Genomic DNA, 57671 nt, shown 5'->3' with positions numbered 1-57671 from the left:
GGTCGGCCCGATGCTCAATGGCTGGCATAAGGGCAAGCGCACGGGCTCGGGCACCATCGTCTGGGAATCGCGCCAGCGCCTGTCGGCCGGCGAGATCGACTATGACGAGTTCATGGACATTGTCGCTTCCTCGGCGCCGTCCACGGGCTACTGCAACACGATGGGCACCGCCACGACGATGAATTCGCTGGCCGAGGCGCTCGGCATGCAGCTGCCCGGTTCGGCCGCCATCCCGGCGCCGTACCGTGAGCGCGGCCAGATCGCCTATGAGACGGGAAAGCGCATCGTCGACATGGTGCACGAGGACCTGAAACCGTCCGACATCATGACCCGCGCGGCCTTCGAAAACGCCATCGTCGTCAACTCGGCGATCGGCGGCTCCACCAACGCGCCGATCCACCTCAACGCCATCGCCCGCCATCTCGGCGTACCGCTCGACAATGACGACTGGCAGAAGGTCGGCCTCAACGTGCCGCTCATCGTCAACCTGCAGCCGTCGGGCGAATATCTCGGCGAAGACTATCACCACGCCGGTGGCGTGCCGGCGGTCGTGGCCGAACTGATGAAGGCCGGAATGCTGCCGCATCCCGATGCCCTGACCGTCAACGGCAAGTCGATCGGCGCCAACTGTGAGGGCGTCGCCAACGAGAACACCGACGTCATCCGCACCGTGGCCGAGCCGCTGAAGGCCAATGCGGGCTTCATCAACTTCAAGGGCAATCTGTTCGATTCGGCGATCATGAAGATGAGCGGCATCTCGCCGGAATTCCGCGAGCGCTATCTGTCGAACCCGAACGACCCGGAAGCCTTCGAGGGCAACGCCATGGTCTTCGACGGCCCGGAGGATTACCACGCCCGCATCGACGACCCGGCGCAAGGCATCGACGAGCACACCATCCTGTTCATGCGCGGCGCCGGCCCCGTCGGCTATCCCGGCGGCGCCGAGGTCGTCAACATGCAGCCGCCCGCCTACCTCATCAAGAAGGGTATCCACGCGCTGGCCTGCATCGGCGATGGCCGCCAGTCCGGCACGTCGGGCTCGCCGTCGATCCTCAACGCCTCGCCGGAAGCCGCCGTCGGCGGCGGCCTGGCGCTGCTCAAGACCGGCGACCGCGTCCGCATCGACCTGCGCAAAGGCACCGCGAACATCCTCGTCAGCGACGACGAGATCACGCGGCGCCGCGCCGAGCTGCAGAAAGATGGCGGCTACCATTATCCCCAGCACCAGACGCCATGGCAGGAGATCCAGCGCGGCATGGTCGACCAGTTCTCGGCCGGCATGGTGCTGAAGCCGGCGGTGAAATACCAGGATGTCGCGCACACCATGGGCGTGCCTCGCGACAATCACTGATTATTCCCGGAATAATCATCGATTATTCCCCGGAATAGTCATCGATTATTCCTGGCTGGTCACGGATGATGAATGGGCGAACACCGGCGGCTTGATCGATCAGGCCGCCGGTCCCCCGCCATAGGCCGGGAACGCTCGGTCCTTGACAAGCCTGCCCAACAATTCCACCATCATGCCAAGGGGTGCATCGCGACGACCCCGTGAGGCGTCAGCCCAATGTTCGCGTCCAGGCTTCTCTGTTCAGGAGGTGGACGCCATGCCGTCAACAACCGCTATCACCGTACAGCAACTATCCCGTCTGATTGGTCTGCCCGGCGCACCTGTGATCGTCGACGTCCGCATCGATGACGATTACGACGCCGATCCGCGCCTGCTGCCGGCCTCGCACCGGCGCAACTTCAAAACCGTCTCGGCCTGGGCAAACGACCTTGCCGGCAGCCAAGTGGCCGTCGTCTGCCAGAAAGGGCAAAAGCTCTCGCAAGGCGTGGCCGCCTGGCTGCGGCACCAAGGCGTTGCCGCCGAATCCCTCGAAGGCGGTTTCAAGGCCTGGCGCGATGCCGGCGGCCTTCTGGTTCGCGCCGACAAGATACCGTCCCGCGATGAAAAAGGCCGCACCGTCTGGGTGACGCGGGCTCGCCCCAAGATCGACCGCATCGCCTGCCCCTGGCTGATCCGGCGTTTCATCGATCCGCATGCGGTCTTTCTCTTCGTCGAGGCGACCGAAGTGCCTGCCGTCGCCGACCGCTTCCAAGCCGTGCCCTTCGACATTGATAATGTGTTCTGGAGCCATCGCGGCGAGCGCTGCACCTTCGACACGATGATCGAGGAGTTCGCGCTGGAATCCCAGGCGCTCGATCGCCTTGCCATGATCGTGCGTGCGGCCGACACCGCCAGGCTCGACCTCGTCCCCCAAGCCGCCGGATTTCTCGCCGCCTCGCTCGGCCTGTCCCGCATGTTCCGCGACGATCTGGAGCAGCTGGAGGCGGGAATGCTGCTCTATGACGCGTTCTTCCGCTGGTGCCGCGACGCCACCGACGAGACGCACAACTGGCCAAGCGGGGCAAAGCCGTCATGAGCAGCCTCATTTCGGGGAAAGATCCCGATATCGTCGAGACATCGGCGGTTCCGAGCTTCCGCGAGGCTACGAAACTCTGGGCGAAGATCGGATTGCTGAGCTTCGGCGGGCCGGCGGGGCAGATCGCGCTCATGCACAAGGAACTGGTCGAGGAGAGGCGGTGGATCGGCGAGCAGCGTTTCCTGCATGCCTTGAACTACTGCATGCTGCTGCCCGGTCCCGAGGCCCAGCAACTCGCCATCTATATCGGCTGGCTGCTGCACAGGACGGTCGGCGGCCTTGTCGCCGGTGTCCTGTTCGTGGTGCCCGGCGCACTCGTCATGCTCACCTTGAGCATCTTCTATGCGCTCTATGGCGATGTGCCGCTCGTCGCGGCGCTGTTCTTCGGTGTCAAGGCGGCAGTGCTCGCCATTGTCGTGGAGGCGGTGATCCGCATCGGCCGCCGCGCCTTGAAGAACCGGGTGATGGTGGCGATCGCGGTTTGCGCTTTTCTCGGCATCTATGTGCTCAGCATTCCGTTCCCGCTCATCGTCCTGATTGCGGGATTGGTGGGATGGGTTGGAAACCGCGTCGCGCCAGCCCTGTTTTCCGGCGCCGCGCACGGCAAGAACGACGCCCCCGATATCAGGGGCGCGGTCGACCTGATGTTCGAACGCGGCGAACTGGCCCACACCAGGCCGACACGATGGCATGCGCCGCGTATCATCGCCATCTGGCTGCCGATCTGGCTCGGGCCGGTTCTGCTGCTCTGGGCGCTCACCGGGACGAGCAGCGTGTGGACGCAGATCGGCGGGTTCTTCAGCGTCATGGCGGTCGTAACCTTCGGCGGCGCCTACGCGGTCCTTGCCTATGTCGCGCAGGCTGCTGTGCAGTCTTTCGGCTGGCTCACTCCCGGCGAGATGGTCGATGGCCTCGGGCTTGCCGAGACCACGCCGGGGCCTCTCATTCTGGTTTTGCAGTTTGTCGGCTTCATCGCCGCGTTTCGCCACGCCGGCTCGATGAACCCGTTGCTTGGCGGATCGCTTGGAGCGCTGCTGACCTTGTGGGTCACGTTCACGCCCTGCTTCTTCTGGATATTCCTCGGTGCGCCCTATATCGAGGCCTTGCGTGGCAACAAGGCTCTGTCGGCCGCACTCGGAGCCATCACCGCCGCCGTGGTCGGCGTCATCCTGAACCTCGCTTTGTGGTTCGCCATGCACGTTATCTTTCACCAAGTCAGCAAACTTGGCCTCGGCATGAATGTGCCGGTGCCGTCATCGATCGACTGGCGCGCAGCATTGTTGTCCTGTGCCGCCTTGATCGCTGTCCTCAAGCTGAAGATCGGCATGCTGCCGACACTTGCCGGGTCGGCCCTGGTCGGTGTCTTGCTGCTGGCGGTGAGTGGATAGACGCCGGTCGCTGCCTTTGTATTCCGCTTCCGAACCACCTAACTGGTTGGAAACGGATTGGACCATCATGGCGCAACGACGCTCTTCCCTCGGCTTTCTCGGCATGTTCGGCCGCTCGGGTGATTTGCGGCAACTCGATGCCGCCTTGCGCGGCGCCGACCTGCACCCCGCCCTCGTGCCCGAAGGGGTGAAACTCACCATCGTCAATCTGATGAAGGACCACTGGCCCGAGGAGCCACCGCCACAGGCCTATCCGCAGGTTGCGAACCTGTTCAGCTATTGCATCGCCGGACCGGAAACCTTCGAGCGTGCGCAAGGTCCGCAACAGCGGCTCGACGCGGAGCGCCGGATCGAGGCGGCTCTTGAAACCGGCGACAGCTTCGATGCACGGATCGTGCTGATGGCGCTGCACGCCAAGCTGATCAACGCCGAGGTCGTCGAGCGCTATGGGCTCGCAGCCGAATAGCTGCGCTCAGCCGCCCATGCCGCCGCGCGGCAGCTTGATCATGTCGCCGAAGCGGGCGCGTAATTTGTCGTCGAGCAGCTTCGGCACATGGCGCGGAAAGCGTTCGGCAAGGACGCGCTTCTTCTCGATGATCGCGCGCTGCAGGATGTCGGGCCGACCCTTCTCGTTCCACTCCTTCGGCGAAAACCGGTCGCCGACGGCAGGATAGAAATATTCCGTCTGCATCAGTCGCAGCGTCTGCTCGTTGCCGAGATAGTGCCCCGGGCCTTTCAGACAGACATCGGCGATGGTGTCGATCGACAGCGCTTCGTCGGTCACCTCGATGCCGCGCACGCAGCGCAGGCAATGGCCGAGCATGTCGTTGTCGATGATCAGGCTTTCCAGGCAGAAGCCGAGCAGCGAGGCGTGCATGCCGGCCGATTCGTAGACCAGGTTGAGCCCGGCAAGGCCCGCCATTACGTCGGTGATTCCCTTTTCATAGCCGGACTGGATGTCGGGCAGCTTCGAATCCGTCATGCCGGCGGCTGAACCGCCCGGCAAATCGTAGAATTGCGCCATCTGGGCGCAGGCCGCGGTCAGCACGGCCTGCTCGGCGGAGCCGCCCGACATGGCGCCTGTCCTGAGATCCGACACGAACGGCCAGGTGCCGAAGATCGCCGGATGCCCTGGTTTGATGGCGTTGACATAGACCAGGCCGGCCAGCACTTCGGCGACCGCTTGTACCACGGCGCCGGCAATTGCCGCCGGTGCCGTGGCTCCGGCCTGTCCCGCCGACAAAAGCAGGATCGGAATGCCGCCCTCGACGCAGGCCTCGAGCACGCCGCAGGCGTCCTCGGCGAATTTCATCGGCGGTACGACGAAGCAGTTCGAGTTCGACACGAACGGCCGGGCGCGGAAATTCTCCTCGCCGCCGGCAATGGCATAGAGCATCTCGAGCGCCGGCTGCACGTTCTCGCGCACCGTAAACGAGGTGCCGACATGCTTGGACGTGCCCATCACGCAGGCGTAGAGCGTGTTGAAATCCATTTCGAGCGGATCGGGAATGTCGCGCGGCACCATCGGCCGCTGGAAGAAATGGATGTTGTCGAGCCCTTCGACGATGCGGGCGGCGTCATAGATGTCCTGCAGCAGCGACTCGCGGTATTCGCGCTTCTCGACATCCACCAGATGAACCGCGGCGCCGGCCGTTCCGTAGTGCACGCGCTTGCCCTGGATCACCATGTCGTGTTTGGAATCCTGGCCGTGCAAGGTGAAATTCCGTGCCGCCTTCTTGATCGTCTCGAGCACCAGCGAGCGCGGGAACCGGATGCGGCCATCGTCGCCATAGGTGGCGCCGGCCTGGGTCAGCGCCTCGATGCAGGAGGGGATGGCGTTGGCGAAGCCGACTGTCTCCAGGAGCGTCAGCACCGCTTCGTGGATGCGCTCGCGATCATTGCCCTTGAGTGGTCCGTAGCTGCCACCCTCGAGCCCGGCGCGCACCGGCCTGATGTCGTCGGCCAATGGCGCTGCCCGCATCGCGCGGCGCGCTTCGCGTCCGCCGGAGCGGCGCGAGCGTTGATCCGCTGCCGCTTCCTGCTTTTCAAGAACCACAGACATCGAAGCACTCCACCTTTCACGAGAAACAGCGCGGCGGTTGGTCCACCATCGGCTGCTTCTTCCCCTTTGTGCCACGACTATGCCGCCGGCATTGGCACAGCCTATGAGCCAGCCGGTCCGGTTGCATATGCCAGAGCTAAAGGAGCCGAAGCCGCTATTGCGCGGCTCCGGTCAGTGGAATCAGGCGGCTGCGGGCCTGCGGCCGGCAGCGGTAGCCAGTTCCCGGATGCCGGGCTCGATGTGCTGCAGCGCGATCGAGGAAATGCCCAACCGCATGAAACGCGAAGGCTTTTCGGTGCGATCGAAGAACCGGTCGCCCGGCTCGATAATGACGCTGCGCGAGGCCGCGGCCTCGGCCAAACCGCGCGAATCGGTACCGCGTGGCCCCTCCAGCCAAAGCGATGTGCCGCCGGCCGAATCCGTCGAGCGCCACTCCGGCAGGAAGGCGGAAATCGCATGGACCAGACGCTTGCGCCGCTCGTCGAAGGCGCTCGACAGCCGCCGCACCAGCGCTTCGTGATGGCCGAGCGACAGGAACAGCGCCACGGCGCGCTGGTTGTTGGCCGGCGGATGGCGCAGCATGAAGCGGCGCAGCGCCCTGAGTTCGGCGATTAGTCCAGCCGACGCCACGATGTAGCCAAGCCGCAGGCCGGGGGCCAGCGTCTTCGACATCGAGCCGACATAGACGACACGGCCGGAACGGTCGAGGCTCTTCAGCGCCTGCTGAGGCGCCTCGTCGAGAAGCTGGCTGTCATAACCGTCTTCGATGATGATCTGGTTGTGCCGGTTGGCGCGCGCCAGAAGATCCTGCCGCCGCTCCGCCGACAACGGCACCATGGTCGGGCAATGATGGCTCGGCGTGACAAACACGAACCCGGAATCATTGGGAATAGAAGAGGTTACGATGCCGGACTGGTCCACCGGCACCGGTTCGATGTCGGCGCCCGCGAGCCGGAAGATCGAGCGCGCGTCGGGGTAGCCCGGATCCTCCATCGCCACTTTCGAGCCCTTGGTCATCAAGAGCGAAGCGAGCATATAGAGCGCGTTCTGGGCGCCCAGCGTGACGATGATCTCGTCGGGATTGGCGAAAATGCCGCGCCTGGGCAGCAGCCGGGCCTGGATTTGCTCGATCAGCAGCGGATCGTCGCGGTCGACCATGTCGGACGCCCAGTTGCGGATCTCCAGCACGGCCAGCGCCATGCGGTTGCACTCGCGCCACTCGGCGGTCGGGAACAGCGCCGGGTCGAACTGGCCGTAGACGAAGGGGTAGGACGACTTGATCCAGTTCTCGTGCTTGGCCGGCGGCGGCATATCGCTGGCGGCGATCTGCCGGCGTGCCTTCCAGTCGATCTCATTGGCTTGGTCGGGCGCCTTCTGGTGCGGCTTGGCCGGTGTCGCCAGCACGTCCGGATTGACGAAATGACCGCGCCGCTCGCGCGCCACCAGGAAACCCTGGTCGACGAGCTGCTGAAAGGCCAGCACCACCGTTCCGCGCGCCACGCCGAGTTTTTCGGCCAGGATGCGGCAGGAAGGAAGCGGCATCGAAGCGGCGATCTGGCGGTCGAGAATGGCGGCCACGATGGCTTGGCGGATCTGCGCCTGCAGGGTCTGGCCGGATTCAGCCGAAATCCGGAACAGGCCGGACCATATCGCCGTGTCGTTTCTCTGTGGCATGGGAGATGTTCCTCGATGGCCAGCCTTTTTTGCTTGGCTGGACCAGCCGAACGTAACCGTGGCACAAGGGGTTGCGCCAATCAATTTTTCTGATCTTTGGGATCTATGCCAGTGATCCTTCAGGCTCGAAACAAGGCGCTGCCACCCTCGCTGATAGATACCCACCTCCCTTCTGATACATTGTGTCATCGCATCGTGATGCGCTGCGTCATCGCCGCGTATTGACCGCGTGGAATTCGGCTCAATAGTTTCGGCGCGACGACACGCGCCGGAAACATCCGGTCTGATATGGTGCGTCTAAAACGCCAGGAGTCCCCGCCAGTGGATCAGTCAGCCTTCCAGAAACAGCTTGCCGTCTTGCGCGATCATCGCGCCGCCGCACCTGGCGACATGCGCCAGGTCTTCGCCGCCGATCCGCAGCGCTTCAAGACATTCTCCGCTACCGATGGCGACCTCCTGCTCGACTGGTCGAAATGCGCCGTCGACGCGGCGACCATGGATCTCCTGGAAAAGCTCGCCGCCGCCGCCGATCTCGAAGGCCGCCGCGCCGCCATGTTCGCCGGCAAGAAGATCAACCTCACCGAAGACCGCGCCGTTCTGCACACGGCACTGCGAAACCTCAGCGGCAAGGGTGTCACGGTCGACGGCCAGGACGTCAAGGCGGATGTCATTTCCGTGCTCGACGCCATGGGCGCCTTCGCCGATGCCGTCCGCTCCGGCAAGGCGACAGGCGCCACCGGCAAGAAGATCACCGACATCGTCAATATCGGCATCGGCGGCTCGGACCTCGGTCCGGCCATGGCGACCCTGGCGCTCGCCCCCTATCATGACGGCCCGCACGCGCATTATGTCTCCAACATAGACGGCGCCCATATCCACGACACGCTGAAGGGGTTGTCCGCCGAAACCACGCTGTTCATCATCGCCTCCAAGACCTTCACCACGGTCGAGACGATGACCAATGCGCAGACCGCGCGGCAATGGATCGAGAAGGCTTTGGGCAAGGAGGCCGTGGGCAAGCATTTCGCCGCCGTCTCGACCGCGCTCGACCTGGTGGCCAGGTTCGGCATCGAGCAGGATCGCGTCTTCGGCTTCTGGGACTGGGTTGGCGGCCGCTATTCGCTATGGGGCGCGATCGGCCTGCCGGTCATGATCGCCATCGGCCCGCGCAATTTCCGCGCCTTCCTCGACGGTGCGCACGAGATGGACGAGCATTTCCGTTCCGCGCCGCTCCAGAAGAACCTGCCGGCGCTCCTGGGGCTTGTCGGCTGGTGGCACCGCGTGATCTGCGGCTATCCGGCCCGCGCGGTCATCCCCTATGACCAGCGCCTGTCCAGGCTGCCGGCCTATCTGCAGCAGCTCGACATGGAATCGAACGGCAAGAGCGTCACCCTCGACGGCACGCCGGTGACGACGCCGACCGGGCCGCTGGTGTGGGGGGAGCCAGGCACCAACGGTCAGCACGCCTTCTTCCAGCTGCTCCACCAGGGCACCGATTTGATCCCTGTCGAGTTCCTCGCCGCCGCCGTCGGCCATGAGCCCGATCTCAAACACCAGCATGACCTGCTGCTCGCCAACTGCCTGGCGCAGTCGGAAGCCTTGATGAAGGGCCGCACGCTGGAAGAGGCGCGCGCGCAGATGCTGGCCAAGGGCATGAGGCCGGCCGACGTCGACCGTATCGCGCCGCACCGCGTCTTCTCCGGCAACCGGCCCTCGGTGACCATCCTCTACCGCAAGCTCGACCCGCGCACCTTCGGCCGGCTGATCGCGCTCTACGAGCACCGCGTCTTCGTCGAGGGAACGCTGTTCAACATCAACTCTTTCGACCAGTGGGGCGTCGAACTCGGCAAGGAACTGGCCACCGGCCTCCTGCCCGTCGTGGAAGGCAAGGAAAGTGCCGCCAAGCGCGATGCATCGACCGCTGGCCTTGTGGCATACATCCACCAATTGCGTGGTTCGGAGTGAAAAGTTTGGCAGACATCAAGGGCATATTGTTCGACAAGGACGGGACACTTGTCGATTTCAACGCGACCTGGCTCGGCGTTGCCGATTTCATGGCCATGGACGCAGCCGAGGGCGACCGCTGGAAGGCCGACAGGCTGCTGGCCGCCGCCGGCTTCGATTTCGCCAACCGGCGCTTCAAACCCGACTCCATCTTTGCCTCCGGCACCAATCTCGACGTCGTCGAACTGTGGTTTCCGCGCCTGTCCAACGAGGACCAGATGCTGGCCGTCGCCCGCTTCAACGAGATCACTTCGGTGCAGGGCTCGGCGATGGCGGTGGCGCTGCCCGATATCGTCGACACGCTGGCTCTGCTGCACAAGCGATCCTACCGCCTTGGCGTCGCCACCAACGATTCGACCAGCGGCGCGGAGAAGACCTTGGTCACGCTGGGCGTCGCGCAATTGTTCGATGCCGCCTATGGTTATGACGCGGTGGCCAACCCCAAGCCAGCGCCCGACACCATCCAGGCCTTTTGCGATCTTACCGGGCTGAAGCCGGCGGAGATCGCCATGGTCGGTGATAACCGTCACGATCTCGAAATGGCGCGTGCCGGCGGCTGCGGCCTCGCCGTCGGCGTGCTTTCCGGCACCGGCACCCGCGAATCGCTGGCCGAGATCGCCGACCTCATCCTGGATTCGGTTGCCGATCTGCCGGATTTCCTGTCGGCGCGGGTCAAGGAGACGGCCTGATCAGGAAGGTAAGGGACTGTTCGGTCTCGAGGCGAAAGACACCACTCGGCTTCAGCGTGGCGTCTTTCGCCTCGCCGAAATCCGGCACCTTGTATTCGGCAAGCAGCCGCAGCCGCGACCGCGGCAGATAGGCCCGGCCTGGATCGCCGACGAGGATCTCGATGCCGGCGGCGAGGCAGCGGTCGAGGAAAGGCATCACCCCCAAGGCGACTTCCTGCCCGTAGAACACGTCGCCGGCGAGCACCAGGTCCACGGCGGGCGGCGGCCCCGTGGTGATGTCGTTGCCCATTATCGTGATCGTGACGTCGTTGGCCGCTGCGTTCAGCGCGAGCGCGGCAATGCCGTTGCGGTCGATCTCGGCGGCTGTCACCTCACGCGCGCCGGCTTTCGCGGCGGCGATGCCGACAATGCCGGACCCGGCTCCGAGGTCGAGCACGCGGCGGCCCGTCACGATCTTCGGATGGTCTAGGATATAGCGCGCCAGCACGGCGCCGCCCGCCCACGCATAGGCCCAGTAGGGCGGCTGCGGTTCCCGCGTGTCATCGCGATCCTCTTCAGGGTCGACGAGGCGCCTCAGCCCGCTGCCCGGGTGAGCGGTGTACAGCTGGATTTCGGGAAGCGCCGGTACCGGGACAAGGCGCATATTCGCCTTGATGAACGCTGCCGGGTCGAGGCGGAGGTGCCGGCCCGGCAAACCGTTGTCCGGCGCCTCGCCGTAGGCAGGACTATCAACCACTACTCGCGCAAAGCCCGCCGCAGGATCTTGCCGACCGGCGTCTTCGGCAATTCGGTCCTGAACTCGATGTATCTGGGACGCTTGTAGCCGGTCAGGTTCTCGCGGCAAAAGGCGGTGATGGCTTCGGCCGTCAGGGCCGGATCCTTCTTGACGATGAACAGCTTCGGCACTTCGCCCGAATGCTCGTCCGGCACGCCGATCGCCGCCACTTCGAGCACGCCGGGATGCGCCGCCACGACCTCCTCGAGTTCGGTCGGATAGACGTTGAAGCCGGAAACGAGGATCATGTCCTTCTTGCGATCGACGATCTTGGTGTAGCCGCGTTCGTCCATGAAGCCCATGTCGCCCGATTTGAAGAAGCCGTCCTCGGTCATCACCCTGGCGCTCTCGTCCGTCCGGTTCCAGTAACCCGCCATCACCTGCGGTCCCCTGATGCAGATCTCGCCGACCTCGCCGAGCGGCACGTTGTTGCCGTCGTCGTCGCGGATGGCGATTTCGGTCGAGGGCAGTGGCAGGCCGATGGTGCCGGTGAAGTCGCCGGAACTGAATTTGTTGGCCGTCGCCACCGGCGAGGTCTCCGAAAGGCCGTAGCCTTCGCTGATCGGGCACCCGGTCAGCGCCTTCCAGCGCTCGGCGACGCCCTTCTGCACCGCCATGCCGCCGCCCAGCGTCAGCAGCAGCGGCCTGAAGTCGAGCTTGCGGAAGTCCTCATTGTTCAAGAGCGCATTGAACAGCGTGTTGAGGCCCGGAAAGATATGGATCGGATATTTGCCCATTTCCTTGACGAAGCCGGGAATGTCGCGCGGATTGGGGATCAGTATGTTCTGGCCGCCCATTTGCATGCCCATCAGCGCGTTCACCGTCAGCGCGAAGATATGGTAGAGCGGCAATGCGCAGACGAGGTTGAGATGCGCCGGCTTTGGCTTGACGGTGTAGGCGTCCTGCAGCCACAGCGCATTCTGCGCGACATTGGCCAGTACATTGCTGTGCGAGAGGGTCGCGCCTTTCGAGATTCCGGTAGTGCCGCCGGTATATTGCAGGAAGGCGACATCACTGGCGGCCACCGTGGCCGGCTTGAAAGCCATGCCGCGGCCAGCCTTCAGGGCCGCATTGAACTTGACATGGCCGGGCAATGACCAGGCCGGCACCATTTTCTTGACGCGGCGCACGACCAGATTGACGATCGAGCCCTTCAGGCCGCCGAGCAGGTCGCCCATGGCGGCGACTATGACATGCTTGACCGAGGTCCTGGTGACGACCGCCTGCAGGGTGTTGGCGAAATTTTCGAGGATGACGATGGCCTGCGCCCCGGAATCCTTGAGCTGATGCTCCAGTTCGCGCGGCGTGTAGAGCGGATTGACGTTCACCACCGTGAAGCCGGCGCGGGCGACCGCCATCATCGCCACGGGATACTGCAACACGTTCGGCATCATCAGGGCGACGCGCGCCCCTTTCTGCAATCCGGTGGACTGCAGATAGGCACCGAAGGCCGCCGATAGCTGTTCGAGTTCAGTGTAGGTGATGGACTTGCCCATGCAGGTGAAAGCCGGCTGACCGGCGAACTGCTTGCAGGCGCCAACGAGGAAGTCGCCGATGGAACTGGAGGGAAGGGCGCCGATCTCGGCCGGCATGTTCTTGGGATAGCTGTTGAGCCATGGCTTTTGCGGCAGGCCGGCGGCGAGTTCGGTGAGCGCTTTCGGCAGCCGCTGGCTGGCCGGGGTCGCCGGTTTCGATACAGGCGCAGCCTTCGCTGGTGGCGAACTCTTCGTCGCGGCCTTGTTCGGTCCGGCCTTGGTCGCGGACGCCTTTGCCGGCGTGGCTTTCGTCGCCGGCTTCTTGCCGGTACTGGCGTTGGCCGCTGCCTTCGCCGTGGGGGTGCTCTTGGCGGGCTTGGCCGCCGCTTTCGCGGCTGCGGCCTTGCCTTGCCCACCGGCCGCTGGGTTCGAGACCGCCTTGGCCGACGCCTTCACCGGCGCCTTCGATGCTTTTGCCACCCGTTCCTCCTCGACAACCCTGGTCGCCTGTTTCTCGTTGGCCCGCCGCGCCGCCTCCGGATTGATGGAGACGTCCTCCGCTGCCGCCAGCATGTCCACCTATGTATTGCCTCTATCGGCGACGGTGCAAGTCTTGCCCTTGCGGCAAGACCCCGAAAGATTTGCCGTCGGAAATCGTTCCCGCCGGCTGTACTTGGAACCGGCATTTTCCGCATCGATGCCCGGATGAAGACGGCGCGCGGCACCCTTGTCGCCGGACGTCGGATCAATAAAAAAATGCGGTCGTTAATAATATCGTGAATAGAAAAAACTGCTAATTTTTTCTGCCATTTAGCAAAATCGCGGATTTTTTTCCTGCTTCCCGCGGGGTAAGCAAACGGGGTGTTCCAAAGCCGGAAAAACGGTGCTTATATGCGCGCTTCGCGAGCCTGATAGAGGGGCTTGGAAGAACATCAGGGAGTGCTCAATGAAGAAGAAATTGACTTTTGCAGCCGCGTTGCTGGCTGCAAGCGTCCTGGGCGGCGTGGCCAACGCGAAAACTCTGGTCTATTGCGCGGAGGCGTCGCCAGAAGGTTTCGATCCGGCGCCGTACACTGCGGGACAGACGTTCGATGCGTCCTCGCGTACCGTCTTCAACCGCCTCGTCGAATTCGATCACGGCAAGACCTCGGTCTCGCCCGGCCTTGCTGACAGCTGGGCGATTTCCGACGACGGCAAGGAATATACTTTCAAGCTTCGCAAGGGCGTCAAGTTCGCGCCCACCGACTACTTCACCCCGACGCGCGACCTGAACGCCGACGACGTGGTGTTCTCGTTCGAGCGCCAGGTCGACAAGAACGGCCCCTGGTTCCAGTACATACCGGGCATTGCCTATCAGTATTACAATGATCAGTTCGGCGACAACATCACCAAGGTCGAGAAGGTCGACGACCTGACGGTGAAGTTCACCCTCAAGGAGCCGGCGATCACCTTCATTCCGACGCTGGGCATGGATTTCGCCTCGATCGTCTCGAAGGAATATGCCGACAAGCTGCAGGCCGACAAGACGCCTGAATTGTTCAACCAGAAGCCGGTCGGCACCGGCCCGTTCATCTTCGTCGACTACCAGACCGACGCCGCCATCCGCTACAAGGCCAACCCGGACTATTGGGGCGGCAAGCAGAAGATCGACGATCTGGTCTTCGCCATCACCACCGATCCGGCGGTGCGCGCGCAGAAGCTGAAGGCGGGCGAATGCAACATCATGTCGTATCCGGCACCGGCCGACATCGCCGGCTTGCAGGCTGATGCGAACCTGACGGTCGCGGAGCAGGAAGGCCTCAACGTCGGCGCGCTGATGTACAACACCCAGCAGAAGCCGTTCGACGACGTGCGCGTCCGCAAGGCGCTCAACATGGCCATCAACAAGAAGGCCATTATCGACGCCGTGTTCCAGGGCGCCGGCCAGGTGGCGATCAACCCGATCCCGCCGACCATGTGGTCCTACAACAAGGACGTGAAGGACGATCCGTACGATCCGGAGGCGGCCAAGAAGATGCTTGAAGAGGCCGGCGTCAAGGACCTCAAGATGAACGTCTGGGCCATGCCCGTGTCGCGTCCGTACATGCCGAACGCGCGCCGCACCGCCGAGCTGATCCAGGCCGACTTCGCCAAGGTCGGTGTCACCGTCAACATCGTCAGCTATGATTGGGGCGAATACCTCAAGCGCGCTTCGGCGGTCGATCACGACGGCGCCGTCATCGTCGGCTGGACCGGCGACAATGGCGATCCGGACAACTTCCTCGGCGTGCTCCTGAGCTGCGCTTCCGTCGGTTCGAACAACCGCGCGGAATGGTGCAACAAGGACTTCGATGCGCTCATCAACAAGGCCAAGACCGTTTCCGATCAGGCCGAGCGCACCAAGCTCTACGAACAGGCACAGGTCATCTTCAAGGAGCAGGCACCGTGGGCGACGCTCGCCCACTCCAAGGTGTTCATGCCGATGCAGAAGACAGTCTCCGGCTTTGCGATGGATCCGCTCGGCATCCATCGCTTTGACGGCGTCGATATCGCCGAATAAGGTTCGCGAAACGGGGCGGCGCCACAGGGCGCCGCCCCACCTCGCCCGCCATGCTGCGTTATATCCTCGGCAAGCTCGCCCTCATCATCCCGACCTTCATCGGGATAACCATCCTCGCTTTCGGCTTCGTGCGCATCCTGCCCGGTGATCCGGTGCTGGTGCTTGCGGGCGAACGTGGCCTGTCGCCCGAACGCCACACGGCGCTGATGCATCAGTTCGGTTTCGACCTGCCGATCTGGCAACAATATCTGACCTATCTGGCCAACATCCTCAGCGGCGATTTCGGCACCTCGTTTTCTACCAAGACGCCGGTGCTCAAGGATTTCCTGGTGCGGTTCCCGGCGACGGTCGAACTCGCCATCTTCGCCATGATCTTCGCCATCATCTTCGGTGTCGCCTTCGGCATTTTCGCCGCCATCCGCCGCGGCTCCTGGTTCGACCAGCTGACCATGGGAACCGCGCTCGCCGGCTATTCCATGCCGATCTTCTGGTGGGGCCTGCTGCTGATTATCGTCTTCTCCGGTACGCTGCACTGGACACCGGTCTCGGGCCGCATCGACCTTCTCTACTTCTTCAAGCCGGTGACCGGCTTCATGACCATCGATTCCCTCATTTCGGGCCAGAAGGGCGCCTTCCGCTCGGCGGTGTCGCACCTCGTTCTGCCCACCATCGTGCTCGGCACCATTCCGCTGGCGGTCATCGCCAGGCAGACGCGCTCGGCCATGCTCGAAGTGCTGGGCGAGGATTATGTACGCACCGCGCGCGCCAAGGGCTTGGCGCCGCGCCGTGTCATCGGCCTGCATGCCTTCCGAAATGCGCTGATCCCGGTCGTCACCACCATCGGCCTGCAGGTCGGCACGCTGCTCACCGGCGCCATCCTGACCGAGAGCATCTTTTCGTGGCCGGGCATCGGCAAGTGGATGATCGACGCCATTTCCAAGCGCGACTATTTCACAGTGCAGGGCGGGTTGCTTTTGATCGCGCTGATCGTCATGTCGGTGAACCTTATCGTCGACGTGCTCTATGCCGTCATCAACCCGCGTATCCGGGCGAATTGACATGACCAATGAAGGCCCAGCCGCCATCGAAGCCGCGACCGTCGTCAAGCCGCAGGACGCGCGGCTGCAGATGTTCGGCGAATTCTGGCACTATTTCTCGATCAACAAGGGCGCGGTGATCGGTCTCTTCGTCTTCGCCCTGCTGATCCTGATCGCCATCTTCGCGCCTCTGCTCGCCCCGCATTCGCCGGACGATCAGTTCCGCGACTTCTTCCTGACGCCCCCGGCCTGGCAGACGGGCGGCAACGCGCAGTTCCTGCTCGGCACCGACGCCGTCGGCCGCGATATGCTTTCGCGCCTGATCTATGGTTCGCGCTTCTCGCTCGCCATCGGCTTCGTCGTCGTCACCACGGCGCTGATCTCCGGCGTCATCCTCGGCCTGCTCGCCGGCTACTGCCGTGGCTGGGTCGACACGCTGATCATGCGCATCATGGACATCATCCTGGCCTTCCCGTCGCTGCTGCTGGCACTGGTGCTGGTCGCGGTACTCGGCCCTGGCCTCGTCAACGCCATGATCGCCATCGCCTTCGTGCTGCAGCCACACTTCGCCCGGCTGACCCGCGCCGCCGTGATGGCGGAGAAGACCCGCGAATATGTCGTCTCGGCCAAGGTCGCCGGCGCCAGCCATCTCAGGCTGATGCTGGTCACCATCCTGCCCAACTGCATCGCCCCTCTGATCGTGCAGGCGACGCTGTCCTTCTCCAATGCCATCCTCGAGGCGGCCGCACTCGGCTTCCTCGGCATGGGCGCGCAGCCGCCGACACCCGAATGGGGCACGATGCTCGCCGAAGCGCGCGAGTTCATTCTGCGCGCATGGTGGGTGGTGACCTTTCCCGGCCTCGCCATCCTGATCACCGTCTTTGCCATCAACCTGATCGGCGACGGCCTGCGCGACGCCCTCGACCCCAAGCTGAAGAGGTCGTGAGCATGTCCCTGCTTGAGATCAAGAACCTTACCGTTTCCTTCGACACCGCCGCCGGACCGTTCATGGCCGTGCAAGGTATCGATCTTTCGGTCGAGCCGCGCGAGGTGCTGGCCATCGTCGGCGAGTCCGGCTCCGGCAAGTCGGTGTCGATGCTGGCGGTCATGGGGCTGTTGCCCAACACCGCGACGGTCAAGGCCGACCGCATGGCCTTCGACGGCGTCGACCTGTTGAAACTCAGCCCGTCCGAACGCCGCAAGATCGTCGGCAAGGACATCTCGATGATCTTCCAGGAGCCGATCGCCAGCCTCAACCCGTGCTTCACGGTCGGCTTCCAGATCGAGGAAGTGCTGCGCTTCCACATGGGCATGGATCGCGCCCAGCGCCGGGCCCGCGCCATAGAGCTGATGAAGCTGGTCGGCATTGCCGATCCGGAAGAACGGCTGAGCTCGTTTCCGCACCAGATGTCCGGCGGCCAGTGCCAGCGCGTCATGATCGCGATCGCCATTGCCTGCAATCCGAAGCTTTTGATCGCCGACGAGCCGACGACCGCGCTCGACGTCACCATCCAGAAGCAGATCCTCGATCTGCTCGTCTCGCTGCAGGCCAAATACGGCATGGGCCTGATCATGATCACTCACAATATGGGCGTGGTGGCAGAGACCGCCGATCGCGTCATCGTCCAGTACAAAGGCCGCAAGATGGAAGAGGCCGACGTGCTGTCGCTGTTTGAATCGCCGAAGAGCAATTACACCCGCGCGCTGCTGTCGGCGTTGCCGGAAAACGCCGTCGGCGACCGGCTGCCGACCGTTTCCGACATGCTGTTCGAGCCTGCCCCCTCGGCAGCGGGAGCCTCCGCATGAGCACCACGGTCCTCGAAGGCAAGAACATCGTTCGCGACTACCATATCGGCGGCGGCCTGTTCACCGGACCGCGCACCGTGCATGCGGTCAAGGGCGTCTCCTTCACGGTGGATAAGGGCAAGACGCTGGCCATCGTCGGCGAAAGCGGCTGCGGCAAGTCCACGCTCGCCCGCATCATCACCTTGATCGATCCGGCGACGTCAGGCGAATTGTTCATCGACGGCAACAAGGTCGACATCGCCAAGGGCGGATTGACGAAGGAGATGCGCCGCAAGGTGCAGATCGTCTTCCAGAACCCTTACGGATCGCTCAATCCGCGCCAGAAGATCGGCGACGTGCTGGGCGAACCGCTGCTGATCAACACCGACAAGCCGGCCGCCGAGCGGCGCGACCTCGCCATGAAAATGCTGAAGAAGGTCGGCCTCGGTCACGAGCACTACAACCGCTATCCGCACATGTTCTCGGGCGGCCAGCGCCAGCGCATCGCCATCGCCCGCGCGCTGATGCTCAACCCGAGCCTGCTGGTGCTGGACGAGCCGGTCTCCGCACTCGACCTGTCGGTGCAGGCGCAGGTGCTCAACCTGCTGGCCGACCTGCAGGATGAATTCCAGCTGACCTATGTATTCATCAGCCATGACCTTTCGGTGGTGCGCTACATCGCCGACGAGGTGATGGTGATGTATTTCGGCGAGGCCGTCGAATACGGCTCGCGCGACGAGGTCTTTGCCGACCCCAAGCACAGCTACACCAGGACGCTGTTCGCCGCCACGCCGCGCGCCGACGTCGCCAGCATTAAAGCGCGGTTGGCGAAGAAGAAGGCTGCCTGACCGGAGGTCAGGCACCGTCCATCCAGTTACGATAGCTTCGCAATGATTGCCCGCAGCGCCTCGCCGAACTTGTGGATTTCCTCGACCGTGTTGTAGTGCACCAGCGAGGCGCGGATGGCGCCGCTGTCCATCGACAGGTTGAGCCGCTTCATCAGCCGCGGTGCGTACATGTGGCCGTCGCGGATGCCGATCTGCATCTCGGCCATTTCCTCGACGATCCGCTGTGGCGACAGCTTGCCGATGTTGAAGCAGAAGGTCGGCACGCGCTCGTTGATGCGGGCGTCGTCGGCGACGCCGTAGATGGTCGCGCCGCAACCCTTCAGCACGCCCATCATCTCGCGCGCCAGCATCAGCTCATAGTCGCGGATGGCGCCCATGCCGGCGACGATGTTCTCGCGCCGCGAGCGGTTGTTGGAGGGCGCGAGATTGCGGCCGATCAATTCCAGATACTGCACGGCGGCATCCATGCCCGACACGTTCTCATAGATGAAGGTGCCGGCCTCGACCTTGTAGGGCGGCTCGTCCGGGATGAAATCCTCGCGGAAGGTCGGCAAGCGTTTCAGCGTTTCGAAGCGGCCCCACAGGAAGCCCATATGCGGCGAAAAGTTCTTGTAGCCGGAGCAGACGAGATAGTCGCAGTCCCAGGCTTGCACGTCGATCAGTCCGTGCGGTCCGTAATGCACGCAGTCGAGAAACACTTCGCCGCCGGCGGCATGCGCGATTTTCGCGACGGACGCGACGTCGACGATCGAACCGATCGAGTGTGCGGTGACCGTGCAGGCGACAAGACGGGTGCGGTCGGACACCAGCGGACGCAAATCGTCGACATGCAGGTTGCCGTCCTCGCGCATCCGCCACCACTTGAATTTGGCGCCGGCTGATTCCAGCGCCAGCCAGGTGGCGATGTTGGCATCATGGTCCATGTCGGTGATGACGATCTCATCGCGCTCTTGCAGCATCTGGCCGATGCCGAGGCTGACCAGACGGATGAAGGAGGTGGCGTTCATGCCGAAGCAGATTTCCGCCGGACTGGTGGCATTGATCAGCAAGGCGACGCTTGTCCGAGCGTCGGCGACCGACTGGTCGACGGTGACGCTGCGGCCATAGCGGCCGCCGCGCTGGACATTGTGCGAGACCAGGTGGTTGGTCACCGCGTCGAGCACGCTCTGCGGGATCTGCGCCCCGGCGGCATTGTCCATGAAGATGAAATCGCCGGCCCGCTGCAGGGCAGGGAACATGGCGCGAATGGTGTCGACGGGGAAGCCGCCGGTGGCCTGGGGATTGCTCAAGAATATCTCCTGCGAAGTGCTTGTGGTGAGTGGCTAGAGCAATTCCAGGAAAAGTGCGTAGCGGTTTTCCGTCCGAAATTGCGTGAAAACAAAGAGTTGGAGCGGTTCGGGGATTCCAACAAACACTGAACCGCTCTAGCGGGCTTTCTCGTCCTTGAAGCGGTCTTCAAGCAGGCTGACGAGGCGAACCATCGGCCAAAGGAAGATGAGATAGACCAGTGCGGCGCCGATCAGCGGCGAGGGGTTGGCGTAGAGCGACTGTGCGTTGGTCGCTTCCTTGAGCAGTTCCGGCAGGGCCACGGTGGATGCCAGCGAAGTGTCCTTGAACATCGAGACGCAGTTGCTGGTCATCGGCGGGATGACGACGCGCACCGCCTGCGGCAGCACCACCTTGCGCAAGGTCAAAAGGAACGGCAGGCCAAGCGCCTGCGACGCCTCGAACTGACCGCGCGGAATGCTCTCTATGCCGGACCGGAACACTTCGGCCGAATAGGCCGACATGATGATGGCGAACGCGGTCACCGCCGACGCCCAGGACGACAGGCGAATGCCGAGGAACGGCAGCGCATAGTAGATCAGGATCAGCACGACGAGAACCGGCAAGGCGCGGAAGATGTCGGTGTAGCCGACCGCGAGCCAGCGCAGCGGCTTCGGCGCATAGAGCCGCAAAAGGCTGATCACCAGGCCGATGGGAATGCCGATGCCGATGCTGAGCAGGCCGAGCAGCAGCGTGTTCAGGAAGCCGCGCAGCAGCGCCGGCAGGCTCGACGCGATGACGTCGGCGTTGAAGAAAGTGTCGATCAGCGACATCAGGGCATTCCCGAACGGTGTTGCGTCATCTGACGCCAGGGCCTGGCCCGGAATATCAAGATCGGCTTTGCCGAACGGATGCTGGTCCCGGGAAGTTATGCGTGAAAGCGGGACGTGCCGACCCCTTTGGAGCCGGCACGCCTTTCGTCCTGTCGGCCGACGCTCAGGCCTTGGGCAGCGGCATTTCCTTGACGGTCGAGGAATCGGCCGGCGCGTCGCTGCCGAACCACTTCTTGTGGATCGCGGCCAGCGTGCCGTCCTTCTTCATCGCCGTCAGCGCGTCGTTGAGCTTGCCGAGCAACGGATGATCCTTGGTCATCATCAGGCCGTACTGCTCGCCGGTCTTGATGCGCTGCTTGACCTTCAGGTCCTTCATCTTGGTGAAGGAATATTCCATGCCGGGAATGTCGCTGACGGCGGCGTCGACACGGCCGGCGCTGAGGTCGAGCAGCAGGTTCTGCTGCGTGTCATAGCCCTTCACGTCGCTGAAGCCGTCGGCTTCCTGGTGCGCCTTGACCCAGGTCTCGCCGGTCGAGCCCGAGAGCACGCCGACGATCTTGCCCTTGAGGTCCGCCTCGGTGTTGACCGCGCTGTCGGTCTTGGTGGCGATACCCATGTCGGAATCATAATAAGGCTGGGTGAACGACTGCGACTTCAGCCGCTCCGGCGTGATCGTGATCGAGGAGATGGCGACGTCGATGCGCTTCGACGTGGTCGCGGCGAACAGTGCCTGGAAGCCGAGATCGGCGATGTCGGTGGTCATGCCGACGCGCTTGGCCGCCTCGTTGACGATGTCGACCTCGAAACCCTCGAACGTGCCGCTCTCGTTCTTGTATTCGAAGGGCGGGTTGGTCGGGTAGGCGCCGACATTGAGCGCATCGGCGGCATAGGCGGTCGCCGGTCCGGCGGCGATGCCGATTGCCGCGGCGAAAAGGATGAGATTGCGACGGGTCAGGTTCATTGGTGGTCCCTCTGGGGTGTTCCCTCTGGTTGTTGATCGGGCGGGCTGCCCCGCACGGTTTCTTGCCGTCCCGCCTCCCAGCGGGGCGTCAATTCATGGTGGCGACCATACGCTCGAGCGCGGACGCGATCTGGTCGCGATCGCATGCGTGTTCACGCGCGCGGCAAGATTGGCGGTGGTCTCGGTGTGCGGGTTCCTGGGCGCACGCAGCGCAAGCATAGCGCGCGCCGGACGATGACTGGGGCAGCACAAACGACAAGGACTGAAACCCTCCTACCCGGAGCAGAATGACGAATTGCCCGGAAACCCTCCAGCCCTACGGCCGCCATTGATCTTGAATGCTTATCCAAAGTGCCGCGCTTTTCAAGACAAAAGTTTTAAGCTTAAAAAAGTTGCTCGGCTGCTGCTCGGCTAGGCGCTAGCGCGGGTCTTCCCGCGCCAGTTCGGCCCGGGCGGCGGCATGATTGGCCGCGGCGCCCGCACCGAGAAACATCGTGTCGCTGGCCAGCACGAAAAAGCTGGCGCCGACGGCTGCCCATTGGCCGACGGTCTGCGGGCTGGCGCAAAATATGCCGGAGGTCTTGTCGTGCGCGATCGTCACGCCGATGATCCTGCGGATTGCATCCGCGAGCTTGTCTGCGCCCTTCGGTCCGATCGCGTCGATCGACACGGAGAGATCGCCGGGTCCGACGAAGACCATGTCGACGCCCTCCACTTCGGCGATCGCGTCGACGTTGGCCAACCCTTCTACGGTTTCGACCTGGATCGCGACGACGGTCCGCTCATTGGCGCCAGCCAGGTATTCGGGAATGCGATAGCCATAGCCGGCCGCGCGGCCGGGTCCGACACCGCGCTCGCCTCGTGGCGGATAGCGCGACGCTTTCACCGCCATTGCCGCCTGTGCCGGTGTCGAGACGCGTGGCACCAGCACACCTTGCGCGCCGCTGTCCAATGCCGCCTGGATGGCTTCGGGCGCATGGCCGGGAACGCGCACCATCGCCGGCACGCGATGCACATCGGCGGCGCGTACCATGGTTTCGATCATCTCGCGCGAGATCTGGGCATGCTCCCAGTCGATGCAGAGGAAGTCGAGGCCGGACAACGCCATCACCTCGACGGCGACGGGGTGAGGAATGGCGGCGAAGGAGCCGACGAGAGTGCTCTTGCCGATGCATTTCTGGCGGAACTCGCTCATGCCTATCCCTTTTCTCATCCCGCCAAATTCATATCGGCAAACCAGTGCGAGGCGAAGCTATTTCATGCTTGAAATATTTTCGCGGAGCCGTAGCGTGCGATCTTCGCCGGGAGGTCGCGACATGAAGCACATCCGTTGCACGGCTCCAACAAACTGAAGCTTGGCGTCTTCTCGACCAACGCCGACGGTGGCCTTGCCATATCGGATGTGCCGGAACGCTGGACGGCGAGCTGGCAGGACAATCTGACCGCAGCCCAGATCGCCGACCGCGCCGGGCTGGAGTTCCTGCTGCCGATCGCCCGCTGGCGTGGCTTTGGCGGCCGCAACAAGGTGCGCGAGCGGTCGTTCGAGACCTTCACCTGGGCGGCGGCGCTCAGCGTCGCCACCGACCGGATCGGCCTGTTCATGACCGTGCACGTGCCGCTTGTGCACCCGCTCTATGCCGCCAAGGCGCTGGCGACGGTCGACCACATCAGCCAGGGCCGTGCCGGCCTCAACATCGTCTGCGGCTGGAACCCGAAGGAATTCGGCATGTTCGGCACGCCGCTGGTCGAGAAGGGCTACGACCAGGCGGCCGAATGGATCGATATCCTCGAGAAGCTTTACGCGTCGGCGGAGCCGCTCGACTATGAAGGCACCTATTATCACCTCAAGGAGGCGGTCAGCCGGCCGGCCAGCCTGCAGGTTCCGCGCCCGGTGACCATGAACGCCGCTTTCGGCGGCCCGGGCCGCGATTTCGCCGCCGCCAGATGCGATTATCTGTTCACGACCTTTTCCGAGATGGGCGATGCCGGCAAGCATGTCGCCGACATCGGCGAACGGGCCGACAAGGTTGGCCGGGAGGTCGGCGTCTACACGGTGGCCCATGTCGTCTGCCGCCCGACCATGGAAGAGGCGCAGGCCTACTACACACGCTATGCAGTCGATCTGGCCGACCACGAGGCGGTCGATGCGCATATGGCCGGCAAGAAGGAATTCTCGCAGTCGCACGACCCGCATGCCTATGAGCGCTATCGCCAGCGTTTCGCCGGCGGCGCCGGCACCTATCCGCTGGTTGGAACACCGCAGACGATTGCCGCCGAGATGGCCGCCATTGCCGCGCACGGCTACCAGGGCATTGCGCTATCCTTCGTCAACTACACCGGGGAATTGCCCTATTTTTGCGACCACGTGCTGCCGTTGCTGAGGCAGGCTGGGCTTCGCGAATAAAATATTCCGGAGAGACGAATTCTTTATTCCGGAACGACGGCGGTCGCCTGGATCTCCACCTTGGCGCGGTCCTCCACCAGCGCCACCACCTGCATGGCGGCCATCGCCGGAAAATGCCGGCCGATCACCTCGCGATAAGCCTCGCCGATCCCCTTGAGGTTACCGAGATATTCGGCCTTTTCGGTGAAATACCAGGTCATCGAGGTGATGTGCCGTGGCTCCGCGCCGGCCTCGGCCAGCACCGCGACGATGTTCTGGAGCGTCTGCCGTACCTGGCCGGCAAAATCGTCGGTCTCGAACTGGCATTGCCCGTTCCAGCCGACCTGTCCGCCGACGAAGACGAGCCTGCCGCGCGCCGCCACGCCGTTGGCGTAGCCGACCGGTTTTGCCCAGCCTTCCGGCTGCAGGATCTCGTGCATGTCTTCTCTCCGCCTATCCAATATCGGGTCCGCAATATCCGCGTTTCAAAACAATCCATCAACGCGACCTGTTCAGGCCGCGCCCATCACTTGCCGCGCGATCACCACCTTCTGCACGTCCGATGCGCCCTCATAGATGCGCAGCGCGCGGATTTCGCGATACAGGCTCTCGACGATGTGGCCTTTGCGGACACCGTCGCCGCCATGCAGTTGCACCGCTTTGTCGATCACCTCCTGCGCCTTGTCGGTGGCGAACAGCTTGGCCATCGCCGCCTCCCGCGTCACCCGCGCCGCACCCATGTCCTTGGTCCAGGCGGCGCGATAGACCAGAAGGGCCGCCGCATCGACGTCGAGCGCCATGTCGGCGACATGGCCCTGCACCATCTGCAACTCGGCCATCGGTGCGCCAAACAATTTGCGCTCGGCCACGCGCTTGATGCTTTCATCGAGCGCGCGGCGGGCAAAGCCGAGCGCCGCCGCGCCGACCGTCGAGCGGAACACGTCGAGCACCGACATGGCGATGCGGAAGCCGTCGCCCGGCTTGCCGATCAGCGCCGAGGCAGGCAGCCGGACCTGGTCGAACGAAAGCCGCGCCAGCGGATGTGGCGCGATCACTTCCAGCCGTTCGGCAATACCGAGCCCATTGGCGTCGCCCGGCACCAGGAAGGCGGAAAGCCCCTTGGCACCCGGTGCTTCTCCGGTGCGGGCAAAGACGACATAGAGGTCGGCGATGCCGCCATTGGAGATCCAGGTTTTTTCGCCCGTGAGAACGTAGCCGTCGCCATCGCGGGTCGCCGTCATTTCGGTATTGGCGACATCCGAGCCAGAGCGCGGTTCCGACAGGGCAAACGCTGAGATCGCCTTGCCGGCGCGGGTCTTCGAAAGCCAGTGCTGCTGGTCAGGCGTCCCGAACAGGCTGAGTGCACCGGTGCCCAGCCCCTGCATGGCAAAGGCGAAGTCGGCCAACCCATCGTGGCGAGCCAGCGTCTCGCGCGTGATGCACAAGGTGCGTACGTCGAGCGGTCCAGGATTGTCGGTGTCGAGCGCCGTCGGCTTCAGCCAGCCATCCTTGCCGAGCTTCGCCACCAGCTCGCGGCAGGCGGCGTCGACGTCATGATGATCGACGGGAAGGTTTTTGGCGCACCAGGTGTCCAGGTGCTCGGCGAGCTCGCGATGGCGGTCTTCGAAGAACGGCCACTTGAGGAAGGAACGGTCAGGCATTTGTGCCTCCGCGGTACTTCAAGACCTGCGCTCTACGGCGCCCCCCTCTGTCCTGCCGGACATCTCCCCCTCTAGGGGAGAGATTGGCAGTATCGGAAGCGGCGCCCTTTCTGCGACGTTGGCGATTTGCGAAAGCGTACGTGATAGCCGATCTCCCCCCTAGAGGGGGAGATGTCCGGCAGGACAGAGGGGGGCGTTGTCCCGCCACCCTCTCCGATAGAACGCCCATCCTCAATTCCCCTCGAACACCGGCTTTTCCTTGGCGACGAAAGCCAGATACGCCCGCTCGAAATCGCGCGTCTGCATGCAGATAGCCTGCGCCTGCGCCTCGGCCTCGATCGCCTGGTCGAGGCCCATCGACCATTCCTGGTTGAGCTGCGTCTTGGTGATGCCGTGGGCGAAGGTCGGGCCGGAGACGATGCGGGCCGCCATCTCCAGCGCGTCGGCCTCCAGAGCCGCGGCATCGACCAGCCTGTTGTAGAACCCCCAGCGCTCGCCTTCCGTAGCCGTCATGGTTCGGCCGGTGTAAAGCAGTTCGGCGGCGCGGCCCTGGCCGATGATGCGCGGCAGGATCGCGCAGGCGCCCATGTCGCAGCCAGAAAGGCCAACGCGGGTGAACAGGAAGGCCGTCTTGGCTTCCGGCGTGGCGATGCGGATGTCGGCGCTCATGGCGATGATGGCGCCGGCGCCGACCGCCACGCCGTCGACCGCCGCGATGATCGGCTTGCCGCAGTTGAGCATTGCCTTGACGAAATCGCCGGTCATGCGGGTGAAGGCCAAGAGCTGCTTCATGTCCATCTTGACCAGCGGACCGATGATGTCGTGGACATCGCCGCCGGAGCAGAAATTGCCGCCATTGGAGAGGAACACCACGGCGTCGACGTCCTCGGCATAGACGAGATCGCGGAACGTGTCGCGCAGCTCGGCATAGCTGTCGAAGGTCAGCGGGTTCTTGCGCTCCGGCCGGTCGAGCCGGACCCTGGCGATCCGACCCTCGACTTCCCACAGGAAATGCTTCGGCTTGAGGCCGGCCATTGCAGTCATTCGCGTCCCTCCCAGTTGCTGCGGAACGAGGTCAGCATGCCGGTCAGCCGGTGCGCATCCTCCTCGCTGACCTTGCCCAGCAATTCGCCGATCCAGCCCTCATGCGCCGCGGCGATGGTGGCAAAGGACTTCGTGCCTTCCTCAGTCAACCGCACCATCGAGGTGCGGCGGTCGCCATTGCGGCGGGCCCGGGCGACAAGTCCTTCCGACACCAGCCGGTCGACAATGCCGGTGACATTGCCGTTGGACACCAGCAGGAAGCGCGACAGGTCGCTCATCAGCATGCCTTCCGGCGCCCGGTAAAGCGCTGCCATCACGTCGAAACGCGGCAGCGTCGTGTCGAATTCCTTCTTCAGGCGCTCGCGCAATTCGGCCTCGATCGTGCGTGAAGCCCGCAGCAGCCTTATCCAAAGACGCAACCGGTCCTTGCCGGGTCCCGATGGCACGGGCAGGGGGCCGGCTACCATGTTTCACCTCCCGAGATCGAAATCGCCTGTCCGGTGATCGACGCTGCCGCGTCGCCGCACAACCACAGCACGGCTTCGGCAATTTCTTGCGGCTGGATGAAGCGGCCTTGCGGATTGGTCGAGACGAGGCTGGCTCGCGCCTCGCCGGCCGAGCGGCCGGTCTTTTCGATGATGCGCTGGATGGACTCCTCCAACATGTCGGTCTCGACGAAGCCCGGACACACCGCATTGACGGTGACGCCGGATTTCGCCGTCTCCACGGCCAGCGCCCGCATCAGGCCGACGACGCCATGCTTGGCCGCCACATAAGGCGCGACATAGGGGTAGCCTTTCAATCCAGCGGTCGAGGCGATGAAGACGATGCGACCTGCCTTGCGCGCGGCCATGCCGGTCAGCGCCGGCCTCACCGTCAGGAACGCCCCGGTCAGATTGACATCGAGCGTTCGCTGCCAGTCGGCCAGGGCGATCTTGTGCGCCGGCGTGCTGCCGGCCATGCCGGCATTGGCGACGACGATGTCGAACGGTCCGCGCGCGGCCTCCGCCATCTCGTAAAGCGCCGCCATCGCCGCCTCGCTCGTGACATCTGCGACGATGCCATGGATGCGGCCGTTTTCGCCGGCAACCTTGGTGAGCTCAGCTTCGCGGCGCCCACAAATGGTTACGTCGATACCAGCCGCGGCCAAAGTGAGCGCGATGACCCGGCCGACGCCGGATCCGCCGCCGGTGACCAGCGCGTGCTTGCCGGGAATCGTTGTCGCGGCCGTCATACTTTCAGCCCCGCAGCGGCGTCGCGCTCGGCCAGCCGGTAGAGCTGGTCGCGCCCGGGCAGATAAGGATCCGGCCATTTGACGCCACGGTCACCGAGCGTCACCGCCGCATGCAGCATCCAGTAGGGATCGGCGAGATGCGGCCGTGCCAGCGCCACCAGATCGGCGCGGCCGGCCATCAGGATCGAATTGACATGGTCGGGCTCGTAGATGTTGCCGACCGCCATCGTCGCCATGCCGACCTCGTTGCGGATGCGGTCGGAGAACGGCGTCTGGAACATTCGTCCATAGACCGGCTTGGCGGCAACCGACGTCTGGCCGGCCGAGACGTCGCAGATGTCGACGCCGGCCTCATGCAGCATCCGCGCGATCTCGACGGCGTCTGCGGGCGTCACGCCTTCGATGCCAACCCAGTCATTGGCCGAAATGCGCATCGAGATCGGTTTTCCCGCCGGCCAGGCGGCGCGCACCGCGTGGAACACTTCCAGGGGATAACGCATGCGGTTTTCCAGTGAGCCGCCATAGGCGTCAGTGCGCTGGTTGGTGACCGGCGTGATGAACGACGACAGGAGATAGCCATGCGCGGCGTGGATCTCGAGCATGTCGAAGCAGCAGCGATCGGCCATTTCGGCCGAGGCCACGAATTGATCGCGCACCAAATCCATGTCGGCGCGGTCCATCGCCCTCGGCACCTGGTTCTCAGGCGACCACGCGACGGCCGATGCCGCCATGACAGGCCAGTTGCCCGAGGCCAGCGGCACGTCGGTGCCTTCCCAGCCGACGCGGGTCGAACCCTTGGCGCCGGAATGGCCGATCTGGGCGCAGATCTTCGCCTCGGTTTCGGTATGGACGAAATCGACCAGTCGCCCCCACGCCACCTCATGTTCGGGCGCGTAGAAGCCGGGACAGCCGGGCGTGATGCGTCCTTCCGGGCTGACGCAGGTCATCTCGATATAGACGAGTCCCGCACCGCCCTTCGCCCGCTCGGCATAATGGGTGAAATGCCAGTCGGTCGGGCGGCCGTCGACGGCCTTGTACTGCGCCATCGGCGAAACGACGACGCGGTTGTTGAGGACCATGTCGCGCAGCTTGAAGGGCGCGAACATCGGCGCCCGGCGCAGCCTGTTGCCGCCGGCACCGGCCTGCCGTTGGAACCACTCTTCCGCGCCGCCCAGCCACTCTGCATCGCGCAGCCGCAGATTCTCGTGGCTGATGCGTTGCGAACGGGTCAAAAGCGAATAGTTGAACTGCACCGGATCGAGGCCGAGATAGCGCTCGACCTCCTCGAACCATTCCAGAGAATTGCGCGCCGCCGACTGCAGCTTCAGCACTTCGGTGCGGCGGGCGTCCTCATATTTGCGGAAGGCGGCCTCGAGGTCCGGTTCGGTCTCGACATAGTCGGCCAGCGCCACCGCGCTCTCCAAGGCGAGTTTGGTGCCGGAGCCGATCGAAAAATGCGCCGAGGCCGCCGCGTCGCCCATCAGCGCCAGATTCCTGTAGGACCAGCGCTCGCACAGCACGCGCGGAAAATTGATCCAGGCCGAGCCACGGATGTGATTGGCGTTGGTCATCAGCGCGTGGCCGCCAAGATGCCTGGCAAAGATGCGCTCGCACACCGCGATGGACGCCTGCTGCGACATCGCGCCGAAGCCGAAGGCAGCCCAGGTCTGCTCGCTGCACTCGACGATGAAGGTCGCGGTATCGCTGTCGAACTGGTAGGCGTGTGCCCACACCCAGCCATGCTCGGTCTTCTCGAAGATGAAGGTGAAGGCGTCGTCGAATTTCTGGTTGGTGCCGAGCCAGACGAACTTGCATTTGCGCGTGTCGATGTCGGGCTTGAAGATATCGATAAAGCTGTTGCGCGCCCTGGAGTTCAACCCGTCGGCGGCGACGACCAGGTCGTGCGTCTCCATATAGGGTTTTGGGTCGGCGATGTCGGTTTCGAACCTCAGCTTGACGCCGAGTTCGCGGGCGCGGCGCTGCAGCAGGATCAACAGCCGCTTGCGGCCGATGCCGCAGAAGCCGTGGCCCGACGAGACCGTGCGCATGCCGTCATGAATGACGGCGATGTCATCCCAATAGGCAAAATGCTTCTTGATCCAGACGGCGCTGACAGGATCGTTCTTCGCAAGATTATCGAGCGTCTCGGCCGACAGCACGACGCCCCAGCCGAACGTGTCGTCGGCGCGATTGCGCTCGAAAACCGTCACGTCGTGCGCGGCGTCCCTCAGCTTCATCGAAATGGCAAAGTAGAGGCCGGCTGGTCCGCCGCCGAGAACCGCAACCTTCATCCGTGCGATCTCCTCTTCGCTTGCTATGCCTCAGTATCGCGCCAGAGGTAAGATATTTCAAGCTTAAAGTTTTATGTCGAAATGATTATGCGGGCCTGGGTGGCGCGCTTGCCGTGACGTCCTGCAAGCGCGCCGCGAGAGATCATTTCTCCGGATTCTTCGGGCTCCACAGCACGGTCTCGGCGGTCTTCTCATAAAGCCATGCCAGAGGGATAACTGATCGCTTCCAATTGCAGGCCCCAAGGTGCCTGGAAATAGAGAATGGTCTGGCCCGCGGCGGGCCCTTCCTTGACCGGCAGCGGCCCCATCCTTGTCTTGACGCTCTTGCCATCGAGATAGGCTTTCGCGGCGGCGACATCATCGACATAGAAGGCAATGTGGAAGCCGCCAATGTCGCTGTTCTTCGGTGTCAGGTCCTTCTGGTCGGGCGCGGTGTATTTGAACAGCTCGATGTTCGATCCATAGCCGCAGCGGACCATGGTGACCTGCTCGATGACAGCTTTCGGATCGACGCCGAGCAGGTCTTGCATGAAGGTGCCCTTGTCGTCGGCGAACGGTCCGAACGACATCGCCTTCTTGCAGCCGACGACCTCGGTGAAGAAGTCGACCGCCTGCTTCATGTCGGGAACCGTGATGCCAGTATGGTCGTGGCCGCGCATACCGGGGATCGAATCCGCCGAGGCCATGCCGGCACTGCCAAGGATAGCAGCAGCAAGCGTTGCAATTGCGATTGTGATCTTCATGTCAGTCCTCCTCCATTTGGCGGGACTTGATCATTTTCCAATCGCACGTCCGAGGCCCGCTTCTCGGCATGCGTTCGCCTTCATGTCGGCGCCTTGCCGGCGGAAGGCATGTCCAGCCAGCCTGCATCGATTTCCGGCAGCGGAATGGCTGCGATGAGGTCGCGCGTGTAGGCCTGCCGCGGCTTGTCGAACAAGGCGTCGGTGGCGCTGGCTTCGACGATGCTGCCCTCGCGCATGACGATCACCTGTTGGCAAAGCCGCCGGATCACCGACAGATCGTGGCTGATGAAGGCGACCGTCAGGCCCATCTCCGCGGCAAGCTTCTCCAGCAAGGTGAGGATCTGGGCCTGCGTTGAGACGTCGAGCCCGGAGACGATCTCGTCGGCCAGCACGAATTTCGGCGACAGCGCCAGCGCGCGCGCAATGCCGACGCGCTGGCGTTGGCCGCCCGACAATTCGTGGCGGTAGCGGCCGGCGAAGCTTTGCGGCAGGCCGACGCGTTGCAGTGCCTCCGCGACGCGCGCTTTCAGATTGTCGCCAAGCCCGTTCTGCCTGAGCGGTGCGGCGATGATGCTGGCAATGGTGCGGCGAGGGTTGAGCGACGACATCGGGTCTTGGAAGATCATCTGCAGGTCGCGGCGCAGTGGCCGCAGTGCCGCTTCGGGCAGATGGGTGATGTCACGGCCCTCGAAACGGACGCTGCCGGCGCTCGGCTCCAGCAGCCGCACCAGCGTGCGGCCGAGCGTCGATTTGCCGGACCCGGATTCGCCGACGATTCCGGTCACCGAGCCGCTGGGCAGGTCGAAATCCAGGCCTTTCAGAATCTCGGCCAGCGGTGCGCGGCCGATCAGCGGCTTGCGCGTCATGTCGGGCAGCGCGACCTTCAGCCCGCGCACGGAAAACAGCGGCTCAGCCATGCGGACGCCTCCAGGCCTGGTCGGCGGACGCGATCTCGGCGGCGAGACCGGCCAGCACCGTCTCGTCCACGGGTCTCAACGAAGCGAAGGGATCGGTGTAGCGCGGCGTCGCAGCCATCAGTGCCCGGGTGTAGGGGTGCCGAGGTGCCGCGAACAGCGCTGCGGTCTCGGCCTCTTCCACCACCTTGCCGGCATAGAGCACCGACACTTTCTGGCTGATCTTGGCGACGACGCCGAGATCATGGGTGACGAACAGGATCGCGGTGCCGTGCTCGCGCTGCAACGCGCCGATCAGCCGAAGGATCTGCTTCTGTAAGGTGACGTCGAGCGCCGTGGTCGGCTCGTCGGCGACGATCAGCCGTGGCTCGGCGGCGAAGGCGGCGGCGATCAGCACGCGTTGGCGCATGCCACCGGACAGTTCGTGCGGATAGGTCTTCAGCACGCGGTCGGGGTCGCGGATCTGCACCTCGTCCAGCAATTGCCGGATACGCCGGTCGGCCTTGTCGCCGCTCCAGCCGAGGATGCGCACCAGCCGGTCGGTCATCTGCGGGCCGATGCGGCGCGAGGGGTTGAGCGCGGTCAGCGGATCCTGCGGGATCAGCGCCGTGCGCGCGCCGATCAGCGTGCGCCGCGCCCTGGGCTGGAGTTTGCCGAGGTCTTCGCCCTCGAGCCGCATATCGCCTTCGACGATGCGCACGCTCGATGGCAGCACGCCGAGCACCGCCTTGCCGATCATTGTCTTGCCGGCGCCGCTTTCGCCGACGAGCGCGCGCACCTCGCCGGGTTGCACGGCAAGCGAAACTGAGCGCAGCACGCGCTGGCCGTTGGCCAGCACGGCGCTCAGATTGGCGATGTCGAGACAGGCGCTCATCGCAGCACCGGATCGAAGCGCGTTTTCAGCGCTTCGCCGAACTGGCTGAAAGACAGCACGGTGAGGATCAGCGTGATCAGCGGGAAAACCAGCACCCACCATGCCTGATGGATCGAGAGCCGGCCCTCGGCGATGATGCCGCCCCAGGTCGGATCGTCGGTCGAGATCGACAGATTGACGAAGGACAGGATCGCCTCGACGATGACGGCGATACCCATTTCAAGCGACAGCAGCGCCACGATCGACGGCACCACATTGGGCAGCACCTCGCGCAGCATGATGCCGATGCGGCCATACCCGGCGATGCGGGCATTCTCGACATAGTCCATGCGCGACTGGCCCATGGCTTCGGCGCGGATCACCCGGCAGAAGCGCGTCCAGTCGATGATCGCGATGGCGAGAATGACGGAGCTTAATCCTGTCCCCAGCACGGCAACCAGCAGAATGGCGAACAGCACCGGCGGGAAGGCCATCCAGACGTCGACGATGCGCGAGATGATACGATCCGCCCAGCCGCCGAAATAGCCAGCGATCAGCCCAAGCGTTGAGCCGACGACGCAGGCGGCGATGGCCGCCGCGAAAGCAACGATGAAGGCGATGCGGCCACCAAAAATCAGGCGCGAGAGCAGGTCGCGGCCGAGGCTGTCGGTGCCGAGCCAATAACCAGGGTCGGCGCCATCGAGCCAGAACGGCGGCAACCGCTCCAGCATTAGGTCCTGCGCCAGCGGATCCTGCGGCGCGACCAGCGGCGCGAAGATCGCCGCCAGCAGTGCCAGCAGCAGCCAGCCTCCCGCCAGCCATAGCTTTACGCCTGAGCCATGTCGCGAGATGCGTGCCTCATCCATGGCGCAGCCTCGGATTGAGCAGCGCATACATCATGTCGACGGCAAGGTTGATCAGCACGAACAGCAGCGCGAAGACCAGCACGATGCCCTGGATCAGCGGCAGGTCGCGGTTGATGACGGCATCGATGGCCATGTTGCCGAGGCCCTCATAGGAGAACAGCCGCTCGACGATGACCGTGCCGCCAATGAGGAAGGTGAATTGCACGCCGACCAGGGTCAGTGTCGGCAGGGCGGCGTTCTTCAGCGCCTCGCGCAGGATGACCTGCGTTTCCGAAAACCCTTTGACCCGCGCCAGCACCACATAGTCGAGGTCGAGCACTTCCTTCAGCGACTGTTTCAACAGCTGCGAGATGATTGCCGCCAGCGGCAGCGCCAGGGCAATCGCCGGCATCAGCATGTGCTTCAAGAGATCCCAGGTCAGGTCGAAGCGCAGCCGAAGCAGGCTCTCGAACAAATAGAACTGGGAGACGAAGGGCAGGTCGAGTTGCGGCGACACGCGGCCCGAAATGTCGAAGATCGGCACCAGCACGCCGAACAGCAGGATCAGCACGAGGCCCCACAGGAAGTCGGGAATGGAAAGCGCTGCACCGCTGGCGATGTCGATGCCGGCTTCGACCGCCGTACCGCGTTCGCGGGCGCCGAGTATCGCCGTCGTGCCGCCGATCGCCACCGCCATGACAAGCGCGACGATGGCTAACTCAAGCGTCGCCGGCAGCCGGTTGAAGACGAGGCCGAGCACGTCTTGCCGCAGCGAGATCGAGGTGCCGAAATCGCCCCTGGCGACACCGGACAGCCAGATGAAGAATTGCTGTACGATCGTCTTGTCGAGCCCGTAGAGCGCCCGCAGCCGGGCGATGTCGTCATTGGTGGCGCCGGGCGGCAGCATCATGGCGATCGGGTCGCCGGGCGCGACGCGGATGACCACGAACACGACGACGGCCACGCCGAACAGCGTGATCAGCATCGTCGCAAGACGGATCAGGAATCGTTGCAGGAGCATTCTGGCGTTGGCCTAGCGTGTTCTAACGAGCAGCCCCTTCATCCGGACGCTTCGCGGCCACCTTCTCTCCGAGGGGGAAGGTGGCCCGAAGGGCCGGATGAGAGGACCTGCGCAAGTTGCACGCCGTCTTGCGACGGCGTGCCTTCTTGTCTGTCTCAGGCCGGGGTCATCAGCGCCGGCAGCAGCGCGCCTGAAATATGCTGCACCACGTTGACGCCCTTGGCATGCACGATGGGCTGTGCGTACTGCATCAGCGGCAGCACATAGGCCTGCTCGGCGATGTATTTGTCGACAGCCTTCCAGCCGGCGATGCGCTTGGCCTCGTCCTTCTCTCCCCACAGCGGGTTGATCATGTCGATCAGGTCCTGGCTGTCCCAGACCGAATGCGGGCTCGGTCCATACATGGCAAAGCCGGTCGACGTGGTCGGATCGCCGATGGCGTTGCCCCAATTGTAGAAAGCCGCCGGCGCGAGCTTGTCGGCGGCGCGCAGTTCGTAGTGCTTGGCAATCTCGTAGACCTCGATCGTCGCCTCGATGCCGACCTTGCGCCACATGCCGACGATCGCCTGGATCATCTCATAATCCTTGGGCTTGAAGCCCTTGGTCGTCTGGATGGTGAACTTGACCGGCTTTTCTGGCGAATAGCCTGAGGCGGCCAGCAGTTCCTTGGCCTTCTCCGGATTGTGCTCCACCTTGATCGAGGCATCGAAGGCCGCGTATTCCGGCGTTTCCAGCGTGGCGATCGGCTGGCCATAGCCGCGCAGCAGCCGCTTGACCAGAAGCTCCTTGTCCACCGCCATGACGGCTGCCTGGCGCACGTTCTTGTCCAGCATTGCTTCGATGTCGTTGAAGAAGATCATGCCGATATCGGAAACATTCTTGATCGAGCCGGCCAGCCCCTCCTTGGCGATCAGCCGGTCATACTCCTCGTAGGGGATCTCGAGCGTCACCTGCGAGGAACCGGATTCGATCTCGGCGACGCGGCTCGCCGCATCGGTGACGAACTTGATCGTCACATTCTCGAAGGCGGGCTTGCCGCCCCAGTAGTTGGGATTGGCTTTCAGCCGCAGGAAGGCGTTGCGCTCGAATTTTTCGACCATGTAGGGGCCGGTACCGATCGGCGCCTTCTCGAAACCTTCGGCGCCGACCTTCTCGTAATAGGCCTTGGGCATGATGTAGCCGGTCAGGAACGACATCCATTTGAAATAGACCGGGTCGAACTGGACGACGTCGCCTGTGACCTTGTTGCCGTCGATCTTGAAATTGCTGACGTTCTTCCAGACGAACTGGATCGGGTTGCCGGTCTTCTCGTCGCCCGCGCGCTGCAGCGACCAGACGACATCTTCCGGTGTGAACGGCGAGCCGTCATGCCATTTCACGCCTTCGCGCACTGTCATCATGATCTTGGTGCGGTCCTCGTTCCAGCCCCATTCCGTCAAAAGGCCAGGCGCGAAGGACAGGTCAGGCTTCTGCGGGATGAACTGGTCGAACACCGACTGGTAGAGGCCCTGGATGGTCGGGTTGACGGCGGACGGTCCGGTGGTCGGATCCCAGGACGGCAGGTTGACGTTGTATGCGATGGTCAGTTCGCCAGCGGCAGCCCGGGCGATCTTCGGCAGGCCGACGGCGGCCACGCCAAGTGCCGCGGCACTGTATCCCAGTAATTCGCGTCTGTTGATTGTCATGGTCGTTCCCCTTGTTGGTTTATTGTCGTTGCGCAGCTTCGTTCGGTCATGGCTCGGGCTTCGTCGGCAGCAGCGCCTTGCCTCTCGTCGCCCTCATGAAATCGTCTGGCCTACCTCCCGCCAAGCTGTTGCGCGAGCATGAAGCCCGAGGCGGCACCCGTGCCGGCGCCGGGCCATGTCGCGGCGCCGGTGAGATGCAGATTGGTCACCGGCGTATTCCAGCCGGCATAGCCGCGCGCCGGGCGGAACAGGAAATTCTGCGCCAGATGATGGCTGCCGCAGAGCTGGTCGCCGCCGACGAGGTTCGGGTTCTCGCGCTCGAGATCGATGGGCGAAAACACCGCGCGATCGAGGATTTTTGCGCGCAGGCCAGGCGCGTAGGTTTCGATGATGTCGAGCACCCGATCGGCATAGGCATCCTTGACGTCGTCCCAATGCGCCGGCGCGATCTTGGCCGAGGCGTCGCCCGCGATTTCGGCGGGCAGCATGCGCACCTGCACCCACAGAACATGTTTGCCCGCAGGCGCACGCGACGGATCGACCGCGGTCGGCTGGCCGACGACCAGCACCGGTTCGTCCGGCAGCATGCCTGCCATCGCCTGCTGATAGGTGCGCGACATCTGGTCGAGCGACGGCGCCAGATGCACATAGGCGAACTGGCGCAACTCTGCCCCGGCGCGCCAGTCCGGCAGATCGTCCAGCGCCAGGTGGATCATCATCGTGCCCGGCGCATGCCGAAACTTCTGCATCGCCATGTCGAAGCCGGTGTCGCCGGAACCGCCGGGCAGCAGCTTGCCGGACAGCGCCTTGGGCGCCACGCCTGCAATCACCGCCCTGGTGGCCGTATGCGTCTCGCCGGAAGCAAGCCGCACACCTGTCGCCTTGCCGCCGGAGACCGTGATCTCGGCCACCTCGGCGCCGGTGACGATCCTGCCGCTGGCGGATGTCACCATGCCGGCCAGTGCCCGGATGATGGTGTCGGCGCCGCCCTTGCCCAGCACCATGCCAAAACTCTGGTTGGCCATCGATTCCAGATAGGGAAACACGGCACCGCCGGCGGTGTCGGGCGCGAAGTCGAGATGCATGCCCCAGGTGGCGAGCGTCGCCCTGATGTGTGGAGACTCGAAATTTTCCTCCAGCCAGGCACGCGGCGAAGATAACAGCAGCCGGCCGGTGTCGAGCGCGCCCGAAACACCCTTCTTGCGCCACAGGTTCCATGCGGTGCCCGCAAGCGCCCGGGCGCTCATTGGCGATCCCAGCAGCTTGAACAAATGCTCGGCTTCGGCCGGGAAGGCGGCAACCAGCCTGCGCCATGTCGCGGCATCGGCGGCCGAAAAGGCAGCCATGCGGCCGGCGGTCTTTTCCAGGTCGTTGCTGACCCCGAACCAGCGTCCATCCGGAAAGGTGCTGGCGAAACAGTCGGCGACCGGGGCGAATTCCAGCCCCTGAGCTTTCAATTCATTTGCATATTTCCGGTGGAACGCCGAGCCGGCGAACAGGCTCAGATTCATCGCGCCGAAATCGTGGCGGAAGCCGGGGAGGGTGAATTCGCGGGTCTGGACGGCGCCGCCGATTGTTGCGCCGCGTTCGAAAACCCCGGTTTTCCAGCCCTTGAGCGCCAGATGCGCGGCGCATGCCAGAGTGTTGTGGCCCGCCCCGACAAAGATGGCGTCGAACTCGCTCACGCCCCGTTCCCATTTCCTTTATGCTTAAAGATAATTGCAGATGCATATGTTTTCGTCTAGTAGGATATTAAGGGCCGAGACGAGCCTTGATCATGTCAGACAAGAGGGAACAGAGACCATGGACAGCCAAAAACTCCTCGGCGAAGTCGCCGCCCAGCTTCTTTCCGGCGCCATCAAGGTGGTCGACCTGACAGCGCCGCTCGGGCCGGACACACCGCTGATCAAGCTGCCGCCGGAACTTGCGGTCGACACGCCGAAGGTCGAAATCCATTCGATCTCCCGCTATGACAAGAACGGTCCATGGTGGGCGTGGAACTGGCTGAAGCTCGGCGAGCATTCCGGCACGCATTTCGACGCCCCGCAGCATTGGATCTCCGGCAAGGACTATCCGGACGGCGCCACCGACACCATTCCGGCGCAGAATTTCATCGGCCCAGTCAATGTCATCGACTGTTCGAAAGAGGCCGCCGCCGATCACGATTTCCTGCTCACCGTCGACCACATCAAGGCCTGGGAAGCCAAGCATGGCGCGATCAACGCCGGCGAGTGGGTGGTGATGCGCACCGACTGGTACAAGCGCAACGGCTCGGAAGCCGAATTCCTCAATGCCAACGAAACCGGCCCGCACACGCCCGGCCCGACGGCGGAAGCCATCCAGTTCCTGATCAGCAAGGACATCAAGGGCTGGGGCTCGGAGACCATCGGCACCGATGCCGGCAAGGCCGGCGGCATGGAGCCGCCATTCCCGGCGCACACGCTGATGCACAAGGCCAACCGCTACGGCCTCGCCAGTCTCTGCAATCTCGACCAGCTGCCGCCGAAAGGCGCGATCCTGATCGCGGCCCCGCTCAAGATCGAGCACGGCACCGGCAGCCCGATCCGCGCGCTGGCGCTGGTGGCGGGCAAATAGGGCGAGGGCGGTCTTCGGGAGAAGATCATGGTTGTAGGTGATGTTGTAGTGACAAAGGGAACAAAGGGAGAGCGCCGGCCGCGTGGCGCTGGCGCTCTACGGCGCCCCCCTCTGTCCTGCCGGACTGTCCGGCAGGACAGAGGGGGGCGCGAAGGAACGCTACCCCGCGCAAATGAGCCCCGCCTCCCGACCGGGAGCACCCGCCTATGAACGCCCCGGATCACATCATCGTCGGCAGCGGCATCAATGCGCTGGTCTGCGCGGCGATGCTCGGCGGCAAGGGCGCCAAGGTGCTCGTGCTGGAGCGCAACGACCGCATCGGCGGCTGCATGCGCACCGAGGAGATCACCGCGCCCGGCTTCATCCACGATGTGATGGCGACGACTTTCGTTCTGTTCATCACCTCTCCGGCCTTTGCCGCACTGGGCGCCGATCTCGCCCGGCACGGGCTGGAATTCTGCCATGCCGGCACGCCGACCGGAGTGCTGCGGCCGGATGGCAGCCACGCGGTGCTCACCACCGACCGTGCCGCCAACATCGCCGCGCTTAACAGGATCGCTGCTGGGGACGGCGACCGCCACGCGGAAGATGTCGGCGGCATCGAGCGCAATGCCGGCCTGCTGTTCGGCCTGATCGGCGGCGCGCTCTGGTCCTATCCGACCGCGAAGCTGCTGGCCGGCGATGCCTGGCGGCGCGGTCCGCGCGGGCTTGCCGCCTTTCTCGGCGACGCGCTGGTGCCGGCGCGTAGCTGGCTGGAAAGCACGTATCAATCGGAGACAGTCCGCGCGCTCTGGGCGCCGTGGGTGCTGCATGCCGGGCTTGGTCCCGAAGACGCCTTTTCCGGCCAGATCGCCAAGGTAATCGCCTTCGCGCTGGAGGCGGCCGGCGCGCCGATCGTCAAGGGCGGAGCGCAGAACCTGCTGTCGGCTTTCGAGGCGCTCATCAAGGAACGCGGCGGCGTCATTTCCACCGAAGCGGACGTTGCCTCCATCCTCCTGGCCGGAGGTCGCGCCACAGGCGTGCGGCTGGCCTCGGGCGAACTGGTTCACGCCACCAAGAGCGTCATCTGCTCGGTCACGCCGACGCAGCTTTACGGCCGCCTGCTCGGCAAGGACGCTCCGAAGGGCGACGTCGAAGCGACGCGGAAATACCGCTATGGCAAAGGCAATTTCCAGATCCACTACGCCCTCGACAAGCCACCGTCCTGGCGTGGCGAGGGCCTCGACAAGGTGGCGCTGCTGCATTTGACGCCTGGACTGGATGGCGTGTCGAAGGCCTGCAACGAGGCGGCGCGCGGCATGCTGCCCGAAGTGCCGACCATCTGTGTCGGCCAGCCGCATGCGCTCGACCCGTCGCGCTGCCCGGAAGGCAAGGCGATCCTGTGGCTGCAACTGCCCGAGGCGCCGCGCCACATCAAGGGCGACGCCGCCGGCAAGCTGCAGGCGCCGGCCGACGGGCAATGGACCGAGGCGCTGCGCGAGGCCTATGCCGATCGCGTCGAAGCGATCCTCGCCAGCCATATCGACGGCTTCAAGGACAGCATCATCGCGCGCCGCGCCTATTCGCCGGCCGATCTCGAAACGATGAACATCAACCTGGTCGGCGGCGACCCCTATGGCGGCTCCTCGGTTATCGACCAGTCGTTCCTGTGGCGGCCGTTCAAGACCAGCCGCAACCACCAGACCGGCATCAAGGGGCTCTACCATATCGGGGCCTCGACCCATCCCGGTGCCGGCCTCGGCGGCGGCTCCGGCTTCCTGCTGGCGGGGAAACTGTGATGGAACAGAAGGTCGCCGAAAAACGCCAGCGCATTTCGACCCTCGGTCAGATCGGCCTGCAGCAATTCGCGCCCTATCTGATGAACCGCATCATGGGCCGCTACAACGCCACCTTGCGTGATGATTTCCGCAAGCAGGGCCTGACGATTTCGCAGGTGCGCACGCTGGCCGTGCTGTCGGTCGCCGACGGCGTCACCGTCAACGACCTCTCGGTCTATACCGTCATCGAGCAGTCGACCTTGAGCCGCACGCTGGACACGCTGGAGGGGCAAGGGTTCGTGCGGCGCGAGCAGGGCGTCCCCGACAGCCGCATCCGACACGTGTTCCTGACCGACGAGGGCCGAGCCGAGTTCACCCGCGCCTGGCCGGCCATGCATGATGCGTTCGAGGCCATGTTCGACGATATCGACGACACCGAATATGCAGCACTTATCGCCACGCTTTTGAAGATGCTGAAGAACATTCGCAAGCACGACATCTAGATGTACGCGCCGCCGGCTGTCGGCGGCAACGGAAGGAGGCAGAAATGGCCGAACGGTCTTTTGCCAAGGAAGTCGAAAAACTGAGGCTCGGCGCCGGCGAGGAATTTGCCGGCGAGGGCATCCTCGCCATCACCAAGGCGCTGCTGCAATGCGGCGTCGGCTATGTCGGCGGCTATCAGGGCGCGCCGATCAGCCATCTGATGGATGTTTTGGCCGATGCGCAGGACATTCTGGGCGAGCTCGGCGTGCATTTCGAGGCCAGCGCCTCGGAAGCCACCGCCACAGCCATGCTCGCCGCCTCGGTGCACTATCCGATCCGTGGTGCCGCGACCTTCAAGTCGACGGTCGGCACGAACGTCGCTTCCGACGCGCTGGCCAATCTCGCGTCCGGCGGCGTCACCGGCGGCGCGTTGATCATCGTCGGCGAGGATTATGGCGAGGGCTCCTCCATCATGCAGGAGCGCAGCCATGCCTTCGCCATGAAGAGCCAGGTCTGGCTGCTCGACCCGCGCCCCAACCTGCCATCCATCGTCAAGGCGGTGGAGGATGGTTTCGAGCTGTCGGAAATCTCCAACACGCCGGTCATGCTGCAGGTGCGCATCCGCTGCTGCCACGTGCATGGCCATTTCATCGCCAAGGACAACAAGCGTCCGCCGATGACGGTCGCCGATGCGCTCGAAGCGCCGCGCCGCGACACCGGACGCATCGTGTTGCCGCCCGCCTCCTTCCTGCATGAAAAGGAGAAGGTGCAAAAGCGCTGGCCGGCGGCGGTGGATTTCATCACCAGGAACAAGATCAACGAGTTCTTCGGCTCGGACCACGGCTCGGTCGGCATCGTCATGCAGGGCGGCATGTACAATTCGGTCATCCGTGCGCTGCAGCGGCTCGGCCTTGCCGACACCTATGGCGACACGGATGTGCCGCTCTACGTGCTCAACGCCGTCTATCCGCTGATCGACGACGAGTTCCTCGCCTTCTGCGAGGGCAAGCAGGCGGTGCTGGTGGTCGAGGAAGGCCAGCCCAACTACATCGAACAGGCCTTTGCCGCGATGCTGCACAAGGCGGGGCGCGGCACCAGGTTGGTCGGCAAGGAACATCTGCCGATGGCCGGCGAATATACGGGCCAGGTCATGCTCGACGGCATCGGTGCCTTCCTGCGCGCAGAAGCCCCGCATCTTTTGCCGGGCGAGGTGCGCGCGCCCAACAAGGTTGGCGACGGCCTCGACACGGCCGATCTGATCAACGTCGTGCCGGGCCGGCCGCCGGGCTTCTGCATCGGCTGCCCGGAGCGGCCGATCTTCGCCGCGACCAAGCTGGTTGAGCAGGAACTCGGCAAGCACCACATCGCTTCCGATATCGGTTGCCATCTGTTCTCGATCATGCCGCCTTTCGAGCTCGGCGCCACCACGATGGGCTACGGACTGGGGCCCGCCTCGGCCTCGGCGTTCAACTCGCCCGACGCCAAGCGCCGCTCGATCTCCTTCGTCGGCGACGGCGGCTTCTGGCACAACGGCCTGACCTCCTCGATCGGCAATGCGGTGTTCAACAAGAATGACGGCGTCATCGTCATCGTCGACAATTTTTACTCGGCCGCCACCGGCGGCCAGGACATCCTCTCATCGCGCGCCGGCAACAAGACCAAGTCGACGAAGCATCCGATCACCGAGGCGGTGAAAGGCATGGGCGTCAAATGGCTGCGCCACGTCGACCGCACCTACGATGTCGGCAAGATGCAGGACACGTTGCGCGAGGCGCTGACGACGGACGAGAAGGGGCCAAAAGTCATCGTCGCCTCGTCCGAGTGCATGCTCAATCGCCAGCGCCGCGAAAAGCCGCTGGTCGACAAGGCGATCAAGGGTGGGACAAGGGTCGTCAAGCCGAAGTTCGGCGTCGACGAGGACATCTGTACCGGCGACCACGCCTGCATGCGGCTGTCCGGCTGCCCGTCGCTGTCGGTCAAATCGCTCGACGATCCGCTGCGCGACGATCCGGTCGCATCGATCGACCAGAACTGCGTCGGCTGCGGCAATTGCGGCGAGGTGGCGGACGCCGCGGTGCTGTGCCCTTCCTTCTACCGCGCCGATGTCGTGCACAACCCAAGCCGCTGGGACCGTTTCCTGGAGACGGCGCGCCGCGCGACGATCGGCTTCCTGCAGAGGCGGCGCGAAAGCCGGCGCCTGATATTCGCCGATGCTTGAGCCTGTTCCTTCCTTGCATCCCAGGTCCGGTGCTGCCGATGAGCCGGTGATCAAGCTCGCCGTGCTGGCCGTTGGCGGCCAGGGCGGCGGCGTTCTGGCCGACTGGATCACCGACGTCGCCGAGCGCAATAGCTATGTCGCGCAATCGACCTCGGTCGCCGGCGTCGCCCAGCGCACCGGCGCCACCATCTACTATATCGAAATGGCCCGCGACGCCGGCCGGCTGCCGGTCTTCGCGCTGTCGCCCTCGCAGGGCGATGTCGACATCTTGATCGCCGCCGAATTGATGGAAGCCGGCCGTGCGATCATCAGGGGCTTCGTCACCCCCAACCGCACGACGCTGATCGCCTCCTCCCACCGCATCGCCGCCGTCTCGGAAAAGATCGAACCGGGCGACGGCCGCGCCTCGTCGTCCAAGGTCCATGCAACGGCTGAGGCCGCGTCGAAGCGCTTCATCGCTTTCGACATGGAAAAGATCGCCGCCGACAACGGCTCGATGATCTCTGCCAGCCTGCTTGGCGCATTGGCCGGCTCCGACGCTCTGCCGTTTACCCGTGAAAGTTATGAACAGGCGATCGGCACCGGCGGCCGTGGCGTCAAGGCCAGCCTCGCCGCCTTCGGCGCGGCGTTTGATCGCGCGCGGGGCCTGGCGGCGGCACCTTCGTCAAAGCCGGCGGAGCCAGCGATTGTCGAATCCGCCCTGGGTACCGCGCGCGTGAGCGGTCCGCAAAATCTGCTCCAGGGATGGCAGGCGCTGGCCGCTCGCATCGATCTGATGCCTCTGGCCGTGCGCGACATGGCGCTTCGCGGCCTGAGAAAGGTCGTCGACTATCAGGACATCGCCTATGGGCGCGAATACCTCGACCGGTTGGACAAGGCCGTCGCGCTGGACAGCGCCGGCCACGCTCATGTTCTGTCCATCGCCGCCGCCAAGCATCTGGCCAATGCCATGTGCTACGACGACATGATCCGCGTCGCCGATCTGAAGACGCGCTCGACCCGCGACAGGCGGGTCCGCAAGGAGGTTGGCGTCAAGGACGGTTCGGTCCTGCAGGTGACCGAATATTTCCATCCCCGCATCGAGGAGTTCTGCGGCACGCTGCCGGCGGGGCTCGGCAGCTACATAGAGAACCGGCCCAAGCTCGCCGGCTTTCTCGACCGCCGCATCAACCGTGGCCGCCGCATCCGCACCGACAGCTTTGCCGGCTTTGCCGCCCTGTGGTTCATCGGCGGCCTGCGGCGCTGGCGCCGCGGCCTGCTGCGCCACAAGGTCGAGACCGCGCATCTGGAAGGTTGGTATACGTTGGCGCTTGGCTACGTGCCGGTCGACTATGCCGTTGCCGTCGAAATCCTCAACTGCCGCCGGCTGATCAAAGGCTACAGCGACACCCATGTGCGCGCCCAGTCGAAATTCGACCGCGTACTTTCTGCTCTCGACTTGCTCAAGGGCCGCGACGATGCCGCCGACTGGATACGCCGCCTGCGCGAGGCGGCGCTGAAGGACGAGAAGGGCGATATGCTCGACGGCGCGCTGAAGACCGTAGCGACGCTGGGGTCATCTCCAATCACCTGAGTTTCAGCGGGTGACCTCCGCCGATCGCGCCGACCAACCGCCTTCGTGACTCTGGCAACACGGCTGGCCGCCACCGTTGCACCTCCTCGCTCATCAATCCGCTCTCTTGTGAACAGCGTTCATTTTTAGCTTGAACATTGTTCACGTTGTGGTAAGTTGGGACCATGAACATTGTTCATAGGGAGAAGCGGAAATGCTGAACGGCTCCACGACAGACACCGGGCAGGGCCGCTGGCCGAAACGAGCCTGGACTTGTGATCGCTGCGAAGATCAGACGCGGTAAGAAGTTTAACCAGCTCACGTTATTACAACGATTGAAACAGCGCATGAAACCGCGGGGACCACCGGAGCATCGCCGCGTGGTTCCGCCCAAATGGGAAATCGCCATGAACACGCATCTCATGCTTTCGCGGCGCTTCGCGCCGCTTTTCTGGACGCAGTTCCTGTCCGCCTTCAACGATAATTTCCTCAAGAACACGCTGGTGTTCCTGATCCTCTTCACACTCGCCGCCGACCAGGCGGCGTCGCTGGTCACCTTGGCCGGCGCCGTGTTCATGGCTCCGTTCCTGCTCCTGTCGGCGCTGGGCGGCGAGATTGCCGACCGCTTCGACAAGGCGCTCATCGCCCGCCGGCTGAAATTTGCCGAGATCGGCGCCGCGGCCGTCGCGGTCGTCGGCATCGCGCTGTCCTCCATTCCCGTGCTGATGACCGCGCTGTTGATGTTCGGCGTCATCTCGGCGCTGTTTGGGCCGATCAAATACGGCATCCTGCCCGATCATCTCGAGCGCAAGGAATTGCCCCGCGCCAACGCCTGGATCGAGTCGGCGACCTTCGCCGCCATCCTTGGCGGCACGATCGTTGGCGGCGTGGTCTCCGCCGACGGCATTGGTGTCGCGGTCTTCGGTCCGATGATGATGATCCTGGCGGTCGGCTGCTGGGCCGTCAGCCGCTCCATCCCTTCGACCGGCTCCGCCGCGCCGAACCTTGTCATCGACTGGAACATCTTCCGCTCGACATGGCGGCAGGTCAGCGAATTGCGCACCGACACGCGCATCTGGCGCGCCGGATTGATGACCTCGTGGTTCTGGCTGATCGGCGCCATCGTGCTTTCGATCCTGCCCACGCTGATCAAGGATCAGCTCGGTGGCAACGAGATCGCGGTCACCGCGTATCTCGCGGTGTTCGCCGTCTCCATCGCCATCGGCTCGGCGATCGCCGCCTGGATGTCGCAAGGCCGCATGGTGCTGCTCCCGGCGCCGGTCGGCACGGCGCTGCTGGCGCTGTTCGGCTTGCACCTTGCCTGGACGATCTGGAGCATGCAGCCCTCGCCAAAAGCCGAAACCCTTGGTCTCTTCTTCGCCGGGCCGAACACCATCCGTGTTGCGATCGACCTTGCCGGCATGGCCATTTCCAGCGCCTTCCTGGTTGTGCCGACCTTCGCCGCCGTGCAGGCCTGGTCGCCCGAGGCGCGCCGCGCCCGCGTCGTCGCCGCTGTCAGCATCGTCAACGCCGGCTTCATGACGATGGGCGGCATCCTCGTCGCCGCCATTCAGGCCGCTGGCGTGTCTATTGCCAGCGTGCTGTTCGGGCTTGCCGCCTTCAATGCCGTGGCCGCCTGGCTGATGTTGAAATATCTGCCGACCAACGCCTTCCGCGACTTCGTCTCCATTCTCTTCCGTGCCTTCCATCGTCTGGAAGTGGAGGGCCTGGAAAACCTGAAGGCCGCAGGTCCGGCGCCCATCCTGGCGCTCAACCATGTCAGCTTCCTCGACGGCCCGCTGGCGCTGACGCTGACCGATGAAGAGCCGGTCTTCGCCATCGACTACACGATCGCGCAGGCCTGGTGGATGAAGCCGTTCCTCAAATTGACCCGCGCCCTGCCGCTCAATCCGGCCAAGCCGATGTCGACGCGCACGCTGATCAAGATCGTGCAGAACGGCGATCCGCTGGTCATCTTTCCCGAGGGCCGCATCACCGTCACCGGCGGGCTGATGAAGGTCTATGACGGCGCCGCCATGGTGGCCGACAAGACCGGCTCGATGGTGGTGCCGATCCGCATCGAGGGGCTGGAGAAAAGCCCCTTCTCGCGGCTGACGGCGCAGCACGTGCGCCGCCGCCTGTTCCCGAAGGTCAGGGTCACCATACTGCCGCCGGTCAAGCTCAAGGTCGACGACGATCTGAAAGGCCGCAAGCGCCGGGCCGCCGCCGGTGCTGCGCTCTACCAGGTGATGTCAGACCTCGTCTTCCGCACCCAGCATATCGACAAGACCGTGCTCGAAAGGATCATCGAGACGGCGACCGAGCGCGGCATGAAGCAACTTGCGGTGCAGGATCCGGTCGCCGGTTCGCTGAGCTACGGCAAGCTGCTCACTGGTGTCGCGGTGCTCGGCGAGAAGTTCGAGACGCTTTATGCCGGACAGGACACGCTCGGCATCATGCTGCCCAACGCCAATGGCGCCTGTGCCGCGCTGCTGGGCGTCATGTCGGCCGGCAAGGTACCGGCGATGATCAACTTCACTGCCGGTGCCACCAACATCCTGTCCGCCTGCAAGGCGGCGCAGGTAACCACCATCCTGACCTCTCGGGTTTTTGTCGAGCAGGCCAAGCTCGGCGCAATCGTCGAGGAGGTCGGCCAGTCGGTCAAAGTCGTCTGGCTCGATGATCTGCGTGCAACGATCGGCCTCAAGGACAAGCTGCTTGGCCTGTTGCGCAAGACCACGCCCAGGGTTGCCCGCAAGGCCACCGACCCGGCCGTGATCCTGTTCACCTCGGGCTCCGAAGGCACGCCGAAGGGCGTGGTGCTAACCCATCGCAACATCCTGGCCAATGCCGCACAGGCCGCCTCGCGCATCGATTTTCATTCAGGCGACAAAGTGTTCAACGTACTGCCGATCTTCCATTCGTTCGGGTTGACGGCGGGCACGGTGCTGCCGCTGGTGTCCGGCGTTCCCGTCTATTTCTACCCGTCGCCGCTGCACTACCGCATCGTGCCGGAACTGGTCTATGCCTCGAACGCGACGATCATCTTCGGCACCGACACCTTCCTCAGCGGCTATGCGCGCACCGCCCATCCCTATGATTTCCGCTCGGTGCGCTATTGCTTTTCCGGTGCCGAGCCGGTCAAGGCCTCGACCCGCGAAACCTATATGGAGAAGTTCGGCCTGCGCATTCTCGAAGGCTATGGCGTCACCGAGACGGCCCCGGTCATCTCCATCAACACGCCGATGTACAACAAGTCAGGCACGGTCGGAAAAATCATGCCCGGCATGGAATACCGCCTGGAACCGGTGATCGGCGTCGAAGGTGGCGGACGGCTGTTCGTACGCGGCCCCAACGTCATGGCGGGCTATCTCAGGGCCGAAAAGCCTGGTGTGCTCGAGCCGCTGCGGGACGGCTGGCACGACACCGGCGACATCGTCAGCATCGACGATGCCGGCTTCGTCAGCATCCGCGGCCGCGCCAAGCGATTCGCCAAGATCGGCGGCGAGATGATTTCGCTGGCTGCCGTCGAAGCATTGGCGGGCGAGCTGTGGAAAGGATCGCTCTCGGCGGTCGCGACAGTGCCGGACCTGCGAAAGGGCGAAAAGCTGGTGCTCATCACCGAAGCCGAAAAGGCGACGCGCGCCGAGTTTCTGGCCTTCGCCAAGGCAAACGGCGCCATGGACCTGATGGTGCCGGCCGAGGTGCGCGTCGTGGCGCATGTGCCGGTGCTTGGCTCGGGCAAGATCGATTTCGTCGGCGTGACCAGGCTGGTGCGCGGCGAAGACTTCGCGCCCGCCAAGGTCGAGGCCGCCTGATCGCGGGCAAGAGCGAGACGGCGCCGCGGCAGAAAACGCGGCGTCGCCAGACGTCAGACAATCAGGTTCATCATCGGCTTCACCGCACCCGAGTCCGGAAACACCTTCTCGCCGAGCACCGCGGCCGAAAGTCCGAACTGGTCGGCGAGCAGGCCTTTCAGCACCGCCCTGACATCGCTGGTCGGCGCAAGGTCGCGTTGCTGGTAAAGTTGCGCGGGCTTCAGCCCCGGCCAGTCGGCGATGACGCGCCCGCCCTTGATCGCGCCGCCGGCGAGCAGCACCACGGTGCCGGTGCCGTGATCGGTGCCGACCGTGCCGTTGATCCGCGCCGTGCGGCCGAATTCGGTGATCGCGACGATGGCCGTATCCTTCCAGCGTTCGCCGAGACCTTTTTCGAATTCCTCGAACGCCCCGTCGAGGCCGCCGAGCAAAGTGGCGAGCCGGCCGGTCGCGCCACCCTCGTTGACATGCGTGTCCCAGCCGTCGAAGGCGAGTGCCGCGACGCGTGGCCCGTCATCGGCCGCGATCAGCCTGGCCGCGCCTTGCGCGGCCTGCCGCATGCCGGCGGCGCTGTCGAGGCCGCCTCCAGGCTTCATCGCCTTGACGCCGATCTGGTCGTCGAGTGCCATCTTGTTGGCGTCGAGGCCCTTCTGCAGCGCCACCGCCAGCACCGGATCGCGGTGCTGGTAAAGATCGAGAACGCGCGTCGCGAGGTCGCCTGCCGGCGCTGGCAGCGATTGCGGCGCCCAGCCGAGCACCGGTGCCGCGCCACGGATCACCAGCGGCGTCGACGGCCCGACGGCCAGGCCGCCAAGCGTCGCCACGCGGTCGCCTGCCGGCAGGTTCTCCAGCGCCCGGTTGAGCCAGCCGCTAGCGACATGGCCGGGACCGGCAAAGCCGCTTTCAAGCACATCCTGTCCGTCGAAATGCGAGCGCTCGCGATAGCCTGTCGCCGCCGCATGCACGACGGCCGCCTGGCTTGCCTTGAACAGGCGCGCGAACACCGGCATCGCCGGATTGATCGCGAAGAATGCATCGAGCGGCAGCGCCGCATGCGGACCGGAAAGCGACAGGGCGATGTCGCCATGCAGGCCGGCATAGTCGGGGTCGCCGACCGGACCGACCGCCGACAGGCCGTCCAGCGCGCCACGCAGCACGATGACGATCAGGCGCGGGTCGCGGTTGTCGGCGGCGCGGGCGAAGCGGGGCAGATAGGCCCAGGCAAACAGCGCGCCGCCGGTCATCAGCACGGCGCGGCGGGAAGGGTGAGGGGTTTCACACAGCAGGCTCATGACTTGGTCTCCATGGGAGTTGTCGGCGCCGGACCTATCGCTCGAGCTATCGGCGCTGGAATTCGGGCGCCATCAGCAGCAGCGCCAGGCCTTGCTGCTTGGACTCGGCGCGGGCGACCGCCTGCCGCGTCTCCGGCGAGGCGGAGGGCCCGATCACCGCGTCGAGCATGTCGTTGGGATTGCCGATATCTTTCACCTGCCTGGCGGCCTGCCACGCGATGTCGAGGCGGATCTTCATGCCCTCGGCCGATGCCCAGCTGTCCGCTTGGTCGGAAAAGCCGTTCGGTCCCGGCGGCTGCCAGAGCGGCTGGCCCAGTGCGTTGAGCCAGTTGAGGGACTGGCCGGGATCGTTCGGTCCCGGGCCGGCCGCTCGCCTGATGGCAGCGACATAATCGAAGGGCGAGCGCATTTTGGCCAGGGGCGTCGACCACGCCTCCGGCAGGTCGATGAGCGCCGCCGCCAGTGCCCTGAGATTGCCGTCGTTCTTGACGAACACCTTTGCGAGACGGGCGACCGCCGCCGGCGGCGGGTCATCGGCTATGAAATGGCGGGCAAGTTGCGTGGCGATGTGTTGCGCGGTCGCCGGATGACGGGCGATGTCATTGAGCGCGGCCTCGGCCTGGCCCATGCCGCCGGCCGGATAGGTCTTGCCGAGCAGCACCGCGTCGCCCGGCTCGTGCGCATTGGCGTTGAAGACGGAACTGCCGGGTTCGCCCAGCCGTCCTTCCCGCCCGGCCATCGTCCAGCCGGTCAGGATGCGCGCGAAGCTGGTGACGTCGGCCTGGTTATAGCCGCTGCCGACACCGAGCGTGTGCAGTTCCAGGATCTCGCGGGCGAGGTTCTCGTTGAGGCCGCGCTGCCGGTTCTTGCCGGCGCGGGAGTCCGGGCCGATCGACTGCTGGTTGTCGAGATAGAACAGCATGGCCGGATGCCGCTCCACCGCCATGAGCATGTCGGCGAAGCGGCCGAGCACGAAGGGCCGGATGGCTTCCCGTTCGAAGGCCCCGGCGCTGGCGCGCACGATGTTGGCCTTGGCCACGGAGACGCAGAAATGGTTCGACCAGAAATAGACGAGGCGCTCGACGAAGCCGGCCTCGGCCTGCATTGCCGTGTCGAAGCGCGCCTGGGCCTCGGCCCGGAACAAGATGGCCTCGACGGGCGGCACGGCGGGCTTGGCCTTGGCAGCGGCCGGGGCGGTGGGCGGCGACATGCCCGGTGCGGCGGGTGGCGGCATAACCGAGGCCGAGGCTGGCGTTTCCGTGCCCGTCGCCGGCTGCTCTGTCGCCATCCGCTCCCGGTCCAGCTTGCGCTGGAGGTTTGCCGCCATGCTGGCCTGGATGGCAGGCGTGCTTCCCTTGAGATCGGCATAGGTGGGGTCGTCGAGCGATATCATGGCGGCGTCGAGCCGCCGCAGTTCCGTCTTGAGATAGCCGCGTGGGTCGTTCGCCAGCCTGTCGCGGTCGCCGGGTCGGGCTCCGAGGCCGAAGCGGTTGAAGGCGATCAGGGCGGGATCCGGCGGCGCGGAATCTTTAGCCTGGGCTGCCATGTCAGCGCTCCATGGTTGGATCTCATGCGAGGTGCGCGACGCCCGATTGGGCTGTTTCCCCAGCTCAAACCGGGGATAGGCGGCCGGGCGGCGGGTGCCGCCCGGCCCTCCCGCGCGCTTACCAGCGGTTCCAGCGGTGCCAGTGGCGGTGCGGATGCCAGCCGTAGTAAGCCGGGCCGTGCCAATAGCGGTAGCGCGGATACACCACGACACGGTTGGGAACGCAGCGCCCCCAGGGATTGGGATGCCAGCCGGGCCCGCAACCCCAGGCCACATGCTCGATCAGCGCCGGGGCGGCCGGTTGCGCCACCATCGGCATGGCGGCGGAGGCCGCGACGGTTGCTGCGGTTCCGGTCAAGGCGAGGACGGCTGCTGCCGCATACTGTGTCAGGCGGTTCATGACGTTACTCCGAATGTTGTCCGAGAATGAAAAACCTGTTCGCACCGATTGGTCCGGCAGGTCTGCCCTTCTCCCGGTTAAACGGCCCCGCGGGCTTTTTCCGTCGGTCGTCACGGCGATTTTTTTGGCTCTGCCTTCGGCTGCGGCCCGGCCCGCCTGGCCAGCCCTTCCGCCAGCACGGCGCGATCCGCGGCCGAACCCGCCGCCGCGAATTCGATGATGCGCTGCTCAAGCCGCGTGCGCACGGCGATGTCGGCATTGCGGGCCCGCTTCAGCGCAGCCGATAGGGCCGCCGTGTCGACAACCGGCTGGCGCAGCAGGTCGGCTGCCTCGCGCCTGGCCTGCTGACCATCGAGGATGACCTGGCGGGATTCGCGCCGCACTTCGCGCAGTGCCTTGCGGAACAGCATGCGCTCCTGGTCTGGAAGCCGGCCGCCGGCGGCTTCCAGCGAATAGCCCTGGCCGGACTTGCCGCTTCTTATCCAGACGGCCCCGCCGGCAAGCGCCCCGGCCAGGAAGACGTTCAGCACCACCGATGCGATGATGAGGTTGCGGCCCATGCTCATAGGCTCTCCTCGCCGTTTTCGGCATCGGGCCCGGCATCGCCGAACGCCGTTACATTGGCATCCAGCACATAGTGATCCGATCCGGCTTCCGGCGTGACAATGCTCACCAACGCCAATCCGGCGACGGCGCCCGCCAGACCAATGCCGGCGAGTCCCAGACCCAGCCACCAGAACCGATGACGCCGGCGCTGGACGAGGTGCCGGTCGGCTGCGCGCAGGATGCTGCCGTGCAGCGCCTTGCCGGGATGCTGGACGCTATAGCTGTCGAGCAGGGCGTCAAGTGTGTCGGCCTGTCGCGAAATGGCCTGGCCCGCTTCACTTGAAGCAAAGGCTATGGCGGCTTCGCGTTCCGCTTCCGGCCAGCGGCGCAAATCGCCGCCATAGGCATCCGCCAGCGCTGCGAAACGCTTGGCATCCATTGCCGGCCCGTCTTCGATGTCTTCAGCCATTTGTTTTCCCCTTGCACCTCGGTGCCGCGTGCCCACGCGGGTCGGAAACAACGCAGACCAACCGGACGCCGGCAAGGCGGGTTGAACGTACAGTATACGGGCGCGCGCCTTTCTCAGTCATGGCCGCCATCCCCGGCCAGCATCGCCTGCAGCGCCCGCCGGCCGCGCGACAGCAGGCTCTCCAGGGCATCGACACTGATCTCCAGGGTCGCGGCCGCCTCGATGTTGGACATCTCCTGATAGTAGACAAGGATGATCGCCTCGCGCTGGCGTGGCGCGATTGCCTGTAAGGCCTGCTCGACCCGATGCGCCTCTTCGCCAGGATGGGAATCGGGAAGCGGGGCGGGATCGACAATGTCCGGCATCTCGTCGGTCACCCATTCGCGGCGCCGGCGCAGCCGGTCGTAGCAAAGGTTGAGCGTGACCCGGTGGACCCAGGTGTCGAAGCGTGCATTGCCACGCCGCCACTTCGAGGCATGACGCCAGATGCGCACGAAAGTTTCCTGCGCGACGTCCTCGGCCTCCGCCGCATCGCCCAGCATGCGCACGGCAAGCGAAAGGATGCGCGGCAGCTTGCGCGCGACGAGCGCCTGCACCGCCGCGGGATCGCCGGCACCGACCCGACGAACCAGCTCCTCGTCCGGATCGGCGCTCATCGGCTGGCGCACTCCCGATATCCATCACACGTCATAGCCTCTTGGTCACTGCTCCGGCTTGGGAGCGGATTTGTGGCTCGGCCTCTCGTCGGCCGTCAGAATGCCGTCGCCATTCTTGTCCAGCCTGGCAAAGCGCTTGGCGAAGAACGCATCGAGCTCGGCCCGGTCGATGAAGCCGTCATGGTTGGAATCGATGCGCGCGAAGGATTTGGCGGGGGCGCGCCTGACGTTGCGTTTGGCCTGAAAGGCCTGCCATTCCAGCAGGCTGATCTTGCCGTCGCCGTCCGTGTCGGCGGCCATGATCGCCTTCTCCCGCCGTTTCTGGAACTTGGCCAGTGTGATGTCGGACTTGGCGGCCGACGATGTGCCAGCCGACGATGCGGCTGCGGGCGACGTGGCGGCAGGCGGCGTCGCGGCCGGTGGTTGTGTCGCTGTCTGGGCCAGAGCCGCGGTGGTCAGCACGCTCAAGGCAGTGGCAAGGATCGAACGGCGTATCATGCTTCACGTCTCCGGTTGGCGCATTGCCATGGCCCAATGCCACGGTCACGCTTCAGCCGTTAAACGTCGTGATCATAAAAATCCGTCGGTCACCCTGCCGATCACGCGCTTGCCGGCGATGACGGACCGTGGCGGTCCCGGAAACGGCAGAACACTTCGTCCGGTGCGTCTGGAGCCGCGCCGGCCCGGCCATCCGTTGGCTAAAGCGGGAATTACGTCGATTGGTCGGCGGCTACCAGCTGCTCCTGCTTGAACCCCGCATGTTGCGGGGTCCACACATCGCCCTCGCGGTTGAACCAGTGGCAGAGATACATGCCGGAAGCGGCGCCGTCGCTGACCGTCATCCTCGGGCCTCCCGACCTCAGCTTGACGACGTCTCCGGTCTTGAAAGTGTTGGGCATTTGGACCTCCCATGCTGACGCCGCGAGTTTCACATCAAACCCCGGTCTCGACAATGGCGGATATGCTTCGCCGGTGTCGCGATCCACTGCACGGGCAGTGACGCAGGTGCTGATTGCAGCATGCGGGTGGACAGAGGAACTGGTGCCGCTTAGGTGACTCGAACACCTGACCCCATCATTACGAATGATGTGCTCTACCAACTGAGCTAAAGCGGCCCGGGAGGCCAAGGCCTCCAAGATGGGCTGGGTGATAGACTCAACCGGCCGCGAATTCAAGATGCGACTTGGCAAATCATGCAAGAGGCCCGCCGCGATCGAAACCGGGGTTCCGGCGTCCCTGCATGCTGGAATCGCCGGCAGATTCCGATTTTGTTTGCCGGAACATCGCGAAGATGGACTTTGAACGGCCCGTCGAGGCAGAATGCGGCTGCCCGCCCGTTGATTGATTGGTCGCCTGCCGCTAACCATCATGAAAGCTTGTGGCAATTTGCAGAGGGACCTCGCTTGGACGCGATCGAAAAAGCGATCCGGAACGCCTTGGAAAAGGGCAACGCCGAGGACCGCGCGTTCCGCGAGAGGGTCTATCGTGCGGCCTTCGCCGCGCTCGACCGTGCGCTCCAGGCCAATCCCGGCGTGACCGTGGAAGTCGCCATCAAGCGCCGCAAGGCTATCCAGGCGAAAATCACCGAAATCGAATCCGAGTATCTGCCGGCGGTGCCCGGCGTTGCCCCGCAGATCGACACGCCGGCAGGCGAGGCCGAGGGCGGCGCGGCGCCGGCGATCGAGGCCGGCCCGAGGGCGCCATCGCCCGCCGTCGCCGTCGACGGCCCCGTGCAGCCCGGATCCGACGCGCCGCGCTCGCGCGTGCTGCCGGTGGTTCCCGATATCATGCCGGACGCCAGTCTTCCCAGCGCGCCAGCCATCGACATGTCGGCTCCCGCCGCGCCGGGAGCCGCGACGGAAGTGGCGCCCGACCGCGATGAGCGGCGCATACGCGGCCGGCGCCTGCCGCTGACCGCCATTTTCTTCACGGTCACGCTGCTCGCGGCGATTGGTATCGGACTGTACTTCGCCATGCAGACCGGTGTGTTCAAAACGGCGGCGCAGCTCAATACCGCGCCGCCGGAAGCGCCGCCGACGGTCGAGGACGACGATTTTACCCCGGCCGACGGCGCCAATGCACCGGCAAAGCCCGGTGCCGCGGATCAGTCGCGCGACTGGATTAATGTGTTTTCGCCGACCGACCCGACCCATGTCGCCGCCCCGTCGGACGCCAAGGCCGAGGTGATGAAGGACGACAGCGGACCGTTCCTGCGCATCCAGTCCGGCGCCTCCGGCTCGGCGATCGCCTTCGACGTCGGGCAGGGCGTGCTGGAAAAACTCGCCGGCAAGCACGCCGTGTTCGACATCATCGCCCGCGCCGAGGACGGCAAGGACACGCAGATCTCGGTCGACTGCAATTTCGGCGAACTCGGCGACTGCGGCCGCAAGCGCTACGCGGTCGGCCAGCAGAAAAACGAATATCTGTTCGACGTGAAGTTCCCCGACAAGCATCCCGGCTCAGCCGGAACCATCGCCATCAATTCCGATTTCGACAAACAGGGCAAGGCGGTCAACGTCTACGAGATCCGCGTCTCGATCGAGCCTTGAACAACCGTTGCGACCGACACATGGGCCGCTCCTAGCGGTCGAGCAGCACCTGCAGGGTTTCTATGCGGTCGGCCTCGTTTGCCGGCTTGTCCCAGCGCAGCCGTGAAATCCTGGGGAAACGCATGGCGACGCCCGATTTATGCCGGGTCGAGCGGTTGAGCCCCTCGAAGGCGACTTCCAGCACCAGGCCATTGTCGCGGTCGGCGCGCACCGAGCGCACCGGTCCAAAGCGCTCGACGGTGTTGTCGCGGACATATTTGTCGATCTGCCTCAGTTCCTCGTCGGTGAAGCCGAAATAGGCCTTGCCGACCGGCACCAGTTCCTCCGCGCCCTCGGCTCCGGACCAGACGCCGAATGTATAGTCGGAATAGAAGCTCGAGCGCTTGCCGTGGCCGCGCTGGGCATACATCAGCACGGCGTCCACCGTATGCGGATCGCGCTTCCATTTGAACCACGGACCCTTCGGCCGGCCCGCGACATAGGGCGAGTCCCAGCGCTTCAGCATCACGCCTTCGATGATCGGATGCGGCGGCGCACGACGCAGGTCCTCGAGCGCCTGCCAGTCCGTGAACTCGACGAAGGGAGAGAGATCGAAGCGGCTGGGATCGAGCGTCCCGATGAAGGCTTCGAGACGGCCGCGCCGCTCGCGGAAGGACAGTCCGCGCAGATCCTCCGGGCCGATCTGCAGCAGATCGTAACAGCGCATGAAGGCCGGATACTGCTGCTGCATCTTCGGCGTCACCGTCTTGCGGTTCAGCCGCTGCTGCAGGTCCGAGAAAGTTCCCGTCGCTTCTCGCGGATCGCCGACCAGCAACTCGCCATCGAGCGTCGCGGAAAAATGCATGGCGTCGGCGAGATCTGGAAAGGCGCCCGAGACATCGTCGCCGGTGCGCGAATAGAGCCTGCGGATGCCGCCTTCGGCCACCGCCTGGACGCGGATCCCGTCCCATTTCCACTCGGCCGCATAGTCCACCGGATCGAGCTTTTCGAGGTCGCCGTCACCGATCGGATTCGACAGCATGACCGGGCGGAACAGCGCCATCGCCGTGTTGCGCGGTTTTTCGGCCTTGCCTTCCAGCCAGGCGAACAGCGCCGTGTAGGGCGGCGACAGCCCATGCCAGAGCTCCTCGATCTCGGCGACATCGACCTTGCCGAAATCGGCCAGCGCCTGTTTGGCCAGCCGCGCCGAGACGCCGATGCGCAGGCCGCCGGTGACCAGCTTGATGATGGCAAAGCGCGCCGAGATGCCGGCGCTGTCGAGCAGCCCCGTCAGCACCTTCGGTCCGTCGGAGCGGCTTGCCGCCTGCAGCTTCGCCACCACCTCGCCAAGCGTCGGCTCGCGGTTCGCGATCCT

General features: G+C 64.6%; 48 protein-coding genes, 1 tRNA gene and 1 pseudogene (2 of these 50 cut by a window edge). 19 read left to right on the top strand and 31 right to left on the bottom strand.

From position 1 onward, the window contains the following. The 4 genes from O7B34_RS03175 to O7B34_RS03160 all read left to right on the top strand — a co-directional run. Positions 1-1351, top strand: the 3' portion of a protein-coding gene (locus O7B34_RS03175) for an IlvD/Edd family dehydratase (protein WP_337144827.1). Its footprint begins 455 nt before the window's first position; only the last 1351 of its 1806 coding nucleotides appear in the window; the start codon falls outside the window, past its left edge; it ends in the stop codon at positions 1349-1351. A gap of 256 nt (positions 1352-1607) precedes the next feature. Further along, positions 1608-2426: a sulfurtransferase/chromate resistance protein gene (locus O7B34_RS03170; protein WP_337144826.1), complete on the top strand. Its 819-nt coding sequence runs from the start codon at positions 1608-1610 to the stop codon at positions 2424-2426. Continuing rightward, positions 2423-3814, top strand: a complete 1392-nt coding sequence (gene chrA, locus O7B34_RS03165; protein WP_337144825.1) for a chromate efflux transporter — start codon at positions 2423-2425, stop codon at positions 3812-3814. The genes O7B34_RS03170 and chrA overlap by 4 nt, the downstream gene beginning before the upstream one ends. A gap of 67 nt (positions 3815-3881) precedes the next feature. After that, positions 3882-4280, top strand: a complete 399-nt coding sequence (locus O7B34_RS03160) for a hypothetical protein (RefSeq protein ID WP_337139115.1) — start codon at positions 3882-3884, stop codon at positions 4278-4280. 6 nt (positions 4281-4286) lie between these two features. Here O7B34_RS03160 and O7B34_RS03155 read toward each other — a convergent pair whose 3' ends face one another. Next, the gene (locus tag O7B34_RS03155; RefSeq protein ID WP_337144824.1) at positions 4287-5876 is read right to left on the bottom strand and encodes a trimethylamine methyltransferase family protein; all 1590 of its coding nucleotides are present in this window, start codon (positions 5874-5876) and stop codon (positions 4287-4289) included. A 180-nt stretch (positions 5877-6056) separates the two neighbouring features. Continuing rightward, the gene (pdxR, locus tag O7B34_RS03150) at positions 6057-7550 is read right to left on the bottom strand and encodes a MocR-like pyridoxine biosynthesis transcription factor PdxR (RefSeq protein ID WP_015314107.1); all 1494 of its coding nucleotides are present in this window, start codon (positions 7548-7550) and stop codon (positions 6057-6059) included. Between the two features lie 321 nt (positions 7551-7871). Here pdxR and pgi point away from each other — a divergent pair, with 321 nt between their 5' ends. Further along, positions 7872-9515 (top strand): glucose-6-phosphate isomerase, encoded by a 1644-nt coding sequence (gene pgi / locus O7B34_RS03145; protein ID WP_337144823.1) that lies wholly within the window; start codon positions 7872-7874, stop codon positions 9513-9515. A gap of 5 nt (positions 9516-9520) precedes the next feature. Beyond that, entirely contained in the window at positions 9521-10243 is a 723-nt protein-coding gene (locus O7B34_RS03140) for an HAD family hydrolase (protein WP_337139119.1), read from the top strand. Here O7B34_RS03140 and O7B34_RS03135 read toward each other — a convergent pair. Continuing rightward, positions 10227-10886, bottom strand: a complete 660-nt coding sequence (locus O7B34_RS03135; protein WP_337145189.1) for a class I SAM-dependent methyltransferase — start codon at positions 10884-10886, stop codon at positions 10227-10229. The two genes, O7B34_RS03140 and O7B34_RS03135, sit on opposite strands and share 17 nt — an antisense overlap. 92 nt (positions 10887-10978) lie before the next feature. Beyond that, positions 10979-12973: a long-chain fatty acid--CoA ligase gene (locus tag O7B34_RS03130; RefSeq protein ID WP_337145188.1), complete on the bottom strand. Its 1995-nt coding sequence runs from the start codon at positions 12971-12973 to the stop codon at positions 10979-10981. A gap of 466 nt (positions 12974-13439) precedes the next feature. On the opposite strand from O7B34_RS03130, the gene O7B34_RS03125 reads away from it, so the two are divergent. From O7B34_RS03125 to O7B34_RS03105, 5 genes are all read left to right on the top strand, one after another. Further along, on the top strand, positions 13440-15032 hold the full coding sequence (locus O7B34_RS03125; protein WP_337139121.1) for an ABC transporter substrate-binding protein: 1593 nt from the start codon (positions 13440-13442) through the stop codon (positions 15030-15032). Between the two features lie 50 nt (positions 15033-15082). Next, positions 15083-16090, top strand: a complete 1008-nt coding sequence (locus O7B34_RS03120) for an ABC transporter permease subunit (RefSeq protein ID WP_337144822.1) — start codon at positions 15083-15085, stop codon at positions 16088-16090. A gap of 70 nt (positions 16091-16160) precedes the next feature. Further along, positions 16161-17015 carry an ABC transporter permease subunit gene (locus tag O7B34_RS03115; protein ID WP_246672893.1) on the top strand — a complete coding sequence of 285 codons (855 nt, stop codon included), beginning with the start codon at positions 16161-16163 and terminating at the stop codon, positions 17013-17015. A gap of 2 nt (positions 17016-17017) precedes the next feature. Further along, a complete protein-coding gene (locus tag O7B34_RS03110) occupies positions 17018-17875 on the top strand; it encodes an ABC transporter ATP-binding protein (RefSeq protein WP_015314099.1) in 858 nt (285 codons plus the stop codon). Continuing rightward, the gene (locus O7B34_RS03105) at positions 17872-18702 is read left to right on the top strand and encodes a dipeptide ABC transporter ATP-binding protein (RefSeq protein ID WP_337144821.1); all 831 of its coding nucleotides are present in this window, start codon (positions 17872-17874) and stop codon (positions 18700-18702) included. Before O7B34_RS03110 ends, O7B34_RS03105 begins: the two co-directional genes overlap by 4 nt. Positions 18703-18728: 26 nt before the next feature. Here O7B34_RS03105 and O7B34_RS03100 read toward each other — a convergent pair whose 3' ends face one another. The 4 genes from O7B34_RS03100 to O7B34_RS03085 all read right to left on the bottom strand — a co-directional run bounded on the left by O7B34_RS03100 (position 18729) and on the right by O7B34_RS03085 (position 22957). Then, the gene (locus O7B34_RS03100; RefSeq protein WP_337144820.1) at positions 18729-19991 is read right to left on the bottom strand and encodes a cysteine desulfurase-like protein; all 1263 of its coding nucleotides are present in this window, start codon (positions 19989-19991) and stop codon (positions 18729-18731) included. 135 nt (positions 19992-20126) lie between these two features. Beyond that, entirely contained in the window at positions 20127-20801 is a 675-nt protein-coding gene (locus tag O7B34_RS03095; RefSeq protein WP_337144819.1) for an amino acid ABC transporter permease, read from the bottom strand. A gap of 163 nt (positions 20802-20964) precedes the next feature. Continuing rightward, positions 20965-21762 carry an ABC transporter substrate-binding protein gene (locus O7B34_RS03090; RefSeq protein WP_337144818.1) on the bottom strand — a complete coding sequence of 266 codons (798 nt, stop codon included), beginning with the start codon at positions 21760-21762 and terminating at the stop codon, positions 20965-20967. Positions 21763-22180: 418 nt separating this feature from the next. Then, complete coding sequence (locus tag O7B34_RS03085; RefSeq protein ID WP_337144817.1) at positions 22181-22957, bottom strand: HpcH/HpaI aldolase family protein; 777 nt, start codon at positions 22955-22957, stop codon at positions 22181-22183. A 135-nt stretch (positions 22958-23092) separates the two neighbouring features. On the opposite strand from O7B34_RS03085, the gene O7B34_RS03080 reads away from it, so the two are divergent. Beyond that, entirely contained in the window at positions 23093-24166 is a 1074-nt protein-coding gene (locus O7B34_RS03080; RefSeq protein ID WP_337144816.1) for an LLM class flavin-dependent oxidoreductase, read from the top strand. A 23-nt stretch (positions 24167-24189) separates the two neighbouring features. Here O7B34_RS03080 and O7B34_RS03075 read toward each other — a convergent pair whose 3' ends face one another. From O7B34_RS03075 to O7B34_RS03015, 13 genes and pseudogenes are all read right to left on the bottom strand, one after another. Beyond that, the gene (locus O7B34_RS03075; RefSeq protein WP_337144815.1) at positions 24190-24585 is read right to left on the bottom strand and encodes a RidA family protein; all 396 of its coding nucleotides are present in this window, start codon (positions 24583-24585) and stop codon (positions 24190-24192) included. A 72-nt stretch (positions 24586-24657) separates the two neighbouring features. Continuing rightward, positions 24658-25806, bottom strand: coding sequence for an acyl-CoA dehydrogenase family protein (locus O7B34_RS03070; RefSeq protein ID WP_337144814.1), 1149 nt, complete (start codon positions 25804-25806; stop codon positions 24658-24660). A 231-nt stretch (positions 25807-26037) separates the two neighbouring features. Then, complete coding sequence (locus O7B34_RS03065; RefSeq protein ID WP_337144813.1) at positions 26038-26850, bottom strand: enoyl-CoA hydratase family protein; 813 nt, start codon at positions 26848-26850, stop codon at positions 26038-26040. After that, a complete protein-coding gene (locus tag O7B34_RS03060; RefSeq protein WP_027142126.1) occupies positions 26847-27317 on the bottom strand; it encodes a MarR family winged helix-turn-helix transcriptional regulator in 471 nt (156 codons plus the stop codon). Before O7B34_RS03060 ends, O7B34_RS03065 begins: the two co-directional genes overlap by 4 nt. Next, positions 27311-28084, bottom strand: a complete 774-nt coding sequence (locus tag O7B34_RS03055) for an SDR family NAD(P)-dependent oxidoreductase (protein ID WP_337144812.1) — start codon at positions 28082-28084, stop codon at positions 27311-27313. Before O7B34_RS03055 ends, O7B34_RS03060 begins: the two co-directional genes overlap by 7 nt. Further along, positions 28081-30375, bottom strand: a complete 2295-nt coding sequence (locus O7B34_RS03050) for a bifunctional salicylyl-CoA 5-hydroxylase/oxidoreductase (RefSeq protein ID WP_337144811.1) — start codon at positions 30373-30375, stop codon at positions 28081-28083. Before O7B34_RS03050 ends, O7B34_RS03055 begins: the two co-directional genes overlap by 4 nt. A 142-nt stretch (positions 30376-30517) precedes the next feature. Further along, a pseudogene (locus O7B34_RS03045) lies at positions 30518-31118 on the bottom strand (VOC family protein). Positions 31119-31198: 80 nt separating this feature from the next. After that, positions 31199-32035: an ATP-binding cassette domain-containing protein gene (locus tag O7B34_RS03040; protein WP_337144810.1), complete on the bottom strand. Its 837-nt coding sequence runs from the start codon at positions 32033-32035 to the stop codon at positions 31199-31201. Then, positions 32028-32906 (bottom strand): ABC transporter ATP-binding protein, encoded by an 879-nt coding sequence (locus O7B34_RS03035; protein WP_337144809.1) that lies wholly within the window; start codon positions 32904-32906, stop codon positions 32028-32030. Before O7B34_RS03035 ends, O7B34_RS03040 begins: the two co-directional genes overlap by 8 nt. Next, positions 32903-33751: an ABC transporter permease gene (locus O7B34_RS03030; RefSeq protein ID WP_337144808.1), complete on the bottom strand. Its 849-nt coding sequence runs from the start codon at positions 33749-33751 to the stop codon at positions 32903-32905. Before O7B34_RS03030 ends, O7B34_RS03035 begins: the two co-directional genes overlap by 4 nt. After that, positions 33744-34751 carry an ABC transporter permease gene (locus tag O7B34_RS03025; protein ID WP_337144807.1) on the bottom strand — a complete coding sequence of 336 codons (1008 nt, stop codon included), beginning with the start codon at positions 34749-34751 and terminating at the stop codon, positions 33744-33746. Before O7B34_RS03025 ends, O7B34_RS03030 begins: the two co-directional genes overlap by 8 nt. Positions 34752-34906: 155 nt before the next feature. Continuing rightward, complete coding sequence (locus O7B34_RS03020) at positions 34907-36436, bottom strand: ABC transporter substrate-binding protein (protein ID WP_337144806.1); 1530 nt, start codon at positions 36434-36436, stop codon at positions 34907-34909. A 110-nt stretch (positions 36437-36546) separates the two neighbouring features. After that, complete coding sequence (locus O7B34_RS03015) at positions 36547-38121, bottom strand: phytoene desaturase family protein (protein WP_337144805.1); 1575 nt, start codon at positions 38119-38121, stop codon at positions 36547-36549. Between the two features lie 118 nt (positions 38122-38239). On the opposite strand from O7B34_RS03015, the gene O7B34_RS03010 reads away from it, so the two are divergent. The 6 genes from O7B34_RS03010 to O7B34_RS02985 all read left to right on the top strand — a co-directional run bounded on the left by O7B34_RS03010 (position 38240) and on the right by O7B34_RS02985 (position 48859). After that, positions 38240-39031: a cyclase family protein gene (locus O7B34_RS03010; RefSeq protein WP_337106135.1), complete on the top strand. Its 792-nt coding sequence runs from the start codon at positions 38240-38242 to the stop codon at positions 39029-39031. Positions 39032-39237: 206 nt separating this feature from the next. Then, positions 39238-40809, top strand: coding sequence for a phytoene desaturase family protein (locus tag O7B34_RS03005; protein ID WP_337144804.1), 1572 nt, complete (start codon positions 39238-39240; stop codon positions 40807-40809). After that, the gene (locus O7B34_RS03000) at positions 40809-41291 is read left to right on the top strand and encodes a MarR family winged helix-turn-helix transcriptional regulator (RefSeq protein WP_337144803.1); all 483 of its coding nucleotides are present in this window, start codon (positions 40809-40811) and stop codon (positions 41289-41291) included. Before O7B34_RS03005 ends, O7B34_RS03000 begins: the two co-directional genes overlap by 1 nt. Positions 41292-41335: 44 nt before the next feature. Next, a complete protein-coding gene (locus tag O7B34_RS02995) occupies positions 41336-43489 on the top strand; it encodes an indolepyruvate ferredoxin oxidoreductase subunit alpha (protein WP_337144802.1) in 2154 nt (717 codons plus the stop codon). Next, the gene (locus O7B34_RS02990; protein WP_337144801.1) at positions 43482-45062 is read left to right on the top strand and encodes an indolepyruvate oxidoreductase subunit beta family protein; all 1581 of its coding nucleotides are present in this window, start codon (positions 43482-43484) and stop codon (positions 45060-45062) included. Before O7B34_RS02995 ends, O7B34_RS02990 begins: the two co-directional genes overlap by 8 nt. Before the next feature lie 386 nt (positions 45063-45448). After that, on the top strand, positions 45449-48859 hold the full coding sequence (locus O7B34_RS02985; protein ID WP_337144800.1) for an acyl-[ACP]--phospholipid O-acyltransferase: 3411 nt from the start codon (positions 45449-45451) through the stop codon (positions 48857-48859). Between the two features lie 53 nt (positions 48860-48912). Here the strand turns inward: O7B34_RS02985 and O7B34_RS02980 are convergent, their stop codons facing one another. From O7B34_RS02980 to O7B34_RS02940, 9 genes are all read right to left on the bottom strand, one after another. Then, a complete protein-coding gene (locus O7B34_RS02980) occupies positions 48913-50151 on the bottom strand; it encodes a DUF1501 domain-containing protein (RefSeq protein WP_337144799.1) in 1239 nt (412 codons plus the stop codon). A 46-nt stretch (positions 50152-50197) separates the two neighbouring features. Then, positions 50198-51697 (bottom strand): DUF1800 domain-containing protein, encoded by a 1500-nt coding sequence (locus O7B34_RS02975; protein ID WP_337144798.1) that lies wholly within the window; start codon positions 51695-51697, stop codon positions 50198-50200. Between the two features lie 118 nt (positions 51698-51815). Further along, positions 51816-52097 (bottom strand): GCG_CRPN prefix-to-repeats domain-containing protein, encoded by a 282-nt coding sequence (locus tag O7B34_RS02970; protein ID WP_337144797.1) that lies wholly within the window; start codon positions 52095-52097, stop codon positions 51816-51818. A 110-nt stretch (positions 52098-52207) separates the two neighbouring features. Further along, entirely contained in the window at positions 52208-52663 is a 456-nt protein-coding gene (locus O7B34_RS02965) for a periplasmic heavy metal sensor (protein WP_337144796.1), read from the bottom strand. Continuing rightward, positions 52660-53112, bottom strand: a complete 453-nt coding sequence (locus O7B34_RS02960; RefSeq protein WP_337144795.1) for a hypothetical protein — start codon at positions 53110-53112, stop codon at positions 52660-52662. The genes O7B34_RS02965 and O7B34_RS02960 overlap by 4 nt, the downstream gene beginning before the upstream one ends. A 113-nt stretch (positions 53113-53225) precedes the next feature. After that, complete coding sequence (locus O7B34_RS02955) at positions 53226-53768, bottom strand: RNA polymerase sigma factor (protein ID WP_337139166.1); 543 nt, start codon at positions 53766-53768, stop codon at positions 53226-53228. Positions 53769-53813: 45 nt separating this feature from the next. Then, complete coding sequence (locus O7B34_RS02950; RefSeq protein ID WP_337144794.1) at positions 53814-54266, bottom strand: EF-hand domain-containing protein; 453 nt, start codon at positions 54264-54266, stop codon at positions 53814-53816. 212 nt (positions 54267-54478) lie between these two features. Further along, positions 54479-54667 (bottom strand): YodC family protein, encoded by a 189-nt coding sequence (locus tag O7B34_RS02945; protein WP_027142105.1) that lies wholly within the window; start codon positions 54665-54667, stop codon positions 54479-54481. Between the two features lie 140 nt (positions 54668-54807). Continuing rightward, positions 54808-54883 (bottom strand) — tRNA-Thr (locus O7B34_RS02940). A 288-nt stretch (positions 54884-55171) separates the two neighbouring features. Here O7B34_RS02940 and O7B34_RS02935 point away from each other — a divergent pair. Next, positions 55172-56317, top strand: coding sequence for a hypothetical protein (locus O7B34_RS02935; RefSeq protein WP_337144793.1), 1146 nt, complete (start codon positions 55172-55174; stop codon positions 56315-56317). A gap of 31 nt (positions 56318-56348) precedes the next feature. Here O7B34_RS02935 and O7B34_RS02930 read toward each other — a convergent pair whose 3' ends face one another. Continuing rightward, a protein-coding gene (locus O7B34_RS02930; RefSeq protein ID WP_337144792.1) for a cisplatin damage response ATP-dependent DNA ligase crosses the window boundary here: on the bottom strand, positions 56349-57671 show its 3' portion. Its footprint extends 279 nt past the window's final position; the window shows 1323 of its 1602 coding nt (coding positions 280-1602); its start codon lies off the right edge, out of view; its stop codon occupies positions 56349-56351.

Origin of the sequence: Mesorhizobium sp. Cs1299R1N3 (genome assembly GCF_037179625.1) — a bacterium.
In the GTDB taxonomy this organism is placed as follows: Bacteria; Pseudomonadota; Alphaproteobacteria; order Rhizobiales; family Rhizobiaceae; genus Mesorhizobium; species Mesorhizobium salmacidum.
This window is presented reverse-complemented; position numbering and strand designations above follow the sequence as displayed.

Coding starts and splice junctions, on each gene's coding strand:
- O7B34_RS03170 (WP_337144826.1), top strand. CDS start 1,608: ATGCCGTCAACAACCGCTATCACCGTACAGCAACTATCCCGTCTGATT.
- chrA (WP_337144825.1), top strand. CDS start 2,423: ATGAGCAGCCTCATTTCGGGGAAAGATCCCGATATCGTCGAGACATCG.
- O7B34_RS03160 (WP_337139115.1), top strand. CDS start 3,882: ATGGCGCAACGACGCTCTTCCCTCGGCTTTCTCGGCATGTTCGGCCGC.
- O7B34_RS03155 (WP_337144824.1), bottom strand. CDS start 5,876: ATGTCTGTGGTTCTTGAAAAGCAGGAAGCGGCAGCGGATCAACGCTCG.
- pdxR (WP_015314107.1), bottom strand. CDS start 7,550: ATGCCACAGAGAAACGACACGGCGATATGGTCCGGCCTGTTCCGGATT.
- O7B34_RS03135 (WP_337145189.1), bottom strand. CDS start 10,886: ATGCGCCTTGTCCCGGTACCGGCGCTTCCCGAAATCCAGCTGTACACC.
- O7B34_RS03125 (WP_337139121.1), top strand. CDS start 13,440: ATGAAGAAGAAATTGACTTTTGCAGCCGCGTTGCTGGCTGCAAGCGTC.
- O7B34_RS03120 (WP_337144822.1), top strand. CDS start 15,083: ATGCTGCGTTATATCCTCGGCAAGCTCGCCCTCATCATCCCGACCTTC.
- O7B34_RS03115 (WP_246672893.1), top strand. CDS start 16,161: ATGTTCGGCGAATTCTGGCACTATTTCTCGATCAACAAGGGCGCGGTG.
- O7B34_RS03110 (WP_015314099.1), top strand. CDS start 17,018: ATGTCCCTGCTTGAGATCAAGAACCTTACCGTTTCCTTCGACACCGCC.
- O7B34_RS03105 (WP_337144821.1), top strand. CDS start 17,872: ATGAGCACCACGGTCCTCGAAGGCAAGAACATCGTTCGCGACTACCAT.
- O7B34_RS03095 (WP_337144819.1), bottom strand. CDS start 20,801: ATGTCGCTGATCGACACTTTCTTCAACGCCGACGTCATCGCGTCGAGC.
- O7B34_RS03090 (WP_337144818.1), bottom strand. CDS start 21,762: ATGAACCTGACCCGTCGCAATCTCATCCTTTTCGCCGCGGCAATCGGC.
- O7B34_RS03085 (WP_337144817.1), bottom strand. CDS start 22,957: ATGAGCGAGTTCCGCCAGAAATGCATCGGCAAGAGCACTCTCGTCGGC.
- O7B34_RS03075 (WP_337144815.1), bottom strand. CDS start 24,585: ATGCACGAGATCCTGCAGCCGGAAGGCTGGGCAAAACCGGTCGGCTAC.
- O7B34_RS03070 (WP_337144814.1), bottom strand. CDS start 25,806: ATGCCTGACCGTTCCTTCCTCAAGTGGCCGTTCTTCGAAGACCGCCAT.
- O7B34_RS03065 (WP_337144813.1), bottom strand. CDS start 26,850: ATGACTGCAATGGCCGGCCTCAAGCCGAAGCATTTCCTGTGGGAAGTC.
- O7B34_RS03060 (WP_027142126.1), bottom strand. CDS start 27,317: ATGGTAGCCGGCCCCCTGCCCGTGCCATCGGGACCCGGCAAGGACCGG.
- O7B34_RS03055 (WP_337144812.1), bottom strand. CDS start 28,084: ATGACGGCCGCGACAACGATTCCCGGCAAGCACGCGCTGGTCACCGGC.
- O7B34_RS03050 (WP_337144811.1), bottom strand. CDS start 30,375: ATGAAGGTTGCGGTTCTCGGCGGCGGACCAGCCGGCCTCTACTTTGCC.
- O7B34_RS03040 (WP_337144810.1), bottom strand. CDS start 32,035: ATGGCTGAGCCGCTGTTTTCCGTGCGCGGGCTGAAGGTCGCGCTGCCC.
- O7B34_RS03035 (WP_337144809.1), bottom strand. CDS start 32,906: ATGAGCGCCTGTCTCGACATCGCCAATCTGAGCGCCGTGCTGGCCAAC.
- O7B34_RS03030 (WP_337144808.1), bottom strand. CDS start 33,751: ATGGATGAGGCACGCATCTCGCGACATGGCTCAGGCGTAAAGCTATGG.
- O7B34_RS03025 (WP_337144807.1), bottom strand. CDS start 34,751: ATGCTCCTGCAACGATTCCTGATCCGTCTTGCGACGATGCTGATCACG.
- O7B34_RS03020 (WP_337144806.1), bottom strand. CDS start 36,436: ATGACAATCAACAGACGCGAATTACTGGGATACAGTGCCGCGGCACTT.
- O7B34_RS03010 (WP_337106135.1), top strand. CDS start 38,240: ATGGACAGCCAAAAACTCCTCGGCGAAGTCGCCGCCCAGCTTCTTTCC.
- O7B34_RS03005 (WP_337144804.1), top strand. CDS start 39,238: ATGAACGCCCCGGATCACATCATCGTCGGCAGCGGCATCAATGCGCTG.
- O7B34_RS03000 (WP_337144803.1), top strand. CDS start 40,809: ATGGAACAGAAGGTCGCCGAAAAACGCCAGCGCATTTCGACCCTCGGT.
- O7B34_RS02995 (WP_337144802.1), top strand. CDS start 41,336: ATGGCCGAACGGTCTTTTGCCAAGGAAGTCGAAAAACTGAGGCTCGGC.
- O7B34_RS02990 (WP_337144801.1), top strand. CDS start 43,482: ATGCTTGAGCCTGTTCCTTCCTTGCATCCCAGGTCCGGTGCTGCCGAT.
- O7B34_RS02985 (WP_337144800.1), top strand. CDS start 45,449: ATGAACACGCATCTCATGCTTTCGCGGCGCTTCGCGCCGCTTTTCTGG.
- O7B34_RS02980 (WP_337144799.1), bottom strand. CDS start 50,151: ATGAGCCTGCTGTGTGAAACCCCTCACCCTTCCCGCCGCGCCGTGCTG.
- O7B34_RS02975 (WP_337144798.1), bottom strand. CDS start 51,697: ATGGCAGCCCAGGCTAAAGATTCCGCGCCGCCGGATCCCGCCCTGATC.
- O7B34_RS02970 (WP_337144797.1), bottom strand. CDS start 52,097: ATGAACCGCCTGACACAGTATGCGGCAGCAGCCGTCCTCGCCTTGACC.
- O7B34_RS02965 (WP_337144796.1), bottom strand. CDS start 52,663: ATGAGCATGGGCCGCAACCTCATCATCGCATCGGTGGTGCTGAACGTC.
- O7B34_RS02960 (WP_337144795.1), bottom strand. CDS start 53,112: ATGGCTGAAGACATCGAAGACGGGCCGGCAATGGATGCCAAGCGTTTC.
- O7B34_RS02955 (WP_337139166.1), bottom strand. CDS start 53,768: ATGAGCGCCGATCCGGACGAGGAGCTGGTTCGTCGGGTCGGTGCCGGC.
- O7B34_RS02950 (WP_337144794.1), bottom strand. CDS start 54,266: ATGATACGCCGTTCGATCCTTGCCACTGCCTTGAGCGTGCTGACCACC.
- O7B34_RS02945 (WP_027142105.1), bottom strand. CDS start 54,667: ATGCCCAACACTTTCAAGACCGGAGACGTCGTCAAGCTGAGGTCGGGA.